General features: G+C 72.6%; 42 protein-coding genes, 2 pseudogenes and 1 riboswitch (2 of these 45 cut by a window edge). Of the genes and pseudogenes, 25 read left to right on the top strand and 19 right to left on the bottom strand.

Annotated features, from left to right (window positions below):
- The 5 genes in view from BLA60_RS33675 to BLA60_RS33695 are tightly spaced (at most 16 nt apart) and all read left to right on the top strand, a layout consistent with a single transcriptional unit that may run on beyond the window.
- A protein-coding gene (locus BLA60_RS33675; RefSeq protein ID WP_084735641.1) for a DUF6603 domain-containing protein crosses the window boundary here: on the top strand, nucleotides 1-2,848 show its 3' portion. Its footprint begins 1,718 nt before the window's first position; only the last 2,848 of its 4,566 coding nucleotides appear in the window; its start codon lies beyond the left edge, outside the window; its stop codon occupies nucleotides 2,846-2,848.
- A gap of 16 nt (nucleotides 2,849-2,864) precedes the next feature.
- The gene (locus BLA60_RS33680) at nucleotides 2,865-4,001 is read left to right on the top strand and encodes a Kelch repeat-containing protein (protein WP_075137092.1); all 1,137 of its coding nucleotides are present in this window, start codon (nucleotides 2,865-2,867) and stop codon (nucleotides 3,999-4,001) included.
- Nucleotides 3,998-7,126, top strand: coding sequence for a hypothetical protein (locus BLA60_RS33685; protein WP_075137093.1), 3,129 nt, complete (start codon nucleotides 3,998-4,000; stop codon nucleotides 7,124-7,126). The genes BLA60_RS33680 and BLA60_RS33685 overlap by 4 nt, the downstream gene beginning before the upstream one ends.
- On the top strand, nucleotides 7,107-12,323 hold the full coding sequence (locus BLA60_RS33690; protein ID WP_075137094.1) for a hypothetical protein: 5,217 nt from the start codon (nucleotides 7,107-7,109) through the stop codon (nucleotides 12,321-12,323). The genes BLA60_RS33685 and BLA60_RS33690 overlap by 20 nt, the downstream gene beginning before the upstream one ends.
- Nucleotides 12,320-14,155 (top strand): hypothetical protein, encoded by a 1,836-nt coding sequence (locus BLA60_RS33695; RefSeq protein WP_075137095.1) that lies wholly within the window; start codon nucleotides 12,320-12,322, stop codon nucleotides 14,153-14,155. Before BLA60_RS33690 ends, BLA60_RS33695 begins: the two co-directional genes overlap by 4 nt.
- Before the next feature lie 4 nt (nucleotides 14,156-14,159).
- Here BLA60_RS33695 and BLA60_RS33700 read toward each other — a convergent pair whose 3' ends face one another.
- Nucleotides 14,160-14,891: an NYN domain-containing protein gene (locus tag BLA60_RS33700; RefSeq protein WP_075137157.1), complete on the bottom strand. Its 732-nt coding sequence runs from the start codon at nucleotides 14,889-14,891 to the stop codon at nucleotides 14,160-14,162.
- Between the two features lie 65 nt (nucleotides 14,892-14,956).
- A riboswitch (cobalamin riboswitch) is annotated at nucleotides 14,957-15,079 on the bottom strand.
- Between the two features lie 213 nt (nucleotides 15,080-15,292).
- Between BLA60_RS33700 and BLA60_RS33705 the strand changes: the two genes are divergently transcribed.
- Genes BLA60_RS33705 through BLA60_RS33735 form a run of 7 tightly spaced genes read left to right on the top strand, consistent with a single transcriptional unit; the run spans nucleotide 15,293 to nucleotide 21,200 of the window.
- Entirely contained in the window at nucleotides 15,293-16,540 is a 1,248-nt protein-coding gene (locus BLA60_RS33705; RefSeq protein WP_075137096.1) for a cytochrome P450 family protein, read from the top strand.
- Nucleotides 16,541-16,570: 30 nt separating this feature from the next.
- The gene (locus BLA60_RS33710) at nucleotides 16,571-17,251 is read left to right on the top strand and encodes a DJ-1/PfpI family protein (protein WP_075137097.1); all 681 of its coding nucleotides are present in this window, start codon (nucleotides 16,571-16,573) and stop codon (nucleotides 17,249-17,251) included.
- A gap of 19 nt (nucleotides 17,252-17,270) precedes the next feature.
- A complete protein-coding gene (idi, locus tag BLA60_RS33715) occupies nucleotides 17,271-17,882 on the top strand; it encodes an isopentenyl-diphosphate Delta-isomerase (protein WP_075137098.1) in 612 nt (203 codons plus the stop codon).
- On the top strand, nucleotides 17,882-18,904 hold the full coding sequence (locus tag BLA60_RS33720; RefSeq protein ID WP_075137099.1) for an L-tyrosine/L-tryptophan isonitrile synthase family protein: 1,023 nt from the start codon (nucleotides 17,882-17,884) through the stop codon (nucleotides 18,902-18,904). The genes idi and BLA60_RS33720 overlap by 1 nt, the downstream gene beginning before the upstream one ends.
- Nucleotides 18,901-19,710, top strand: coding sequence for a TauD/TfdA dioxygenase family protein (locus tag BLA60_RS33725; protein ID WP_084735643.1), 810 nt, complete (start codon nucleotides 18,901-18,903; stop codon nucleotides 19,708-19,710). Before BLA60_RS33720 ends, BLA60_RS33725 begins: the two co-directional genes overlap by 4 nt.
- 51 nt (nucleotides 19,711-19,761) lie before the next feature.
- Nucleotides 19,762-20,661, top strand: a complete 900-nt coding sequence (locus BLA60_RS33730; RefSeq protein ID WP_075137100.1) for a UbiA family prenyltransferase — start codon at nucleotides 19,762-19,764, stop codon at nucleotides 20,659-20,661.
- A 32-nt stretch (nucleotides 20,662-20,693) separates the two neighbouring features.
- Nucleotides 20,694-21,200, top strand: coding sequence for an SRPBCC family protein (locus BLA60_RS33735; protein WP_075137101.1), 507 nt, complete (start codon nucleotides 20,694-20,696; stop codon nucleotides 21,198-21,200).
- A 791-nt stretch (nucleotides 21,201-21,991) separates the two neighbouring features.
- On the opposite strand, the gene BLA60_RS45870 is transcribed toward BLA60_RS33735, so the two are convergent.
- The 5 genes and pseudogenes from BLA60_RS45870 to BLA60_RS33765 all read right to left on the bottom strand — a co-directional run bounded on the left by BLA60_RS45870 (nucleotide 21,992) and on the right by BLA60_RS33765 (nucleotide 26,610).
- Nucleotides 21,992-22,735, bottom strand: coding sequence for a class I SAM-dependent methyltransferase (locus BLA60_RS45870; RefSeq protein ID WP_075137159.1), 744 nt, complete (start codon nucleotides 22,733-22,735; stop codon nucleotides 21,992-21,994).
- A gap of 222 nt (nucleotides 22,736-22,957) precedes the next feature.
- Nucleotides 22,958-23,771 (bottom strand): annotated as a pseudogene (locus tag BLA60_RS45875) (integrase core domain-containing protein); the annotation flags it as partial.
- A 59-nt stretch (nucleotides 23,772-23,830) separates the two neighbouring features.
- The gene (locus tag BLA60_RS33755) at nucleotides 23,831-24,439 is read right to left on the bottom strand and encodes a TetR/AcrR family transcriptional regulator (RefSeq protein WP_075137102.1); all 609 of its coding nucleotides are present in this window, start codon (nucleotides 24,437-24,439) and stop codon (nucleotides 23,831-23,833) included.
- The gene (locus tag BLA60_RS33760; RefSeq protein ID WP_075137103.1) at nucleotides 24,439-25,248 is read right to left on the bottom strand and encodes a class I SAM-dependent methyltransferase; all 810 of its coding nucleotides are present in this window, start codon (nucleotides 25,246-25,248) and stop codon (nucleotides 24,439-24,441) included. Before BLA60_RS33760 ends, BLA60_RS33755 begins: the two co-directional genes overlap by 1 nt.
- A gap of 81 nt (nucleotides 25,249-25,329) precedes the next feature.
- Nucleotides 25,330-26,610 carry a cytochrome P450 gene (locus BLA60_RS33765; protein WP_075137104.1) on the bottom strand — a complete coding sequence of 427 codons (1,281 nt, stop codon included), beginning with the start codon at nucleotides 26,608-26,610 and terminating at the stop codon, nucleotides 25,330-25,332.
- Between the two features lie 173 nt (nucleotides 26,611-26,783).
- On the opposite strand from BLA60_RS33765, the gene BLA60_RS33770 reads away from it, so the two are divergent.
- From BLA60_RS33770 to BLA60_RS45005, 7 genes and pseudogenes are all read left to right on the top strand, one after another.
- Complete coding sequence (locus BLA60_RS33770) at nucleotides 26,784-27,632, top strand: nitroreductase/quinone reductase family protein (RefSeq protein ID WP_075137105.1); 849 nt, start codon at nucleotides 26,784-26,786, stop codon at nucleotides 27,630-27,632.
- A 268-nt stretch (nucleotides 27,633-27,900) separates the two neighbouring features.
- The gene (locus tag BLA60_RS33775) at nucleotides 27,901-29,040 is read left to right on the top strand and encodes a cytochrome P450 (RefSeq protein WP_084735652.1); all 1,140 of its coding nucleotides are present in this window, start codon (nucleotides 27,901-27,903) and stop codon (nucleotides 29,038-29,040) included.
- A 10-nt stretch (nucleotides 29,041-29,050) separates the two neighbouring features.
- Complete coding sequence (locus BLA60_RS33780) at nucleotides 29,051-30,160, top strand: type III polyketide synthase (protein ID WP_075137107.1); 1,110 nt, start codon at nucleotides 29,051-29,053, stop codon at nucleotides 30,158-30,160.
- An 82-nt stretch (nucleotides 30,161-30,242) separates the two neighbouring features.
- Nucleotides 30,243-31,106 (top strand): alpha/beta hydrolase, encoded by an 864-nt coding sequence (locus BLA60_RS33785; RefSeq protein WP_075137108.1) that lies wholly within the window; start codon nucleotides 30,243-30,245, stop codon nucleotides 31,104-31,106.
- A gap of 158 nt (nucleotides 31,107-31,264) precedes the next feature.
- Nucleotides 31,265-32,341, top strand: a pseudogene (locus BLA60_RS33790) (MFS transporter); the annotation flags it as partial.
- A 161-nt stretch (nucleotides 32,342-32,502) separates the two neighbouring features.
- Nucleotides 32,503-32,763: a hypothetical protein gene (locus BLA60_RS33795; protein WP_075137109.1), complete on the top strand. Its 261-nt coding sequence runs from the start codon at nucleotides 32,503-32,505 to the stop codon at nucleotides 32,761-32,763.
- A 205-nt stretch (nucleotides 32,764-32,968) separates the two neighbouring features.
- Nucleotides 32,969-35,014: a WD40 repeat domain-containing serine/threonine protein kinase gene (locus BLA60_RS45005; RefSeq protein WP_084735658.1), complete on the top strand. Its 2,046-nt coding sequence runs from the start codon at nucleotides 32,969-32,971 to the stop codon at nucleotides 35,012-35,014.
- Nucleotides 35,015-35,017: 3 nt separating this feature from the next.
- Here BLA60_RS45005 and BLA60_RS33805 read toward each other — a convergent pair whose 3' ends face one another.
- Entirely contained in the window at nucleotides 35,018-35,959 is a 942-nt protein-coding gene (locus BLA60_RS33805; protein ID WP_075137111.1) for a LuxR family transcriptional regulator, read from the bottom strand.
- A 116-nt stretch (nucleotides 35,960-36,075) separates the two neighbouring features.
- Here BLA60_RS33805 and BLA60_RS33810 point away from each other — a divergent pair, with 116 nt between their 5' ends.
- Nucleotides 36,076-37,191, top strand: a complete 1,116-nt coding sequence (locus BLA60_RS33810; RefSeq protein WP_154814798.1) for a beta propeller repeat protein — start codon at nucleotides 36,076-36,078, stop codon at nucleotides 37,189-37,191.
- Between the two features lie 11 nt (nucleotides 37,192-37,202).
- Here the strand turns inward: BLA60_RS33810 and BLA60_RS33815 are convergent, their stop codons facing one another.
- From BLA60_RS33815 to BLA60_RS33825, 4 genes are all read right to left on the bottom strand, one after another.
- Nucleotides 37,203-37,958, bottom strand: a complete 756-nt coding sequence (locus tag BLA60_RS33815) for an SGNH/GDSL hydrolase family protein (RefSeq protein WP_075137160.1) — start codon at nucleotides 37,956-37,958, stop codon at nucleotides 37,203-37,205.
- Nucleotides 37,959-38,049: 91 nt separating this feature from the next.
- Nucleotides 38,050-38,778: a hypothetical protein gene (locus tag BLA60_RS45880; protein WP_245812329.1), complete on the bottom strand. Its 729-nt coding sequence runs from the start codon at nucleotides 38,776-38,778 to the stop codon at nucleotides 38,050-38,052.
- Nucleotides 38,718-39,584 (bottom strand): APC family permease, encoded by an 867-nt coding sequence (locus BLA60_RS45885; protein WP_245812330.1) that lies wholly within the window; start codon nucleotides 39,582-39,584, stop codon nucleotides 38,718-38,720. Before BLA60_RS45885 ends, BLA60_RS45880 begins: the two co-directional genes overlap by 61 nt.
- Before the next feature lie 165 nt (nucleotides 39,585-39,749).
- The gene (locus BLA60_RS33825) at nucleotides 39,750-40,343 is read right to left on the bottom strand and encodes a TetR/AcrR family transcriptional regulator (RefSeq protein ID WP_245812332.1); all 594 of its coding nucleotides are present in this window, start codon (nucleotides 40,341-40,343) and stop codon (nucleotides 39,750-39,752) included.
- 102 nt (nucleotides 40,344-40,445) lie between these two features.
- On the opposite strand from BLA60_RS33825, the gene BLA60_RS33830 reads away from it, so the two are divergent.
- Nucleotides 40,446-41,666 (top strand): acyl-CoA dehydrogenase family protein, encoded by a 1,221-nt coding sequence (locus BLA60_RS33830; protein ID WP_075137114.1) that lies wholly within the window; start codon nucleotides 40,446-40,448, stop codon nucleotides 41,664-41,666.
- An 81-nt stretch (nucleotides 41,667-41,747) separates the two neighbouring features.
- Nucleotides 41,748-42,674 carry a glutamate ABC transporter substrate-binding protein gene (locus tag BLA60_RS33835; RefSeq protein WP_075137115.1) on the top strand — a complete coding sequence of 309 codons (927 nt, stop codon included), beginning with the start codon at nucleotides 41,748-41,750 and terminating at the stop codon, nucleotides 42,672-42,674.
- Between the two features lie 4 nt (nucleotides 42,675-42,678).
- Here BLA60_RS33835 and BLA60_RS33840 read toward each other — a convergent pair whose 3' ends face one another.
- Genes BLA60_RS33840 through BLA60_RS33850 form a run of 3 tightly spaced genes read right to left on the bottom strand, consistent with a single transcriptional unit; the run spans nucleotide 42,679 to nucleotide 46,181 of the window.
- Nucleotides 42,679-43,617, bottom strand: coding sequence for a sigma-70 family RNA polymerase sigma factor (locus BLA60_RS33840; RefSeq protein WP_075137116.1), 939 nt, complete (start codon nucleotides 43,615-43,617; stop codon nucleotides 42,679-42,681).
- On the bottom strand, nucleotides 43,614-43,817 hold the full coding sequence (locus tag BLA60_RS44375) for a hypothetical protein (RefSeq protein WP_075137117.1): 204 nt from the start codon (nucleotides 43,815-43,817) through the stop codon (nucleotides 43,614-43,616). The genes BLA60_RS33840 and BLA60_RS44375 overlap by 4 nt, the downstream gene beginning before the upstream one ends.
- Before the next feature lie 57 nt (nucleotides 43,818-43,874).
- Complete coding sequence (locus BLA60_RS33850; RefSeq protein WP_075137118.1) at nucleotides 43,875-46,181, bottom strand: glycosyl hydrolase; 2,307 nt, start codon at nucleotides 46,179-46,181, stop codon at nucleotides 43,875-43,877.
- 378 nt (nucleotides 46,182-46,559) lie between these two features.
- Here BLA60_RS33850 and BLA60_RS33855 point away from each other — a divergent pair, with 378 nt between their 5' ends.
- Entirely contained in the window at nucleotides 46,560-47,150 is a 591-nt protein-coding gene (locus tag BLA60_RS33855; RefSeq protein ID WP_245812334.1) for a lytic polysaccharide monooxygenase auxiliary activity family 9 protein, read from the top strand.
- Between the two features lie 75 nt (nucleotides 47,151-47,225).
- On the opposite strand, the gene BLA60_RS33860 is transcribed toward BLA60_RS33855, so the two are convergent.
- Entirely contained in the window at nucleotides 47,226-47,630 is a 405-nt protein-coding gene (locus tag BLA60_RS33860; protein WP_154814800.1) for a hypothetical protein, read from the bottom strand.
- Between the two features lie 181 nt (nucleotides 47,631-47,811).
- Between BLA60_RS33860 and BLA60_RS33865 the strand changes: the two genes are divergently transcribed.
- Nucleotides 47,812-50,553, top strand: coding sequence for an AfsR/SARP family transcriptional regulator (locus tag BLA60_RS33865; RefSeq protein ID WP_154814801.1), 2,742 nt, complete (start codon nucleotides 47,812-47,814; stop codon nucleotides 50,551-50,553).
- Here BLA60_RS33865 and BLA60_RS33870 read toward each other — a convergent pair.
- The 4 genes from BLA60_RS33870 to BLA60_RS46340 all read right to left on the bottom strand — a co-directional run bounded on the left by BLA60_RS33870 (nucleotide 50,529) and on the right by BLA60_RS46340 (nucleotide 57,016).
- Nucleotides 50,529-51,590, bottom strand: coding sequence for a cytochrome P450 (locus BLA60_RS33870; RefSeq protein WP_075137122.1), 1,062 nt, complete (start codon nucleotides 51,588-51,590; stop codon nucleotides 50,529-50,531). The genes BLA60_RS33865 and BLA60_RS33870 overlap by 25 nt on opposite strands.
- Nucleotides 51,591-51,723: 133 nt before the next feature.
- Nucleotides 51,724-52,635 (bottom strand): hypothetical protein, encoded by a 912-nt coding sequence (locus tag BLA60_RS33875; RefSeq protein WP_075137123.1) that lies wholly within the window; start codon nucleotides 52,633-52,635, stop codon nucleotides 51,724-51,726.
- Nucleotides 52,632-54,080, bottom strand: coding sequence for a phenylacetate--CoA ligase family protein (locus tag BLA60_RS33880; protein WP_075137124.1), 1,449 nt, complete (start codon nucleotides 54,078-54,080; stop codon nucleotides 52,632-52,634). Before BLA60_RS33880 ends, BLA60_RS33875 begins: the two co-directional genes overlap by 4 nt.
- Nucleotides 54,081-54,319: 239 nt before the next feature.
- Complete coding sequence (locus BLA60_RS46340) at nucleotides 54,320-57,016, bottom strand: AAA family ATPase (RefSeq protein WP_281257502.1); 2,697 nt, start codon at nucleotides 57,014-57,016, stop codon at nucleotides 54,320-54,322.
- Nucleotides 57,017-57,134: 118 nt separating this feature from the next.
- Between BLA60_RS46340 and BLA60_RS33890 the strand changes: the two genes are divergently transcribed.
- A protein-coding gene (locus BLA60_RS33890) for a CatB-related O-acetyltransferase (protein ID WP_075137125.1) crosses the window boundary here: on the top strand, nucleotides 57,135-57,671 show its 5' portion. The gene runs 105 nt beyond the window's last position; 537 of the gene's 642 nt are visible here — the first part of the coding sequence; its start codon is at nucleotides 57,135-57,137; the stop codon falls past the right edge of the window.

The raw sequence follows: 57,671 nt of genomic DNA on the forward strand, positions 1-57,671 counted from the left end.
GTTCACCCTGCTCGGCGTCGGCGGCATCCTCGGGCTCAACCGGCGGATGGACCTCGACGCGCTGACCGAGGGCGTGGTCTCCGGCTCGATCGACTCGGTGATGTTCCCCAAGGACGTGGTGGCCAACGCGCCCCGGATCATCAGCGACCTGCGCAGGTTCTTCCCGCCGGAGGACGGCACCTTCCTCGTCGGCCCGATGGCCAAGATCGGTTGGGGCACACCGACCCTGGTCAGCGTCTCGCTCGGGGTGATCGTCGAGATCCCGCCGGGCACCATCGCGATCCTCGGCGTGCTCGAATGCGTGCTGCCGAGCAAGGACGTGCCGCTGCTGGCGCTGCGGGTCGAGTTCGTCGGCGCGCTGGAGGTCGACCGGTCGCGGCTGTGGTTCTTCGCGAAACTGTTCGACTCGCACATTCTCACCCTGACCATCGACGGCGGCATGGGCCTGCTCGTCGACTGGAGCGCCGACCCCGACTTCGTGCTGACGGTCGGCGGGTTCCACCCCGCGTACACGCCGCCGCCGCTGCCGTTCCCGGTGCCGCCCCGGCTCTCGATCGACATCCTCAACGCGCCCGGCCGGCTGATCCGGGTGTCCGGCTACTTCGCGGTCACCAGCAACACCGCCCAGTTCGGCGCGAAGGCCGAGCTGCGGCTGGGTTTCGACGACTTCGGACTGACCGGCCACCTCAGTTTCGACGCGCTGTTCCGGTTCTCGCCGTTCTCGTTCGTCGTGGAGATCTCCGCCGGGGTGTCGCTCAAGGCCTTCGGCGTCGGCCTGTTCAGCATCGACCTGTACCTCCAGCTGGAGGGCATCTCGCCGTGGCGGGCGCACGGCCGGGGCTCGATCTCGTTGCTGTTCTTCGAGATCTCCGCCGACTTCGACATCACCTGGGGCGAGCAGCGCACCACCACCCTGCCGCCGGTCGAGGTGCTCGCCCTGCTGGAGGGGGAGGTCCGCAAGACCGAGGGCTGGCGGACCCGGCTGCCGGCCGGCGGCGGCGACCCGCTGGTGACCCTGCGCCAGCTCCCGCCCGGTGACCTCGTGCTGCACCCGCTGGGCAGCCTGTTCGTCCAGCAGCGGGCCATCCCGCTGGACGTGCGCCTGGACCGCGTCGGCGGGCAGCGGCCAAGCGACGGCAAGCGGTTCACCCTCGCCCCGGTGCCCGGCAGCGGCCTGGCCCAGGCGTCGGTGACCGGCGACCAGTTCGCGATGGCCCAGTTCCAGGACATGGACGACGCGACGAAGCTGTCCCGGCCGGCCTACGAACACCAGGACGCCGGGGTGGAGCTGGTGGCCGCCGACGGCGCCCTCGCCTCACCCAGGGTGGTCCGCCGCAGCGCCCGCTACGAACTGTCCATCATCGACACCGAGGCCCCGTCGACGCCCGCCGCGCGCGGGTTCCGGGTGCGGGCGGCGGCGACCCGACCGTCCCGGTTGTACAGTCCGCCGCCGGCCGTGTTCACCCAGCTGCTGGCCGGCAGCAGCACCGCGCGATCCCCACTGTCCCAACAGGAGTCCCGGCAGCGCCAGCCCTTCGCCGCCGAGCAGACCGTGCGGATCACCGGCGACCGCTACGTCGTGGCCCACCTGCGCAACAACCTCCAGGCGTTCCCGCCGGCCACCGCCAGCGCGACCTCGTCGAGCTTCCGCAGCGTGGCCTCCGCCGAGGACGCCCTGGCCGACTGGGTCGCCGCCGACCCGACCCTGGCCGGGCAGCTGCACGTGTTGCGCCAGGCCGAAACCGGCGGCGGTGAGCTCGCCGAACCCGGCCGGTGGTCGGCCGCCGGGTCGCCGCCGGTCGCCGTGTCCGGCACCGACCCCGTCCGGCTGACCGGCGGCACGGTCCTGCTGGCCGGCGGCGCGGACGCCACCGGCGCCGCGGTCACCACGACCGCCCTGTTCGACCCGGTGGCCAGGACCTGGGCCGGCGGCACCGCCGCCCCCGGCCCGCTGACGACCGCCCGCCGCCGGCACACCACCACCCGGATCAGCGGCGGCCGGGTCCTGGTCGCCGGCGGGCTGGGCACCGCCGCCGCGCCACTGTCCTCGGTCGAGGTGTTCGACCCGGCCACCGGCACCTGGACCACCCCGGCGACCGGGCTGACCGCCGCGCGCGCCGGCCACACCGCCACCTACACCGGCGGCACGCTGCTGGTCGCCGGCGGTACCGGCGGCCGGGGCGCGGCCCTCGCGGCGGCCGAACTCCTCGACCCGGCCACGCTGAGCGCGACCCCGACCGGGCCGCTGAACCACGCCCGGACCGGGCACGTCGCCGTCGCCCTCGACGACAGCGGCACGGTGCTGGTCGTCGGGGGCTCGGCGGGGGAGCGGGCGCTGGCGTTCTGCGAGCTGTACGACCCGGCCACCGGCACCTGGACCGCGACCGGCGACCTGCACGACCCGCGCGCCGGCCACCAGGCGACCCTGCTGCCCGACGGCCGGGTCCTGGTCACCGGCGGCGACGCCGTGCCGGCCGTCCCGTACCGGGTCGAGGCCCTCGCCACCGCCGAGGTGTACGACCCGGCGACCGGCGCGTGGACCAGGGTCGCCGACCTGCCCGGCGGCGGACGCAGCGGCCACCGCTGCGTGCGCACCCCGCGCGGCGCCGTCGTGCTCGGCGGGGTCGGCCGGCCGGGCGCCACCGCCGGGTACCGGGCCGCCGCCGTGTTCGACCCCCCGACCGGCACCTGGACGGTGACCGGCGCACTGGACACCGGCCGCTGGGACGCCCCGGCCGTGGACCTGGCCGACGGCCGGGTGCTGGTGGCCGGCGGCCGGGCGCTGGCCGGGCCGGCCGCCCCCGGCCAGGACGAGCTGGCCACCACCGCGGAGCTGTACCTGCCATGACCGGAAAGGCATCACGATGACCAGCACCCTCGCCGACGAGTGGTCGGCCGCCCCCGATTACGCCGTCGCCGCGAGCTGGCAGGGCCAGCACGACACCGCCGTGACACTGACCGGCGGCACGAAGATCCTCGTCGCGGGTGGCGCCGACGCGGCCGGGGTGAGCGTGAAGCAGAGCGCCGTGTTCGACCTGGCGCAGGGCAGCTGGCAGGCCACCGCCCTGCTCGGCGCCGCCCGGCAGCTGCACGCGCTGACCCCGCTGGCCAACGGCCGGGCCCTGGTCACCGGCGGGCGCGCCGGACCGGCGGGTGCCCCGCTGCGCACCGCCGAGATCTTCGACCAGGCCACCAACACCTGGACCGCCGTCACCGCCCAGCTGGCCGTCGGCCGCTTCGCGCACAGCGCGGTCGCCCTGTCCAACGGCAAGGTCCTCGTCGCCGGCGGTATCGGCGCCCGCCCGGGCGGCGGGCTGATGGCGTTGCGCTCGGCCGAGCTGTTCGACCCGGCCACCACCACCTGGACCACCGTCGAGCGGGACATGGCCGACGCCCGCGCCTGGCACACCGCGATCGCGTTGCAGAGCGGCGCCAAGGTCCTGGTGTGCGGCGGTCGCGTGCCGGTCGGCCCGGACGAGGACGCCGACCTCGCGTTCTGCGAGCTGTACGACACCGCCACCGCGACCTGGCAACCCACCGGCAGCCTGCGCCACCCGCGCAGCGCGCACGCCGCCACCGCCACCGGCGCCACCACCGCCCTGATCACCGGCGGGCGCGCGCCAGGACCGGCCGGCGACGGCTACGACCCGTTCGCCCGCGCCACCGCCGAGGCCTACGACCTGGCCGCCGGCGCGTGGCACGACGTGGCCGCGATGCCGGCCGGCCGGGCACTGCACCGCGCGGTACCGCTGGGTTCCGGGGCGGTGCTGGTCGTCGGCGGCGCCGACCACGAGACCAACGAGACCGGTTACCGGGGCGCGCTGCGGTTCGCCGCCGGGGCGTGGACGCCCTACGCCGGCCTGGACGAGGGCCGGTGGGCGTTCGCCGCCGCGTCCTCCGGCGCGAAGGTCCTCGTCGCGGGCGGCGTCGCCCGCACCGGTCTCGCGGCGGCGGCCGGTCCCGTCGAGCTGACCGGATCGGCCGAACGGAGCGGAACGTGAGCGCCGGCGCCTACTCGTTCCTGCCGTGGCTGCGGGCCGGGCTCTCGACCAGGATCGCCGGCCCGCCGGGGATCGAGCGGGCGACCGTCCCGGTGCGCCTGGACCTGACCGGCGACCCGCTGACCGCCGGCGCCCCGCCACCGCACCGGCTGGTCGAACAACCGGTGCGGCTCTACGGGCCGGGCGACGTGCTCGGCGTGGACCCGCGGGCGATCTCGCGGACCGAACCCCGGCCCTTCGCCACCGACTTCGAGCCGAACTACCTGGCGCACATCGAGTTCTACCAGGAGGACTACGCCTGGCGGTACAGCCCGGCCGCGCCGGACGCGGCCACCCGGCGGCTGGCCCCGTGGCTGGCGCTGGTGGTGTTGACCGACGGCGCCGAGACCGGGGTCGCCGAGTTCGAGGACGGCGTGGCGGACGGCCGTCCGCTGCCGTTCGTCACCGTCACCGCCCCGGAGGCGCTCCAGCCGCCGGGCGAGCTGGGCGCGTGGGCGCACGTGCACGTCAACGGCGCGCTGGACACCCCGCTGGCGATCGACGACCCGCTCGCGATGGGCACCTCGCTGAGCGCCCTCGCACGGGTGTTGCGCGACGAGCCGGACTCGGCGTGCTGCCGGGTGATCTGTCCCCGGCACCTGCGGCCGAGCACCACTTACCACGCGTTCCTGGTGCCGGCGTTCGAGACCGGGCGGCAGGCCGGGCTGGGTCTGGTGCCGGCCGCGATCCCGGCCACCACACCGGCCTGGGGCCAACCGGGAATGCCCTTTCCCGGCCAGCTGCCCTACTACCACCGCTGGTCGTTCGTCACCTCCACGACCGGCGACTTCGAGTACCTGGTGCGGCTGCTCAAACCGGTCGAGGCGTTGGACCCGATCGGCCTGCGGGACATGGACGCGCACCGCTCCCCGGGGTTCGGCCTGCCCGGCCTGACCACCCCGACCCAGCCGGACGGCGTGCTGCGCCTGGGCGGCGCGCTGCGGCTCACCGACTCCGACGCGGTCATCGACCTGTACGAGAACTGGGACAACTACTACGGTCCCCAGCCGCCGCCGACGCCCGCGCCCGTGCCGCCGGCCCCGCCGTACCCGAACCAGTGGCAGCGCGCGCTCGCCGGACTGATCAACCTCGCCGAGGCCTACCAGCACCAGACCACCGCCGAGGCGAACACCGCGCTCGCCACCGGTGCCACCGGGTTCGCCGACCTCGCCGACCAGGTCGACCCGGTGATCACCCCACCGCTGTACGGCCGCTGGCACGCGCTCACCTCCACCCTGATCACCCGCCCCGACGGCACCCCCGTGCCGCCGGCCCAACTGCACAACTGGGTGCACCGGCTCAACCTCGACCCGCGCTACCGGGTCGCCGCTCACTTCGGCACCAAGGTCGTCCAGGCGCGCCAGGAGGAGCTGATGGCCGCCGCCTGGCAGCAACTCGGCGAGGCGCAGCGGGCCAACGCCAGGATCCGGGCCGCCCAGCTGGCCAGGGAGATCGGCACCGTGTTGCACGCCAAGCACTTCCAGCCCCAGTCGGGAACCGTGCCGGGAGTCGCCGACGACGAGCCGCTGGCCAACGGGCGGGCGCTGACCCTCACCGCGCCCGCCCACCCGACCGTCCTCGACCGCCCGGAGACGGCCGGCGCCGACGAACTGCTCGCCGTCGGGTTCAAGGTGTCCCGCAGCCGGGTCGCCGCCGCCCCGGTGTCCCCGCCCATGCGCCGGATCACCCGCCCCGGTGCCCGGCTGATGAAGACCCTGCGCGTCTCGCTGGACACCCTGGTGACCCGCATCGACGAACAACGGATCGCCGCCGCGCCCACACCGGCCACCCCCGCCGGCCTGGTCACCCCGGCGATGCTGGCCGCCCGCCTGCCCGCCGGCACCCTCGCCGAACCGGACGAGGTGCTCGCCGGGGCGCTGCGCGCCCTGGACGAGACCTTGCGGGCGGCGGCCGTCGACGACGACGAGGACCGGCCGAAGCTGGAGGTCGCCGGCACCACCACCTCGGTGTTCACCGGGCTGAACGCCGACACGACCGTCCTCGACGAGATCCTCGCCTCGGTGAACCTGCCGGACCGGTTGGCGCCCAAGGACAACACGCTGACCGAGGTGATGGCCTACCCGGTGTTCGACACACCCATGTACACCGAGCTACTGGCGATGTCGACCGACACGTTCGTGCCCAACCTGGGGCTGCTGCCGCCGAACTCGGTGACCCTGCTGGAGAACGACCGCCGCTTCATCGAGTCCTACCTGGTCGGCCTCAACCACGAACTGGCCCGCGAGATGCTCTGGCGCGAGTTCCCGACCGACCTGCGCGGCACCCCGTTCCGCCAGTTCTGGGACCCGCGCGCCGCACCGGCCCTGCCCGGCGAGTCGGCCGACCAGCGACGCGAACGGCTCTACGACATCCCGCCGATCCACCGGTGGGGCCCGACCGCCCTGCTCGGCAACAACCCCAACCCCCAGCCCGAACCCGACGACCCGCCGCCGCCGGCGAACCTGGTGCTGGTGATCCGGGGCGACCTGCTCCGCAAGTACCCCACGACCGCCGTCTACGCGCACAAGGCCGCCTGGCCGGACAAGCCGAACCAGCCCGGCGTGCCGGACACGAGCGGCGAGCGGGAGCTGGCGCCGCTGCCGACCGGCGAGGACCCGCCGCGCACGCTGGTCCGGCTGCCGATCTACGAGGCGAAGGTCGAGCCGGACATCTACCTGCTCGGGTTCGACCTCGACGCGCCCACCGCCCGGGGCGACAACGGCGACCTCGGCTGGTTCTTCGTCCTCAAGGAACGCCCGGGCGACCCCCGGTTCGGGGTGGACGAGGACCCGCCCGGCGGGCCGGGCCCGGTCGAGGTGTGGAACGACCTGACCTGGGGCCGGGTCGACCCGCCGCCGGCACGCGGGTTCATCCGGTTCGACAGCGGCGCGCGGGTCACGCTCGACCCGTTCAACCACGACCCGGACGACCAGGAGAAGACCGAGCAGCGCGCCGACGACGACCACGTCCGGGCGTGGCAGTCGGACATCAGCTCCGCCGACGTCGCCTACATCCTTTTCCAGGCACCGGTTCTGGTGGCCATGCACGCACAGGAGATGTTGCCGGATGCCCCCACTCAGCCTTGACTTCCCGGTGCTGCTCGGACCGGTCCGGGTGGAGACCCGGTACACCCCCACCGAACTGCTGATCCGGGTGTTCCCCGACGAGTGGTCGGTGAACAAGTTCGAGCCGCGACCCACCGCCGCCGAACTCGCCGCCCTGGACGCCTACTGGACCGGGCTGTGGGCCAGCGGCGGGTCGCCGGTGGGGGAGCAGGCCGCCTGGCACCAGCTGGTCACCCGGGTACCGGCCGGCCGCGCGGGCTGGCTGCTCGGGGCCCGTGCCCCGGCGAACCCGGCCGACCGTCCGGTCGGCGTCCCGGCCGGCACGGCCGTGCTGGTGATCGTCAGCGAGCAACCGCCGGCAGCGGCCGACCGGCCGGCGACCGTCGCCTACTGGACCGCCGTGTGGCGCGCGCACGGCGACCGCGCCGCACTCGCGAACGCCGAGATCGCCCTGCTGGCCGCCGTCGGCGCGACCAGGGCCACCGCCATCCGCGCCCGCCGGCCCTCCGGGGTGGACGCCGCGCCGGCCACACCGGGTGACGCGGTGGTGGTGGCGTTCCTGGTCCTGCCGGCGGTGCCCGGCGACCAGATCGCGCCACGGTCGTGGACGGTCGCCGCGACCGCCGCGCTGCTGCCCGACCGGTTCACCTTCTACGGCTACGCCGGCGGCACCCAGGTGTTCGCGAGGACCGGTGAGCCGGTCCGGCCCGGCCTGGCCGTCAGCCCCGACCCCGGCGAACCGTCGCCGACACAGCTGCGGGTCGACGAGACCGCCGGAACCCTGTTCGTGCCACCGAACCTGCGCTGGCTGACCGAGTTCCAGGAGGCCGTCACCGCCGGCATGGGCATCCGGATCACCCGCACCGCCGAGTTCCCCGGCGGCCTCGACCGGCTGGTCGTGGTCGGGCTGCGGGAACAGGCCACACCCGCGCAGACCGCGACCGCCCTCGCCGGCCTGCTCACCGACCAGCTGCACAGCCCGGCCGGGTTCGCCTTCCTGCCGCAGGGCACGCCGACCAACAACTCCGAACAGGCCCCCGCCGGCCAGGACCGCTTCGCCGAGGCCGACTCCGGGCTCGCCGCCGCCGGGTTCACCGCCACCACCGACGAGACCACCAGGACCGACGGCCAGTGGTTCGCCGACCTCCTCGGCCTCGACCCGGCCGTGCTGACCGGCGTGCCGGGCGCCGGGGGCACCGACCGGCGCGACGCCCGCGCCGCGCACACCGTGCTGTGGCCGGCGACCTGGGGCAACTACCTGCCGGCGCTGCTCAACGGCGTGCTCACCGGCGACCAGATCGCCCAGACGCGGGAGTTCTTCCTGGCCAACGTGTCCGGCCGGGGCCCGCTGCCGGCGGTGAAGATCGGCCGCCAGCCCTACGGGATCCTGCCGACGACCGTGTTCTCCCGGCTCGTCTTCCCCGCCACCGCCCCGCACCGCGCCGCCCTCAACGCCGTGCTCACCGACCTCGCCGCAGACTGGACCGCGGCCCTGTCCCAGGTCGCCAGCCTCGACGACCCGGGACCCGACCGGCAGCAGACCCTGCTCGACATCCTGGCGCTGCACCCCACCTCGGCCGAGTACCGCTTCCGTTACGCCCAGAGCGTCGAGGCGCTCGCCGGCCCCGCCACCAACGGTGAACTGGACGGCGAACTGGCCGGCCTGACCGCGCCGCTGCGCGCCGTGCTCACCCGGCTGGGCGCCGGCACGGCGACCGACCCGGACCTGCTGCGCCGCCTGTTCGCCGCCGACGCCCACCCGCTGCTCGTACCGGTGGTCGACGACCGGCCCCTGTCGGAGACCAACCTGATCCGCCCGTACACCGCCGACGGCCACGACTACCTGACCTGGCTCGCCGACAGCGACCTGGACACCATCCGCGACGAGCGGGGCTTCACCGACGACCTGCCGCCGGAGTCGCTGCTGTACCTGCTCGCCCGGCACGCCGTGCTGCTGGCGTGGGCGGAGTCCGCGCGCCGGCTCGCGCTGGCCACCCCCGGCGCCGAGGTCCCCGACACCCGCGACGCCCCGTTCGTCCACGTGCGCACCGCGACGGGGCGCCAGCCGATCCCCAGCGAGAGCCGCTACCGCACGCTCTACAGCACCGACCCGGCACTGACCGGCGGCCAGGACCTGCTGGTGCACCAGTACCTCCGCGACGTCCTCGACATCCACCCGGCCGCCGCCGACCAGGCCGAGCAGGCGGCGGCGCTGCGGGTCCTGGCCGGACTGTCCACGGCGAAACTGGAGCGGGTCTTCGCCGAGCACGTCGACTGCGCGACCTACCGGCTCGACGCCTGGCGCCTGGGCCTGGCCAACGAGCGCCTCGCCGAGCTGCGCTACGGCCAGGACGGCACCGCGACCCCCACCCAGGGCCTGCACCTGGGCGCCTACGGCGTGCTGGAACACCTCACGCCCAACGACGAACCGACGCGGACGGCCACCGTCCCACCCGACCTCACCGCCGTGTTCGGCACCGACCCCATCCCGATCGACCCGCACAACGACGGCTACGTGCACGCCCCGTCCCCGGCACACGCCCGCACCGCGGCGGTCCTGCGCGCCGGCTACCTCGCCAACGCCGCGCGGGGAAGCGAGAACGTGTTCGCCGTCAACCTCAGCTCCGAGCGGGTCCGGCTGGCGCTGACCATCGCCGACGGGATGCGCCAGGGCCAGTCGCTGGCCGCGCTGCTGGGCTACCGATTCGAACGCGGGCTGCACGACCGCCGCGCCGGCCTCGACGCGCTCATCGCCGCCCTGCGCCTGAAGTTCCCGTTGCGTGCCAACAAGATCGACGAAACCGCGCCGACCCCGGACGACCCGGCCGTGCCCACCAGCATCGACCAGGTCGAGGCCCGCAACGTCATCGACGGGCTCGCACTGCTGCGGCGCGCCAACGACCTGCGCGCCGCCGACCCCACCGAGGGCGCCGACGACTACCCGTACGGCTACGACGACCTGCCCGACGCCACCGGCCAGCAGGTCCTCGACCTGCGCGCCGAGGTGCTGGCGCTGCGCGACGTGCAGGACGCGGTCGCCGACCTCGCCGTCGCCGAGGGCACCCACCAGGCGTTGCAGGGCAACACCGAACGGGCCTCGGCCGCGCTGGACGCCTACACCAGGGAGGGTCTGCCGCCAGCGCCGTCGGTGGTCGAGACCCCGCGCAGCGGCACCACGCTCACCCACCGGCTCGCCGTGCAGTTCACCCCCGGTCTCGGCCCCGACCACGGCGCCCCGCTGCTGCGCCACAACCCTCCCCGCGCGCAGGCCGAACCCGCCGTCAACGACTGGCTGCCGGCCGTGCTGCCCAAGCCGGCGAACGTGGTCGCCAGGGTCAGCTGGACCAAACCCAACGGCACCGCCGACCACCGCGACGTCAGCCAGGAGGAGGCCGGCCTGTCGCCGATCGACCTGCTGTCGACGCTGCGCCCCACCGACGACGCGGCGATGGCCGACCTGGACGACCGGATCATCGGTGTGGTCGTCGCGAAGTCCAACCCCCGACCGGACCGGGTCCTGAGCATCGACTACACCACCCGGGTCCCGGACAAGGTCACCTTCTTCGAGCTGTCGCCGCTGGTCGCGGCCGTGCGCACGCTGCTGACGACCGCCCGGCCGCTGCGCGCCAGCGACCTGACCCCCGCCGCCGGCGCCACGGCCGTCGACCGTGCGGCCGACGACGTCGTGTCGCTGTCGCGGGACCGGCCGGCCGCCGTGCTCGCCTCGCTGGACGACCTCGCCGAGGACGTGGCCGATCTCGTCGCCGACCTCGGCGAGCTGTACCCGGAGGGCGCCCCGCCGGACCGGCCCGACGTGCTCGCCGGCATCGACACCTACCTGACCCGCTACGCCGTGCTGGCCGCGACCGCCGGCGGGTTCGGTCTGCCGCGCAGCGGCTGGAGCGAGCTGACCCTGTGGCGGCGCGCCCAGTTCACCGAGCTCCTGGCCGCCGTCGCGGCACTGGCGGCGCGGATGGCCGGCGCGCTGGCCAAGGCCAACGCTCTGCTCGACCAGTACGACCGCCTGCCGGCCTCGACGCCGACCGAGGACCGGTTCCTGCTGTTGGAGCGGGCCGAACGGCTGCTCACGACCACCACCGCGCCGCGCCCGGCGACCCCCACCCAGCTGCGGACCAGGGTGCGGACCCTGCGGACCGCGTTCACCAGCCGGGTCACCGGCCTGACCCAGGTCGCCGGCACCACCAGGACGACCATCAGCGGCCTGCTCACCGAGGTCGCCGGCAAGCTCCCGCCGGCCGACTACGACCCGATCGGCCTGGACCTGACCCCCTACCAGGACCGGATCGTCGCCCTCGGCCTGGACCTGCTGACCAGAGCCGGGAAACTCGCCGGTGAGCTCGACGCCCGGCGCGCCGCCGCGACCGCCGCCCTGGACCGCTACGACCAGGCGGCCACCGGCCCCGACCGGGTCCGCGCCGGGACCGACGCGCTGACCGGCCTGCTCGGCGAGGACGTGCTGGTGGTGCCCGAGTTCACCCCGCCGACGCCGGTCATGCAGCAGTGGCGCCGCGCCCGCGACGACAGCGACGACCTCGTCGAGCACCTGCGCGCCACCCGCGACTTCCCGGTCGACGACTGGCTGCACGGCCTGGCCAGGGTCCGTGACAAGCCCAGGCTCTGGGAGCGGACCATCCTGCTGGCCGACGCGCTGCTCGGCCCGGGAGGGCTGCTCGGCACCGGCATCCTCGGCTGGAAGGAACCCCAGCTCACCCCCATCCAGCTGCCCAGGGTCGAGGGCGACCACTGGCTGGGCCTGGAGTTCGCCCACGACCCGAACCTGCCCGACCCGCTCGACCAGGACCGCCTGCTGTTCACCGCGCACTACGCCACCGGCCTGACCAGCGGCCGGCAGTGCGGCCTGGTGCTCGACGAGTGGACCGAGGTGGTCCCGGCCGAGCGTGAGACCACCGGCATCGCCGTGCACTACGACGGCCCGGACTCCGAACCGCCGCAGACGATGCTGCTGGTCGTCCCGCCGGAACGGGTGCCGGGTGGCGCGTGGGCGCTGACCGACCTGGTCGAGGCGGTCACCGAGACCCTCGACCTGGCCAGGACCCGCGCGGTGGAGCCCGAACACCTCGGCGGGAGCGCGCTGGCGCACCTGCTGCCGGCCACCGTCCTGTCGGCGACCCGGCGGCAGGTGACCGTCGGCACCGACCTCGCCACCGCCAACCTGCGCTGGAAGGCCCGCCGATGAGCTTCGCCGACGACCTCGCCGCCCGCCGCGACCCCACCGTCGGGGTGTGGAACCGCCTGGAGGGCCGGCCGCGCACCACCGACTTCACCCGCGCGCTGCGCGCCGAGGTCCGCGACCCGCTGTGGCTGCTGACCCGCCAGTGGCAGCTGGGGGAGTTCCGGGGCACCGACGGCGGTTCGCCGGTGACCGCGACCTACTCGCTGGCCCAGTCCCGGCCCTCCCGGTTCCGCCCGCACGGTGGACCGCCGACCGACCTGCCGACCGACCGTCCACTGGAGACCGTCGCCGAGCGGCGCCGGCTCCCGTTCACCTACGGCCAGGAGAAGCTCGGCTTCGACCTGCGGCTGGCGATCGGGCACCGCTGGTTCAAGCTGCTCGACCGGTTCGGCCTGCTGGGCAACGTGGTCTTCAAGTTCGAGCAGCAGTACGCCAACCGGTACCCGATCACGCTGCCCACCGACGCGGACGCCACCCAGCGGGCCAACCCGACCGTGTGGGCGACCATGCAGGCCGTCGCCGGGCGCCGCATGGACGGCTACCCGCTGTACCTCCACGTCAAGGGCGGCGGTCAGGCCGACGACGGCATCAACACGATCCCGCTGCTGCACCACGCCGCGTTCGTCGACGCCGGCAAGCGGCTCGTCGCCTGGTTCGACGCGCTGATCGACCAGCCGGGTGGGGTCACCCCGGACCGGCCCGACGGTGACACCGCCTGGGACCCGAGCCGGCTCGAACACCGGTTCTCGGTGTCGCTGGCCGCGTCCGGCGGCGGCGAGAAAGTCGTGACGGCACAGGAGTATCCGGGCGGCGAACTGGACTGGCACGCGTTCTCGGTCGACCAGGACGGCCCACCGCTGGGAGGCGTCGCGCCGGCCGGGCCGACGCTGTCCAGGACGGTGTTCCCGGCGCCCGTGCGGTACTCGGGGATGCCGCTGCCCCGGTGGTGGGCGCTGGAGGACGGCCGGACGAACTTCGCCTCGGTCCGCCCGTCGAGCACCGACCTGGCGCGCCTGGTGTTCCTGGAGTTCGCGCTGGTGTTCAGCAACGACTGGTACCAGCTGCCCTGTGATCTGCCGGCCGGCACCATGGCGCGGGTCCGTGCCCTGGTGGTCACCGACGTGTTCGGTGCCCGGGAGTGGCTGGTGCCGGCCGGCGCCGGGGCCGACCAGGACTGGCAGCGCTGGTCGATGTTCACCCTGGACACCATCGGCGACCGGGACGTGCCGGCCGACACCGACCTGTTCCTGCCGCCGAGCGTGCCCCAGGTCGCCGTCGGGCCGGCGCTGGAGGAGGTGGCGCTGATCCGCGACGAGAACGCGAACCTGGTGTGGGGCATCGAACAGACCGTCCGCCAGCCCACCGGTGACCCGAGGCGGGGAAGCGAGGCGGCGGCCGAGATCGTGGCCTACCGCCGCCGCCTCGTCGACCCCACGCCACCCGCCGACGACGACGACCCGCCGCGCGCTGCCCTGTCCTACCAGGCGATGAACAGCATCCCGGAACACTGGATCCCGTTCATCCCGGTCCGCGTCCCCGGCGACAACCGCGAGATCCGGCTCCAGCGCGCCGCCCTGCCCGGCGTCGTCGACGGCGAACCGGTCCGGCCGCGAACCTCGTTGCTGCGCCAGGGATTCGACCGGGGCGAGCAGTACTTCGTCAACGAGGAGGAGGTGCCGGCCGCCGGCACCCGCCTGTCGCTGGCCTTCAACCGCACCCGCTGGCGCGACGGCCGGGTCGCGGTGTGGCTCAGCGCCAGCCGGGGCCAGGGTCGGGGTGAGGGCTCCAGCGGCCTGGGTTTCGACCTGCTCGTCGACACCCCGCTCCCGGAGTGACCCCTCAGCTCCGGAACACGACCCTCGGCGCCGGGTGCTGGGCCGCCTGCCGGTGCCGCACGTGGACCACGTCCGGCTTGCCGTCACCGGGACTGCGCCGGTCCAGATCGAACAGCCCGGTCGCGGCGAGCAGGTCGCTGAGCTTGACGTGGCCGTAGTCGCGGGCGTCGAAGTCGGGGCTGGTGTCCAGGATCGTGTTGCCGATGGTCGCCAGCGACGCCCAGCCGTCGCTGCCGGCGGTCGCGTCGACCGCCGCGCGCAGCCGGTCGGCCACCGCGCCGTCGACGTCGAGCCGGCGCGGGCGACGCAGCCCTTCGGTGCGCACGAACCGGTCACAGGCCACCACGAACGCCCGGGGCGTCGACCGGTCACCGAAGCCGTAGACGGTCAGGCCCGACTCCCGCAGCCGCCCGGCCAGCCGGGTGAGGTCGCCGTCGCTGGTGACCACGCAGAACGCGTCGAACCGTTGGGAGTGCAGCAGATCCATCGCGTCGATCACCATCGCCGCGTCGGTGGCGTTGCGGTCGGCGTCGTGCACGAACTGCTGGACCGGCTGGATCGCCCGCTCCAGCAGCTGGCCCGTCCAGTGGCCGAGGTCGGGCCCGGTCCAGTCGCCGTAGGCGCGCCGGACCTGCGCCGTGCCGTAGCGGGCGATCTCGGCGAACAGCCCGCCGACGACGTCCGGTGGGGTACTGGCCGCGTCGATGAGCACCGCCAGCCGGCTACCGCCGGACATGGTCACGCACGCGAACCGTCATGTGCCAGCTCCATCCTCGTGGACACACACAGTCGTCCTCGGTCGGTATCCTGACTCCCGGATCGCCGCGCGGCCCGCTGCCTTCCCGACTTCCGTCGGTGGCGTGCGTGCGGACCGCACTCCCCGGTCACAGTGGCGGGACCGTGCCGGATTCACACCGGCTTCCCCGTACCTCGGACCTGCGGCCAGCGTAGGCCAGCCCGTCCGAGCGTGTCGAGTGCCGGGTTTCGGTCAGCGGCGGCGATTGTCCGAATTCTCCCTGGTGGGTGTCCCCGCGGGACGGGGTGGAACGGGCGTCGAGGACGGCTTGAGATCGGTCGACAGTGGCCTCGAAGCCTGAATACTCTCGCCACGATTCACAATCGGGAGGAGATTCGCCGATGACGACCGATGTCGAAACCAGCGCCGCAGCCGGGGAATTCTTCCAACCGCATTCCGAGGTGTTCACCCCGGAGTTCTTTCGGAACCCCTATCCTTTCTACGCGATGCTGCGGGACAACGCCCCGGTGATCCCGGTTCCCGTTCCGCCGGCGAACGTCCGGGTGTGGGTGGTGAGTCGTTATGCCGACGTCCGCGCCGGTTTCGCCGACCCGAGGCTGAGCAGCGACTACCGCACGGCGCTGCCGGACTTCCTGGCCGCCGGTCTCGCCTTCGGCGCGGGCACCGTCGCCGAGCGCACCATGCTCAACCTGGACCCGCCCGACCACACCCGCGTGCGGGGGCTGGCCGCCGCCACCTTCACCTCAGCGCGGATCTCCCAGTGGGACGCGGCGATCCGCGCCACGGTCGGCGACCTGCTCGACGCGCTGCCCACCGGCGAGCCCGTCGACGTGATGGCGCACCTCGCCGCGCCGCTGTCGGTCCGGTCGATCTGCATGGTCCTCGGCGCGGACCCCGGCGACGAGGCCGACCTGCGGCGCTGGGGCGACCTGGTGTTCACCGCCGACCCGGCCGAGCTGCCCCAGGTCCCCGAGGCCGCCGCCCGGCTGCTCGGTTACGCCGAGGAACTGGTCGTCCGCAAGCGCGCCCGGCCGGCCGACGACCTGCTCTCCGCGCTGGTCGCCGCCAGCGACGAGTCCGGCGCGCTGTCCGCCGACGAGCTGCTGGCCACCACCATCGGCCTGGTCGTCGCCGGCTACGAGAGCACGATCCGGCTGGTCGGCGACCTGCTGGTGGCGCTGCTGGACCACCCCGACCAGCTGGCCGCCCTGCGCGCCGGCCGGTACACCACGGCCGACGCCGTGGAGGAGACGCTGCGCTACGACGGCCCACAGTCCAGCTCGCTGTGGCGGTTCGCGACCGAGGACCTGGAGATCGCCGGCACCACCATCCCCGCGCACGAGCCGGTGCTGCTGCTGGTCGGCTCGGCCCACCGCGACGGCCGCCACTACCCGGACCCGGACACCTTCGACCTCGGCCGCGCGGACAAGCGGCACCTGGCGTTCGGGCACGGAATTCACCACTGTCTGGGGGCCGCGCTCGCCCGCCTGGAAAGCCGGATCCTGCTCGAGTCGATGCTCGCGCGCTATTCCCGGACAACCCTCGCCGGCGCGCGCGACGAAATCCCCTACAAACCGTCCCTGGTGGTTCGCGGACCCGATGTCCTGCCGCTCGTGCTCCACCGCTGACATGGCTCGAACAGTCACCAGGAGGATTTCGTGATCATCGCGATCGGTCTGTACCCCGGTTTCACCGCGCTGGACGTCATCGGGCCCTACCAGGTGTTCACCACCGTCCCCGACGCCCAGGTGGTGCTCTGCGCCGCCGAGAGGGGCACCGTGGCCGACGATCACGGCCTGCTGCGCGTCGAGGTCGACACCACGTTCGCGCAGGTGCCCCGCCCGGACGTCCTGCTGGTCCCCGGCGGCCCCGGCTCGATCGCCCAGGCCAGGGACAACGGCCCGGTCGTCGACTGGGTCCGGGACGCGCACCCGCACACCCGCTGGACCGTCGGGGTGTGCACCGGGACGCTGGTCCTGGCCGCCGCCGGCCTGCTCGGCGACCGCCCGGCCGCGACCCACTGGCTGTTCCGCGACGACCTCGCCGGGTACGGGGTGGCGCCCAGCGACCAGCGCGTGGTCACCGGCGACCGGATCGCCACCGGCGCCGGCTCCTCGGCCGGCCTGGACCTCGCGCTGGCACTGGTCGCCGAGCTCACCGTCCCCGAGCTCGCGCAGGGCATCCAGCTGGCCCTCGAGTACGACCCGCACCCGCCCTACGACTCGGGCACCCCGGAGAAGGCGGCCGACCCGGTCGTGGACGTCGTCTCGTTCATGATGCGCGAGTTCGAGCAGCAGTGGTCGCGGAAGAACGCGCCGGCGCCGGCGCGGCCGGCCTGACATCCCGGAGGCGGGCGAGATGGAACACGTGATCCTGGTCGACGACGCCGGCACCCCGGTCGGGACGGCGGACAAAAGCGCGGTCCACGGCCGGGACACCCCGCTGCACCTGGCGTTCTCCTGCTACGTCTTCGACTCCCGCGGCCAGTTCCTGTGCACCCGCCGGGCGAGCGGCAAGCGGACCTGGCCGGGGATCTGGACGAACTCCTGCTGCGGCCACCCCCAGCCGGGGGAGACCATGGAGGGGGCGATGCTGCGTCGCCTCGCCGACGAACTGGGCCTGACCCCGAGCCGGTGGGGCATGGTGCTGCCGGACTTCCGGTACCGCGCGGTCATGGACAACGGGATCGTCGAGTACGAGATCTGCCCGGTCTTCGCCGCGTTCGTCGACACCGACCCGGTGCCCGACCCGGCCGAGGTCGGCGACCACGCGTGGATCGACTGGCGCGGTTTCCGTGCCCTGGTGGACACCGGGGCGTTGGACATCTCGCCGTGGTGCCGCCTGCAACTCGACGGCCTGGCACACCTGCCGGCGCAGCCGCGCGACTGGCCGCTGTCCGAGCCGCCGGCGCGCTGGCGTGAGCCGCTCGCCCCGCCGGCCGCCGTCCCGACCGCGTCCGGAGGCGCGTGATGACCAGGACCGTCGCCCTGCCCCACCCCGGCCCGCCGGACACCGCCGACCACGGGGTGGCCGACCGGATCCTGCGGATCGTGTTCCGCCGCCGCCGGGCCGCCGACCCGACCGACCCGTGCGCGCTGTCGCCGTGCCGGGACTGCTTCGCCCCACACCGGGAGACCATTGACCGCTATGTGGCGGCCGGCAAGCCGGTGCACTTCGTGATCCCCGCGTTCCCGGCCAAGTCGCGCAACCGGCGCAAGACCGTCGGCCGGCTGCCGGACCTGGGGGAGTACCTGGCCCTGGAGTCGGTGCAGGGGTTCTGCGAGCAGATCTCGGCGGTGTACGCGCCGGGCGCGGTGGTCACCATCTGTTCGGACGGGCACGTGTTCAGCGACGCCCTGGGCATCGACGACGCGCATGTCGACGAGTACGGCGCGGAGCTGCTGCGGATGATCCGTTCTCTGGGCGGCGGCGCCGTGGGCCTGTACGGGCTGCGCGACGCCATGCCTGGTCTGACCCTGGACCAGCGGCGCGCGCGCCTGCTCGCCGAGTACGCCGAGCCGGTCGACGAGATCCGCGACGCGGTGCGCTCCCGGGCGCCGGCGAGGAGGATGTTCAACGGGATCCACCGGTTCATCACCGAGGACCACGCGGTGCTGCTGGCCGAGCTGAGCACGACCCAGCGCCGCAACCGCGCGAAGCTGACCGCCTACGAGGTGGTGCGCCGCAGCCAGGCGTGGAGCCGCGTGGTCGAGGAGGTCTTCCCCGGGGCGGTGCGGCTGTCGATCCACCCGCAGGACCCGCACGACACCAAGATCGGCTTCCACCTGCTGCGCACCGCCGACAGCTGGCTGACCCCCTGGCACGGCGTGGTCCTGGACGACGGCCGCTGCCAGACGCTGGTCAAGCGGTCGTACGCGGAGCGGTTGGGCGCGCGGCTGGTGTGGCGCAACAGCCGGCCCAGCCATTTCGTCACCGACGAGCCGATCAACCCCGGCCGCATCGACCCGGCCACGCCGGAAGGAGAATCGTGAACCCGCGACTTCGGGAAGCTCTGCTGGAGGGCACCGACCTGGCCCCGTTCGGCCGTCTGGTCGACGCCCCGGCCGAGGGAATGACCCTGGCGGACGTGCCGGTGGAGCGCCTGCTGGCGACGACCCTGTCGGCGAAGGTGCTGGTCCTGCGCGGCTACGGCCTGCTCGACGTGCCGGAGCTGGAACGGTACTGCGAGGCGGCCGGCGAGCTGATGCGCTGGGAGTTCGGCACGATCCTGGACCTGGTCGTCCAGGACGATCCGAAGAACTACCTGTTCGACTCGGGCGATGTCCCGTTCCACTGGGACGGTGCCTGGTCGGAGCGGGCCCCCAGGTTCTTCCTGTTCCAGTGTGTCCAGGGCTGCGACCCCGGCGCGGGCGGCGAAACCGTGTTCTCCGACGCGACAGCCGTCTACCGCGATGCGCCGCCGGCCCTGCGTGACCTGTGGGCGCGGACCACGGTGACCTACCGCACCGACCACTTGGCCCACTACGGCGGCACGATGTCCCACCCGGTGCTGGCCGAGCACCCGACGACGGGCGAGACCACGATCAGGTACGCCGAGCCGCTGGATCCCGCGCAGTACCGCAACCCGCTGTTCCTGACGGTGGAGGGCCCGTCGTCGGAGGAGGCGGTCCAGGTCATGGCGGAGCTGAGCGAACGCCTGCACGACCCGAGGTACTGCTACGAGCACGCGTGGCGCACGGGAGACATCGTGGTGGCCGAGAACCACGCCCTGCTGCACGGCCGGAACCGCTTCACCGGTTCGACGAACCGTCACATGCAACGCATCCAGATCATCTGAGTGATGGGAGGCGTCACGATGGTCGACCTTCTTTCTCCCGTGACGAGGTCCGTGCGGGCCTACGCTCACCTGTCGAACATCTATTTCCTGGACTACAACCTGGGCCATCTCCTGGTGGTGACCCTGCTCCCGGCGGCGGTCGTCACCGACGCGACCACGTGGCCGCTGCTGGTCCTGATGGCCGTCGGCTACTTCCTGATCCACTGCGCGGTCATCGCCTTCGACGACGTCACCGGTTACCGGGACGGCACTGACGCGAGGAACTATCGGGACAACCCGAGCGCCCTGCGTCGTCTGCGCTGGAAGCCGCTGGTGACCGGTGAACTGGACCTGCCGCAGGCACTGCGCTTCGCCTGGGGCTGCGTGCTGGTCGGCCTGGCCCTGCTGTTGACCGGCATGCTCGCCGCCCCCCACCATCCACTGTGGCTGGTCGTGGTGGCGGTGGCCGGGGTGGCGGTGTCGTTGCAGTACTCGTACGGTCTGAAGTTCAGCCACATCGGCTTCCAGGAACTGGTCCTGTTCCTGTGGACGGCGGAACTGGTCGTCGTCCCGTTCTGGTCCCTCACCGGCGGCGTGACCCTGACGCTGGTGGTGGAGGGCGCGCTGTTCGCGTTCTGGCTCATGATGGTGTCGTTCTACTCGAACCTCCGCGATCTGCACACCGACAAGAGCGTGGGAAGGATCAACCTGGCGACCCTGGCCGGGGAACGCGCCTACATCGGCATCCTGGGCGTGCTGGCCGTCGCCGACCTGATCGCCGTGGCAGCGTTGGTGGTGGCCGGCGTCGTGCCTCTCCTGCTGGCCGTGGTGCTGGCTCCGGTCTTCGCCGCCAGGATCGTCCAGTTCCGGGTGGCTGCCCTGCGCCGCAACCCCCTGCTGGGTCGTCTGATCGGCCGCCGCCTGGCGTGGGCCGGAGCCGCGTTGATGGCCGCCGCCAACGTGATCAACTGAGCAAGCACCCGAATCGACGATAGGATGCGGTGATGGTGGAAGCCCGCGCGCAACAGACCATGGCATGCGAACCCGAGGAGTTCCTGGAGTTCGTCCTGGACGTGGAACGCTACTCCCAGGTGGATGACAAACTGGGCAACTTCGACTGGGTGCGCCGGGACGGCAACCGGGTGGAGTTCAAGTTCCACCCCGGCATGCCCGGAATCCCCAGCCCGTCGCCCAAACTGGTTCCCACCATGGTCGCCGAGGCGGTCCTCACCCCGGGCAAGCGTGTGGACGTGGGGTTGGCCCCGCTGCCCAAGAGCAAACTCTGGCACCGCCTGATGACGTTCAACGCCAGCTTCGCCTGCGAACCAGTGGACAACGGCACCCTGGTCACCAGGACGATGACGATCGAGCCGGCCCGAGCGTTCCGCTGGCTCCTCAACCCCATCCTCCGTCGCAAACTCCAACCCAACATCGAGTCCGAGGTCGAGAACGCCAGGACCTACATTGCCGAACACGGCCTGAGCCACCCGGAACCCCGAACAACCGACTGACCCACGACAGTCGCCCTCCGGGAGAACTCGACACCGCCGCAGGCCGGGCGTCGTCGTGCGGGCGGGGCAGCCCGGCCTCGCCCTGCTACTCCTGGGATGCGATGCGTCGTCCGCCGTGCTTGTCCGGTGTCCTGACGAGGGTCGCACGCGTTGGCAGCCTGGGCGTCAGCCAGCGAAGTCCTACCAATCCCACCCCGGCGGCGGCCGCGACGACTGGCCATGGTGTCAGATCGCCGACGGCGAACAGACCGGTACACCGCCGAACCCGGAGTCGTCCCCGAGCCGACTGCCGCTCACGCGACCGCTCTCACCGATCTGCGGCTTCTCGGTCGCCTTACCCAGACGTCCCCCACCCGCTCCGGAGGCACCCCTCAAGGCCATTCTACTTCGGGAAAGTGGGTGGGGAAGGGGGTGTCGGATGGGGTGTGGACAACTTGGGGGCGGGTCGTGGGATGTGTGGGGGTGTGAGGAGATGAGTAGCCGATCGGGTGAAGCTGCGACTCGCCGCGTTCGACCTGACCACGGACACACCTGACGTGACGGTGGCGGGTCTGCCCCCCACCGTCCGACGCGGTCTCCCGCAACGGCAACCGCCAGCGCCCCGCGACCGAGTCGGTGTCACCGCTTGGGCCTGGACAGGCCTTCCCCCGTGGCCCGGACAAGCGCGGTACCTGGCCGGCGCGGCGGTCGCGACACTGCTCGCCGGCGAGCGGGTGCGGCGCTGACCTCAGTGGTGGAAGGCGACCTGCGGTGACCATGCACAGCACCGCAACGACTCGATGGGCAACAACTCACCGGGCGACGACAAGTCGAAAACCGGCATCCCATTCCTCCAGGGCGAGCAACGCGGCGTGCTCCTCGTGCCACCGCCCCGACTCCAGATCCGCCCGCAGCCGCCCCAGGCCTCGGCTGACGGCCGCAGGGTCGGTCTGCGCGAGCGCCGAGCACGATCGCCGGACCTGGGGGTCCAGATAGGCCTCGGGCCGCCGCCAGTACGCGGGGAAGACGCCGTCAACGAAGTCCCACGGGACAGGCAGCACCGTCACGCTCCGCGCCCCCAACTCGTCGGCGATCTCCGAAGCCGAGGGACGGCCGCGTTCCAGGGCCGCGATCTCGGGCACGTACTCGCGCACGAACCAGAACTCGGCATGCGGTTCCGTTTCGTACGCCAGGACCACCTGACAGGGCGCCACCCGCCGAAGCTCGGCGAGGCCGGCACGCCAGTCGGTCCAGTGGTGCACTGTCAGCACGGCCAGCGCCGCGTCCACCCCAAGGTCCGGGAGCGGCAACGATTCCGCGACCGCCCGGACCGCCGTGGCGGCCCCAGACGGTCGCTGTCGAAGCATCTCGGTCGAGGGTTCCACGGCCAGCACCACGCGGTCCGCCGGCTCGTAGGAACCGGTGCCCGCGCCGACGTCGACGATGCGTTCAGCCGTCCCCAGCGCGTCGAGGACGGGCGTCATCCAGCGAGGGTCGGTGCGCCGGCCCAGCGAGTACCCGGAGCCGATGGTGTCGTAGAGGGCTGTGCCGTCCATATGTGCCTCCTGCCGGTCCACCCCTTTTCGCAGGATATACGCGATGACGGCAGGTGCCCCGGGTAGTTGCCTGGACGCAGCGAGGACCGGAGTGGGTTCGGGCGGCGGTAGGGCGTGCCGTTGCGCGGCATCGCGTGGAGGTGTCGCGGCGTCGGCTGGCCAGGCAGATGATGGCGGCCTTGTGCTTCGTGCCCTGGTTGTATGAGGCCATGGGGTTGGTGACGCCGGTGTGGAGCCGGGTGGCTGGTTTCCGGCGGTGGTGTGCTGTGGTCGATGGTAGTTGTAGTGCACGTTCCAGACGTGTAGTGGTTCTGTTCTGTGTTGTTCGCTGGTCCAGACGTGGGCGTAGAGGAGTTCCTCGGCCAGGATGCGGTGGTAGCGCTCGACTTTGCCGTTGTGGCGGGGTGTGTGTGGCGTGATCCGTTGGTGGCGGGCTCGGCGCAGGACGGTGGCGAAGTCGGGGGCGCGGTAGCAGGCGCCGTTGTCGGTGATGGTCCGGTGGACACGCCGGATGCCGTGTTGGGCGAAGGAGGCGCGGGCGCGGTGGGTGAAGGCGATCGCGGTGCGGGTGGTCTCGTCGGGCAGTGCTTCGGTGTAGGCCAGGCGGGAGAACCCGTCGATCGCGGTGTGTAGGTAGGTGTAGCGGGCCTGGCCACCGCGTTTGCGGCCGCGGAGTGACTGTTTGGCCTGCTCGCTGCCGCGGCCGTGGACTCGCCAGCCTCCCCTCGTCGGGGATGACACCGACTTTTCTTGACGTCGAGGTGGATCATGTGACCTGGCCAGCGCGCGTGGATCCGCTGGGGTTGGCGGTTGTTCTTGCCGGCGGGGTCGAGGAACCGGCGTCGGTTCAACCTGTTGCGGGCGTCGACCGGCGTGTGGAAAGGCATGCGGCGCGAAGGAGAGGACGGATCAGCCAACCCCGCCGTGCCCTCATCCGGAACCGTCGTACCCACCGATGCGCGCACTGCCGTGACACACCCAAGTCTTTCGCGACATGAGCGACCGGTCTACCAGCAGCACACCTGGGACAGGGCAGATTCGTCGCTGGGGTGGGCGGAGTGGCGACCGTGGGGCGTGTGGAGGGTGGAACTCACGTCAGTAGTCGATGATTCCTTTCAGGACGGTGGAGATGACGGACTCGACGGACGGGGTGGCGGTCGCGCGTGGGGTGTGTGACAGCATCATGGACAGGACCGTCTCGTGGCAGATGCCGACGAGGAGGGCGGCGGCCACCTCCGGTTCGGCGTCAGGGGTGATTCGGCCGAGGGTTTGTTCGGAGTCCAGGTAGCTGGTGAGATGGTCGCGCCACTGGTGGCCGCCGGTGAGGTCGCTGAACCGTGCCAGGACGGCCGGCTGGTTCGCCAGCCCCACGAACGCGGGCAGGATCGCCTCGTGCAGGGCCAGACCGTGGGCCAGGTAGGCCGTCAGGTTGGCCTCGACGCTGGCCGTCCCCGGTTTTGGCAATGGCTCCAGTCCACCTTCGACGGTGTCGATGTGGGCGAGCAGCGCGTTGGCGAGTAGTTCCTCCTTGTCGGTGAAGTGGTTGTACAGCACGCCGTCGGCCACGCCGGCCTCGCGGGCGATGGCGCGCACGGTCAGGCCCGACGTGCCGTGGTCGGCGATCATCCGCTCGGCCGTGTCGATGAGGTGTTCGCGCAGGCTCCGGTCGCCGTCCCGGAGAGCGGCGGCCTTCCTCGGTGCCACTACGCGGACGCCGTGACGAGTAAGGCGGTGCCGCGCAGCCGCACCCCGTCCGGGGTCGCGTACCGGCCCAGGGCCTCGGCCAGCGCCTGCCGTGCCCTCGCGGCGGCCTCCGGGCCCGCGAGCCCGAGGTGGTACCGGACCGGACCCCAGGCGGCGAGGAACCCGGTCGCGTCGGCGACGTCGCTGCCCCAGTGCTGGGTGGCCTCGACGCGTGTGCAGCTGACGCCGGTGAAACCGGCCTCGCCGAGGATCGCGCTGGTCCGGTCCGGGTCGGCCAACGAGGTCGGACCGGTGCCGTCCCTACCCGTTGGCTGGGGGAGATCCATCGACGCGAACACGGTGCCCAGGTCGGTGCCGGCGAGGGCGGTCATGCACAGGAACGCCAGCCGCCCGCCGGGCGCGAGAGCCCGGTGCACGTTGGCGAACGCGGCCACCGGATCGGCGAAGAACATCACCGCGAACCGGCTCACCGCGAGGTCGAACGACCCGTCGCGGAACGGATGGACCTGCACGTCGCCCTGCTCGAACGACACGTTGGGCACGCCCTCGGCGCGTTCGCGCGCGGTGGCGAGCATCGGCGCGGACAGGTCGACACCGACCGCGCGCTCCGCCCGGCCGGCGGCGAGTCTGGTCAGTTGACCGTTGCCGCAGCCGATGTCCAGTACTCGGTCGCGGTCACGGACCTCGTTGAGCAGATGGTGGTTGAAACCGCTGTTGACCGCGTCGTACCGGTCGGAGTTGTCCGCCCAGTGCTGACCCTCGTACCCGTTCCACGCCTCGGACTGCGCCGTGTTGACGATGTTGACCATGACCTCACCTCTCGTGATGAACGCTTGTTCATGAACGTACGTTCATGGTGCGAGGTCTGTCAACCGGCTTGGCGGTTCGGGTCACCACTGGATGGGCATGTGGGTGATGCCGTTCTGGAAGTTGGAGCGCAGCCGCGCGATCTCCCCGGCGGACCGGACCTCGCCGAGACGGTCGAACACCGCGGTGAGCATCGCTCGCATCTGGACCCGCACCAGGTGCGCGCCGAGGCAGTAGTGCGGCCCGTTGCCGAAACTGAGGTGGTCGCGCTGGGGGCGGGTGATGTCGAAGCGGTCCGGCTCGGGGAACACTCGTTCGTCGCGGTTGCCCGAGGTGAACCAGACGATGACCTTGTCACCGGCGCCGATGCGCTGCCCACCGAGTTCGGTGTCCACCGTGGCCGTGCGGCGGAAGTGCATGATCGGCGACCACCAGCGCAGCATCTCCTCGATCGTGCCAGGCAGCAGCGAACGGTCCTCTCGTACGGCCCGGTAGGTGTCCGGTTCGGACAGCAGGGTGTGCAGCCCGCCGGGAAGTCCGTTGCGCAGGGTCTCGATGCCGGCCAGCGGGAACAGCCAGAACATGTTCTCGAACTCGGCGATCGGCAGGTCGGCGCGCACGAGGTTGCTCAGCACGTCGTCGCCGGGATGGTCGCGTTTCCACTCGACGAGGTCGCGCGCGTAGGCGAACAGGTCGGGCATGCCGGCCCGGGTGCGCTGGTTGGGCAGCCGCCCGTCCGCGTCCGGTTCGGGGCGCAGCACCATCGCCCGCCTGGCCATCGCGGTCGAGCCGCCGGCGTTGGCCTTGGCCCTGGTGGCGTAGTCGGGGTCCTGGTAGCCGATGATCCGGTTGCTCCAGTCGTTCATCAGCCAGCGGTCCTGGTCGGGCACGCCGAAGATCTCGGCGATGGTCCGCAGTGGCAGGTCGGCGACGAGCCAGGAGAAGTCGCACGCGCCGTCGCCGGCGACCTCGTCGACCAACTGGTTGGCCCAACTGGTGATCCGGTCCTCGAGTTGGGCGATGGCCTTGGCGGTGAACGCCCGGGAGATCAGCTTGCGCAGTTCGGTGTGCCGGGGCGGGTCCTGGTTGAGCAGTGACTGTCTGATGAACGTCAGCGCCCGTTCGTTGGGCGGGTCGAACATCTGTGTCGCCTTGGCGTACGAGGAGTACGTCGTGGTGTCCCGGAGGACCTGCTTGATCTCCTCGTGCCGCAGCACGCCCCAGAACCCGGTTCCTGGCGCGGGTTCGTCCATCCAGACCACGGCGTGCTCGGCGCGCAGCCGGGCGAACGACGCGTGGGGAACGCCGGTGAGGTAGGTGGCCGGGTCGACGATCAGTTCGGTGTCGGTGGACACGCTCGTCATCGTGGTGGCTCCATCGGGGTGGCCACTCCGCCGCGTCGGGATGCGCACGGAGTGTGATTGGACCGTTCGAATGATATCCGCTCCGGAGTGGGTGAATATGGCTTGACGGGATTTCCCGGAGGTCAATGGTCGTGTAACCGTCGGAGAGTTCTCTTCCTGATGTCGGGGGTAGCATGCGGAATAATCGGCAGATCATTGAGGAGTTCCGCGCCAACAATGGCCGGGTGGGTGGTGATTGGCAGAGTACTCGACTGCTGTTGTTGACGACCACTGGAGCGGGGTCGGATTTTTCCCACACCGTTCCAATCAGGTATCTGCCCGACGGCGGCGGTCGGGTCCTGGTCGTCGCCTCCGCCGGCGGGTCGCCCCGGCACCCGGCCTGGTTCACCGACCTGGTGGCCCGGCCCAGGGTCGTGGTCGAGGACGGCGTGTTCGTCTACGACGCCGAGGCCACCGTGCTCACCGGCGCCGAGCGGGACGCCGCGTTCGCCCGCGCCGTCGAGGTCGACCCCGGCTGGGGTGTCGACCAGCGGTCCACGGCCAGGGTCATCCCGGTCGTCGCGCTGCGCCGGCTCGCGCCCGGACCACCGAAAGCGAGCTCGCCCGGAGCGGGATTGTGCCTGGTCCACGACGCTTTCCGCCGTGAGCTGCGGCTGGTGCGCGACGAGGTGGCCAGGTCGGGATCGGTGCTCGGGGCGCAGCTGCGGATGAACTGCCTGACCCTCTGCCACGGGCTCGACACCCACCACCGCACCGAGGACGCCCGCATGTTCGCCTTCCCCGGCGTCGACGATCCGGAGCTGGCGCGGACCCTCGCGCGGGTGCGGGTCGAACATGACGCCATGGCCGCGCTGCTCGACCGGCTGCGCGCGGCGGTGAACTCCGGGGCGCGCGACCTGCTCACCACGGTGGACCAGCTGGTCGCCGAGCTGGAATCGCATCTGGATTTCGAGGAACGAGAACTCGTCCCGTTACTGGACGCCCCCGAAAGGCACCGGTTGGTGCCCGGATCGGCGCCCTGAGGAACGACTGCCCGGTGTCGGAGAGTAAAGGGGAGCCACAGACAGGTGGGGCTCCACAGGAACCTGATGAATCATTCGCTGCGCCCTGGATCGCGGCGGCATGATGAGTCGGTCGGAGCGCACGAGAATCACCGTGTGAAGGGAAATCGCGTTGAGTACCCAGGCTTATGAAAAGGATTCCAGATCCGGTTCGACAGGCGACGACGAGGTGGATTCCGGACCGAGTTGTCCCTTCCGTCACGACAACGCCCTGGAGCCGGATCCCTTCATGACGCGGATGCGGGACGAGGCTCCGGTCGCCAGGGTGCGCATGCCCTACGGGAAGGGCAACGCCTGGCTGGTGACGCGCTACCAGGAGGTCAAGACGGTCACCTCCGACCGGCGGTTCAGCCGGGCGGCGCTGGTCGGCATGGACTTCCCGCGGATCACGCCGGCGCCCATCGCCCAGTCCGAGGCGATCAACCTGATGGACCCGCCCGCGCTCAACCGGGTGCGTCGGCTGGTCACCAAGGCGTTCACCACCCCCCAGGTCGACGCGCTGCGGCCGTGGACGACCGCGACGGTGAACACGTTGCTCGACGAGATGGAGGAGCACGGCCAGCCCGCCGACGTGGCCGACTTCCTGGCGGGCAGGCTGCCGCTGATGACCATCTGCCAGCTGCTGGACGTGCCCGAGCCGGACCGGCCGCAGCTGCGCCAGTGGGCGATGACGATGATGTCGATGAGCGCCGTCGACAAGGACGCGGCCGCCGCCGCGAAGGCCGGGCTGCGCGGGTACTTCGACGAGCTCACCGCGCAACGGCGCGACAATCCCGGCGAGGACCTCATCAGTGCGCTCACCACTGCCCGTGTGGGTGACGAGAAGCTGAGTCCGGCGGAACTGTCCGTGTTGGTCATGCTGCTGGTGATCACCGGTCACGACACCACCACCTACGACATCAGCAACATCGTCTACACGCTGCTGACCTCGCCGGATCACCTGGCCAGGCTGCGGCGCGAACCGGAGCTGCTGCCCAGGGCGCTGGAGGAACTGCTGCGCTACATCCCGTTCCGCCAGGGCGTCGGCATCCCCCGGGTGGCGACCGAGGACGTCGAGCTGGGTGGCGAGACGATCAAGGCCGGGGACGCGGTCCACGTGTCGTACCTGACCGCCAACCGCGACGAGCTGGCCTACGAACGACCGGACGAACTGGACTTCGACCGGGTGGATCCCGTGCCACACATGGCGTTCGGCTACGGGAGCCACCACTGTATGGGGTCGCACCTCGCCCGGATGGTGCTCCAGGTGTCCATCGGCGGACTGCTCACGCGGTTCCCGGCACTGCGACTGGCCGTCGCGCCGGAGGAGGTGCGCTGGAACGAGGTGTCGATCTGGCGCTACCCGCTGGCGCTTCCGGTCGCGTGGTAGGGGGCGGATCATGTCAACTCTGTGCCGGCCGGCGATCGCGGTTCCCGAGTACCGCATCACGATGGAACACACGCTCGAACTCGCCAGGACCATCCACCGCGACCACCCGCAGCTCTCGCTCGCCCTGCGGCTGATCGGCAACACCGGCGTCAAGACCCGCCACATCCTTCAGCCGATCGAGGACACCCTCAAACACCCCGGCCTCACTGTCCGCAACGATCTGTACGAGGCCGAGGCCAAGTCCCGGATGCCCGACGTCATCCGGCGGGCGCTGGACCACGCCGAGCTGACGGTCCGGGACATCGACATGATCGTGTACGTGTCGTGCACCGGTTTCATGATGCCGTCGATGACCGCGTGGCTGATCAACACGATGGGGTTCCGCGAGCAGACCAGGCAACTCCCGATCGCGCAGCTCGGCTGTGCCGGCGGGAGCGCCGCCATCAACCGCGCGCACGACTTCTGCACCGCCTACCCGAAGGCGAACGTGCTGATCGCCGCGTGCGAGTTCTGTTCGCTGCTGTACCAGCCGACCGACCTCGGTGTCGGCAACCTGCTGTCCAACGGCCTGTTCGGTGACGCCGTCGCCGCCGCTGTCGTCCGTGGTGAGGGCGGTGAGGGCGTGCGGCTGGAGCAGAACAGCTCGCGTCTGGTGCCGGACACGGAGGACTGGATCTCCTACAAGGTCAAGGACACCGGCTTCCATTTCCTGCTGGACAAACGGGTTCCGGGCACCATGGCGATGCTCGCTCCCGCCATGCGGGAGGCGGCCGAGCCGCACGGGTGGGACATCGCCGGTCTGGACTTCTACATCGTGCACGCCGGTGGTCCCCGGATCCTGTCGGACCTGGGGAAGTACCTGAACCTGCCGCCGGAGACCTTCCGCTACAGCCGGGCCACGCTCACCGAACGTGGCAACGTGGCGAGCGTCGTCGTGTTCGACGCGCTGGAACGGCTGTTCCAGGAAGGCGGCGCCGCCAACGGCGCCACCGGGGTGATCGCCGGCTTCGGCCCGGGGATCACCGCGGAGATCGCCCTCGGCACGTGGACCACACCGGCCCGCCGGACCGAGGAACGAACCGAGGAACTGGCCGCCGCCCAGGGTGTCGCCGTGGGCTGACCGCGCACCGCGGGCCGGGTCCACCGGACCCGGCCCGTCGCGGTGACGCAACCCGCCGCGCCGGCCGCACGTCGTAGGGGCTGTGTCCTCACGGCGTGCGTTCCTGGCCGGTGGTCTGGGCGTGGCCGTCCCGGCGGTGGCCGGCGTGCTCACCGGGGTCCTGCCCGACGGTCCGGCGCTGCGCCGTTTCCTCGGCCTGACCGGGCCGGCCGGCGAGATCCCGCGGGTCACGCCCGGCCCGTCGACGGTGGAGCGGGTGTCGTCGGTGGCCCGTGGCCGGACGCTCGACCTGGTGATCACGCGTCCGCCCGGTGCGCCGACGGACCTGCCGGTCTGCCTGGCCCTCCACGGTCGTGGCGTCGGTGCGCGGTGGTTCCTGGACCTCGGCGTGCCCCAGTTCCTCGCCGCCGCCGCGCTGCCCTTCGCCGTGGTCGCGGTGGACGGCGGCTCGTCCTACTTCGTGGCCGCCACCCCGGGCGACGACCCCCAACGGATGCTGGCGCGCGAACTGCCGGGGTGGCTCGCCGAGCGTGACCTGCCGGCGCCGTCGGCGGTCCTGGGCATCTCGATGGGCGCGTTCGGCGCGTTGAGCCTGGCCCGCACCCGCCGGGACCTGCGTGCCGTGGCGGTCGCCGCCCCGGCACTGTTCACCACCTGGGCCGAGGCCAGCGGCCGCGACGCGTTCGCCTCCCAGCGGCAGTGGGCCGAGGAGGAACCCCTGCGCCACACCGACGCCCTCGCCGGCACACCACTGGGGATCTGGTGCGGCACCGAGGACCCGTTCGTCGACGCCGCCCGCACCCTCGCCGCGCGCACCCGGCCCGCCCTCGCCGCCGTCACCAGCGGCGCCCACGACGAGGACTACTTCCGCCGCGTCCTGCCGGACATGCTGGCCTTCGTCGGCGAACACGTCACCGCACCACCGAAACCTGGTGGCGGTGGGTGATGTACTGACGGGATGGCTGATCTCGCCCGGCCGGTACCGGTCGTGGGCAACCGCGTCCTGCTGCTGATCTACGTGGCTGTGTTCGGCGGGTACACGGGAATGCAGGTGCTGACACCGATCCTGCCGCCGCTGGCGCGCGAGTTGCGGCTGACGGAGTCCAACTCGGGCTCATCACCAGCGCGGCGGCCGTCACGGTCGCGGTGGTCAGCCCGCTGTGGGGCCGTCGCAGTGACCAGTGGGGCCGCAAACCCGTGTTCGTCGCCGCGCTCGCCGGGACGTCGGTCGGCCTGGCGGCGTTCGCGGTCACCGCCCACCTGGGTTTCCACGCCGTCCTGGCGGCGCCGCTGTTGTTCGCGCTGCTGGTCCTCACCCGCGCGGTGCTGGTCGGCGGTGCGGTCGCGGGCCTGCCGGTCGCGGCCCAGTCCTACGTCGCCGACGTGACGGCCGACGAGCGGTCACGGGTTCGTGGCGTGGCCAGGGTCGGCGCGTCCGTCGGGCTGGCCCTGGTACTCGGTCCGGCGCTGGGCGGGCTGCTCGGCGGTGTCGACCTGCTCGCCGCGCTGTACATCGCGCCGGCCGTGCTCGCGGTGACCACCGTGGTGGTGCTCGCGGTACTGCCGAGCCAACCGCGACGGTCGACGAAGGAGAAACCGCCCCGGCTCAGCCCGTTCGACCATCGGCTGTGGCCGTTCCTGCTGACCGGGTTGGGGATCTACCTCTCGATCAACCTGTTGCAGCTCAGTCTCGGGTTCCTGCTCCAGGACCGGCTGGGCCTGGACGCCACGGGGACCGCCGGCCTGACCGGCCTGGCCCTGCTGCTCGGCGGTGTGCCGATGCTCGTCATCCAGGCTGTCGTGATCCCGCGACTCGACTGGTCACCGCTGCGGCTTCTCCGCGTGGGCCTGCCCATCACCGCTGTCGCCTTCGTCGTGATCGCCGTGGGGACCGAGGCGCCGGTGATGCTCGCCGGTGTGGCCCTGTCCGGAGTTGGTCACAGTCTCAGCGTCCCCGGCTACACCGCCGCCCCCACCCTGCTGGTCACCCGCGACGAACAGGGTGGTGTGGCCGGGTTGATCGGCTCCACCAACGCGATCAGCCTCATCGTCGGCCCTCTGGTCGCGACCGCGCTCTACGGTGTCTGGCCGCCGCTGCCGTTCCTGGTCGGGGCGGCGGAGTTGGCGCTGGTGACGCTGTTCGTGCTGGTCCATCCGGCCGTCCGACGGGCCGTCGCCTGACGCGGCGCGGTCTACCTGTCGCCGGCGAGGGCGTTGGCCGATGGCGCCGTGGGGTCCGGGGTGTTCGGCGGTGTGTTTGTCGCGTTCCCGGGAGACCTCGAGGGCGTGGTCGGTGGGTTGTGGTCGAGGTAGAGGAAGTCGTCGTAGGCGAAGGTGGGGCTGTGGATGTCGGTGGAGGCGGGACGACGTCCTGCGGGTCCACCTCCGGCGTCCGCCGGAACACCTCGACGTCCATCGTGTCCGGGACACCGATCACGTCCGGGCCGATGCCGTTGCGGTCACACATGATCAGCATCGAGTGCGCCAGGCCGAACGCCGCCGCGTTCAGGTCGGTGTCGGTGACGAAGTTCGCCATCGCTCGGCCCTGCCCGTCGACTCGCCGGTACAGCGCGTCGGCGATCCCCGGCGGCGCGGCGACGTAGGCCTCCAGCTCCGCGACGTTGGTCTGGAAGCCCTGACCGGGCGATGGTCCCATGACGTCCCCCCTGATCCCTCGATGGACCAGGTCTGCTCCGGGCTCGCGGGCGGCCTGGCGAACCCGACCAGAATCCTTCGCAGCCCACCGATCCTGTCCGCAAGAGGCCAACGCCGCGTCCGTCCGCACCGGTTCGGCAGGATGATCACGTGATGAGGGGATTGCGGACGACCGACCCGAGGCGGATCGGGCCCTACCGGCTGCTGGCCGAACTGGGCCAGGGCGGGATGGGGCGCGTTCTGCTCGGCAGCGGACCGGACGGGCGGCTGGTCGCCGTGAAGGTCGTGCACGAGCAGTTCGCGCACGACGAGGAGTTCCGGGCGCGGTTCCGGCGGGAGGTCGAGGCCTGCCGGGCGGTCTCCGGTGCCTACACCGCCGCCGTGGTCGGCGCCGACCCGGACGCGGAGGTGCCGTGGCTGGCGTCGGTGTTCGTCGCCGGGCCGTCGCTGGCCGAGACCATCGCCACCGTGGGGGCGTTGCCCGAGGCGGCCGTGCTGCGTCTGGCCGCCGGACTGACCACCTCGCTCGCGCACATCCACGGCGCCGGGCTGGTGCACCGGGACTTCAAACCGGCCAACGTGTTGATCACCGACGACGGTCCGAGGGTGATCGACTTCGGGATCGTCCGCGACAGCGTCGGCGACGAGCTCACCCGCACCGGCTGGCTGGTCGGCTCGCCTGCGTTCATGTCACCCGAGCAGGCCGACGGTGGCCCGGTCACCCCGGCGAGCGACGTGTTCTCCCTCGGCGCGGTCGTGGTCGCCGCCGCCACCGGCACCAGCCCGTTCACCGGGACCTCGACCTTGCGCACCCTGTCCAACGTCGTTGGCCTGGACCCGGACCTGGACGGCGTGCCGGCGGCGGTCCGCCGGATCGTGCTGCCGTGCCTGGCCAAACAGCCGGGGGAGCGGCCGACCCCGGCGGAACTGCTCGACGCCATCGGGCAGATCGCGCCGTCGGGCCGGCCGTGGCCCGAGCCGGTGCACGAGCTGATCGCCCGCCGCCAGGCGGAGGTCGCCGACGTCCTGGAGCCGGGGCGGGACGCCACCGTCGTGGTGTCCGGGCGCCCGGCCGGCTCCACCCGGGTCGAGCCGAGGGCCGTCGAGCGGGCCCGGCGCTGGCTCCCGCCGGTGGCGCTGGTCGTCGCGGTCGTGGCCGCCGTCCTGGTGGGCTGGATGCTGTGGCCGTCGGGGACCACGCCCTCCACCGCCGAACCCGGCCCGACGACCACACCGGCGACGTCGACGTCAACCCCGGCACCGGTGCCGGGGTTCGAGCGGCTCGGGGAGATCGCCGGAACGTCCCCGGCCGAAGGGCTCGGCTTCAGCCCGGACGGCAGCGTGCTGAGCGTCCGGTTCGAGGACGACACGATGCAGTCGTGGACGGTCGCCGACGGCCAGCAGGTCGGGCAGATCATCGGTTCGTTCACCGGCGGCGGCCTCGGCCCACCGGTGTTCGACGCGGACGGTCGCACGGTCAGCGTTGTGCGCACCGAGGAGGGCGACGCCGTCGTCGAGCAGTGGGACGTGCTCAGCGGCCAGCGGCGCGGCACGCCGTTCGTGGCGCGGGTGGGCGAGGACGTCCGCGTGGACCCGATGCTCGGCCCCGGCGGCCGGACCATGGCCGCCACCCTCGGCCCGTACTCCGAGGACGCCACCGTGCACGCGTGGGACCTCGCCGGTCGCCGGGCGATCGCGGCCCCGGCCACCGGCTACGTCGAGGGGTTCAGCCGCGACGGCCGCGTCCTGCTGGTCAGCGAGTCCATCGAGCACCTGCACCACCTGACGCGCTGGGACGTGGCCGCCGGACGGCGCCTGGGTGACCCGGTCATCCTGCCCGAGCACGAGTTCCTGCGGGCCTTCACCTTCGAGGCCGGCAATAGGGTGCTGGTGACCCTCAGCGAGACCGGCCACCTGCGGTGGTGGGACACGACCAGCGGCAACCAGACCCGCCAGCCGGTCACCATCGCCACCGATGCCGACAGCGGCGACATCGACCTCGCCGCCTTCAGTCCCGACGGCACCTACCTGGTCACCCTGACCGAGACCGGCGCGGTGACCGCGATCGACGTGGCGACCGGCGAACCCGCCGGCGCCCCGATCCAGGACGTCACGGTTCTCGCGTTCGCCCCGGACGGCACGCTGGCCACCGCCGGCACCGACGACCGGATCAGCCTGTGGCGGCTCCCCGCGCGCTGAGGGTCACCCCACCAGACCCCGGCGCTGGGCCAGAATGCCCGCCTGGAAACGGGTTCTGGCGCCGAGCGCGGCCGACAGCTCGCTGGTCCGCCGGTGCACCGTGCGCAGGCTGACACCCAGCTGGCGGGCGATCGCCTCGTCCTTGAGTCCGGCGGCCAGCAGCGAGAGCAGACGGTCGTCGGGGCCATCGCCGGCCGGCGGCAGGAACGGTTCGGCCACCTGCCAGAGCAGGTCGAACAGCTTCACCAGCGCGTCGAGCAGGGTGGGGGCGTAGACCACGAGCGCGCTGTCGATCATGCCGCTGGTCTGGTTGGTGAACGGCAGGATCGCGGTCGCCCGGTCGGCGATCGCCAGCTTGAGCGGCACGTCCGCGTAGATCCTGGCCTCCTCGCCGCTGGCCACGGCCTCCCGCAACAGCGTCAGCGCGCCGGGCACCTCCAGCGCCTCCGGGGCGTAGATGCCGCGCACCCGCACCCCCCGGTCCAGCAGCGGGTCCTCGGCCGGGTTGGGCTGGTGCGGGTCCTGCGCGTACGGCGGCCGGTCCAGCACCCGCACCTCGCCGACCGCCGCCTGCTGCAACTGGAGGAACTGCGCGGCCACCGCCTCCCGACCGACGACGATCCGCAGCTGGTCCTCCGGCCGGTGCTCGGCCGGCAGCTCCGAGGCCAGGGCCGCGGCCGCCCGGCGGATCGCCGCGACCTCGGTCTCCCGGCGGGCCACCAGGACGTCCACGGCGGTGTCCGGTGGGGTGGCGACCAGACGGGCCGGGCGTCCGGGAAGACGGCTGACCAACCCGAGTGACTCCAGGGTCGCCGTGGTGGAGCGGACCGCCCGGGGGCCGCGGCCGGCGAGCGCCGCCAACTCGGCGACCGTCTGCCTGGGGTTACGCAGCAGAACGCGGTAGAGGCTCTCCGCTTCCGGGGGCACGCCAAGAGGCTCCAGCATCTGGCCTTTATATGTCATGGCGGTTCTCTGCCACCACATCCACCTGTTCTGGCGCCCGGCGGTGGGTTATCAATTGCCGAGACGTTCAGTTGACCTTGTTTCAGGAGGAGGACCTGGTGAGACGCATCGGAGTGGTCGCGGTCGGGGTCGCGCTGGCGCTGGGACTGGCCGCGTCGCCAGCGGGCGCCACCGGCGGGGCGGGCGGGTGGCAGTCGCCGAGGTGTTCGGTGGTCGAAGGCGACGGATCGGTCAGCTTCACCAGCGACGAGGGCGCCACCATCACGCCGACCTCGATGCCCCAGCAGCGCCTGCAGTACCTGTACGGCGTGGTGCCCGCCGGGCGTAACACGCTGCTGGCCGTCGACCACCGGGGCACCGTGCAGACCTCGACCGACGCCGGCTGCTCGTGGGCGCCGACCGCCTCGGTGAGCGGGCTGGACGTGCCCCGGCTGACCGCGGCCGCCGACGGGTCGGCCTACGTGTGGGACCAGAACGGGCTGGCGCTGCACCGGGTGCGGGGCAAGACGGTCACCGCGCTGCCGCCGGTCGCCACCGGCACCAGCACCGGGGTCGCGGCGCTCGCGGTCGACCGGTACGTCCCCCGGCACGTCCGCGTCGTGCTCGGCGACGGCACGGTCCGCGACTCCTACGACTCCGGCGCCACCTTCCGCACCACCGGCCGGGCGCCGGCCGCCGACCTGTTCGTCTACAGCGCGGCGATCGACCAGACCAACCTCAACCACATCGTGGTCGGCACGATGAGCCAGGGCGTCTACACGACCTGGCTCGGCGGCTGGGTCTGGTCCCACGCGACGCTGGGCCAGCCGGGCGACCGGATCAACGCGTTCTCGGTGGCCGTGTCGCCGGCGAACCCGTTCGTGGTGTGGGCGCAGGGCATCAACCAGACCGAGAACGACGCGCACGTACCGTCCGAGGGCCGGCACGTCTACCGGTCCACCGACGGCGGTCACACGTTCCGGGTCGCGGTGGACCACAAGCCGGGCGAGGTCACCCTGGTCAACGGGGCGCTGCTGGCGCCGCACCCGACCAACCCGGCCCTGCTGTACTTCGTGTTCGGCACGTCCTACGCCAACTACGGCACCGACCTGTTCCGCTACGACGCGCGCCGCGACGCGCTGTCGGTGCGGCACAACGACCACCACGGGATCAAGTCGATCGCCTTCAACCCGCGTGACCCGTCGGTCATGTACCTCGGCTTCGCCGCCGAGTAGGGCCGAGCAGGTCAGGCGAGGACGTCGACGGGCACCCAGCCGGAGTGCTTGCCGCCGCGGTCGTCACCGGAGGACCGGCCGCGCACCCGGCGGTTGAGCCAGGGCAGCACGTGCTCGCGGTAGTAGCGGGCCTCGGCCAGCACCCCGTGCCCGCCGGGCGGCGCCGGTGCGACGGCGTGCGCGGTCACCGGGTGGCCGAGGGCGGCAAGCACCCGGGACGCCACCCGGCGGTGCCCGTCGGAGTTGAGGTGCAGGCGATCCGCGGACCAGTACCCCGGTCCGCGGATCTCCTGGTCGTTGAACATGTCGACGAACAGCACGTCGTGCCGGGCGACGAGCGTGGCGACGGCGGCGGTCAGCGCGCTGCCCCGCCGGTGGATCATGCGGCCCAGCGGCAGCCGCGCCGACGGGTCGGCCCCGCTCAGCAGCACCAGCCGAACCCCGGCGTCGGCACAGCGCCGGATGACGTGCTCGGTGAGCCGCACCAGCCTGGCCAGGTCGACGCCCGGTCGCATCATGTCGTTGCCGCCGCCGTTGAACGACAGCAGGGACGGCGCCGGGGACAGCGCGAGCGCCGCCTCCAGCTGGGTGGTCGCGATGGGCTCCAGCAGCCGGCCGCGTACCGCGAGGTTGGCGTAGGACACGGTCTGCCCGGTCGCCCGCGCCAGCCCGTCCGCCACGAGGTCGGCCCACCCTCGTGACACTCCGTCGCCGCTCTCGTCACCGACACCTTCGGTGAAGCTGTCGCCGATCGCCACGTACCGCACGTCCACCCCTGTCGCTCGCCCGGAACCGCCCGTCCGACGGTACGCCGCGACCCCGACGAGGATCGGCGCCCGGGCGCCGATGTGGCCGTGATTACCTCAGCCAGCCGTGTTCCCGGCTGCCCAGGTGGAACGGGACGTCGACCACCACGACACCGGGCACCCGCAGCAGGTGGGCCTTGAGGCGCAGGGCCGTCTGGTTGTGCAGCAGGTTCTCCCACCAGTGCGCGACGACGTACTCGGGGACGAACACCACGACGACCCCGCGCGGTTGCGCGGGCCGCTCCCGCAGGTAACGCACCAGCGGCGGCCCGACCGTGCGGTACGGCGCGTCGACGATCCGCAGCGCACAGTCCGCCAGCCCCAGGCGTTCCCAGCGGGTGCGCAGCGCGGTGGTCTCCTCCTGGCTGGCGGACGCGGTCACCGCCTCCAGGCTGTCCGGGTTGAACGAGCGGGCCAGGGCCAGCGCGTGCAGCACCGGCTGGTTGACCCCGGCGACCAGCACGACGGCGTGCACGTGCGCGGGTCGGGCCGGCCGGCCGGTGGCGGCGAGCTCGGCGTCGAACCGGTCGTAGTGGTGCCGCACGCCGCCCATCGCCAGGTAGGTCAGCGCCATCGCCACGATCGCCAGCCACGCGCCCTCGGTGACCTTGGTGGCGAACACGACCGCCAGCACCACCGAGGTCAGCACGGCACCGGTGAGGTTGATCGCCCGCGAGCGGCGCGGGCCGGCGCGGGCGCCGTCGTCCGGGTCGAGGGCGGTCAGGGCCCGCGACCAGTGCCGGACCATGCCGGCCTGGGACAGCGTGAAGCTGGTGAACACGCCGATGATGTACAGGTGCGGCAGGCTCTCCAGGTTCGCGTCGCCGCGGCGTTGCGGGTCCTCGGCGGCCGGAACGCCGGAACCCCGTTGCTGATCGCCTCCACCCCGGTCAGCGCGGTGCACCCGGACGCGAACGCCCGCAGCACGAGCACCGCGCCGAGCAGGCCGGCGACCGAGGTCGTCTGCTCGACGGGCAGGCTCGCCGACTCGGCGTCGGGCAGGTCGGCGAACACCGCCCGCCCGCCGGCCACCAGGAACAGCAGGTAGGTCAGCGCGATGAACAGGTAGGTCGGCACCGCGAACGCGCGCCCGGACTCGCGCAGCCCGCGCAGGTTGACCAGCGCCAGCAGCACGATCACCACCGCCGAGATCACCGCCGCGTGTGGGATGAGCGAGCGGAACGCCGAGGTCACGGCCACCACGCCGGAGGTGACCGACACCGCGACGGTCATCACGTAGTCGACCAGCAGCGCGCTGGCCGCCACCAGCGCCGGCCGGCGCCCGAGGTTGTCCCGGCTCACCACGTAGGCGCCGCCGCCGTTGGGGTAGGCGGCGATGGTCTGCCGGTAGGAGGCGACCAGCACGACGAGCAGCACCGCCACCCCGCCGGCCACCGGCAGCGCCAGCGACAGGAACGCGGCCCCGCCCAGCGCCAGCACCAGCACGATCTGCTCGGTCGCGTAGGCCACCGACGAGATCGGGTCGGAGCTGAACACCGGCAGCGCCAGCCACTTCGGCAGCGCCGTCTGCCCGAGCCGCGCGTTCGTCAGCGGACGCCCGACGAGCTGACGCTTCAGCCAGGTCACGGCGATCACGCTAACGTCGGGCCGGTCACCGGGCATCCGGTGGCGAACCGGGGTCGCGTCGAGGGGACGGCGACGCTGACCGTGCCGCCGGTGCCCTGCTGACGTTGACGCTGTGTCACCGACCGGGGTGGCCACGCCCGGCACCGTGCGGCCTCGCTGGGGTGCCTAGCCGGTCGCGCCGGCAATGCGCAGGGCCAGGTCGCCGTAGTGCCAGACGATCTGGTCCTCGCTCAGCTCGCCGTCCTCGCGGTACCAGTTGGCCACGCCCATCCCGAGGTCGAGGATCGCGTAGGAGGCCAGGCGGATCGACGGCACGTGGAACCGGTCCTGCTCGGTGCCCCGGGTGATCAGCTGGCGGAAGCCGTTCTCGTAGCTGGCGCGGCGGCGCAGCACGGCCCGGCGGTGCCCTTCGGTGAGGCCGCGGATCTCCCGGTTGCCGACGAAGGCCTCCAGGCGGTGCCGGGCGTGGTAGCGGACGTGGGCCTCGGTGGCCCGGCGCAGGGCGACGGTCACGTCGTCGACGCCGAGCAGCGCGACCCGGTGGGCGTCGAGCAGCGCGTCCATCGTGCCGACCATGATCCGCGCCAGGATGTCCTGTTTGGACGCCACGTGCTTGTACAGGCTCGGGCCGCGCATGCCGACGGCCGCGCCGATGTCGGCCATCGTGGTGGCCTCGTAGCCGTGCCTGGCGAACAGTTCCAGGGCGGCGGCACGGATCGACGCGGACCGCGTACCGTCCTGCCCGACACTGCGAACCACACCCGGCATGCTATCAGCCGGTAGCGGCGGGAATTCCTTGGCAACACGGTGTTCCAGCACTAGAGTCCGCCTGAGCTAATGACTGTTAGCCAAGGAGGAGCCGTGCCCGTCCAGTTCGACCCCGCGCCGGCCGTCGTCGACCTCGTGCGACGCACCGAGGCCCTGGTCGCCGACGTCGCGCTGCCCGCCGAGACCGCCCACCGGGGGTCCGCGCACGACGCGCCGGAAGAACTGCGACGCACGCTGCAGGAGGCGGCCCGCCGCGCCGGGGTGTTCGCCCCGCACGCCGACACCCGCTTCGGCGGGCTCGGCCTGGACCTGCGCGACCGCGCCCCGGTCTTCGAGGCCGCCGGCTACTCGCTGTTCGGCCCGCTCGCCCTCAACTGCGCGGCCCCCGACGAGGGGAACATGCACCTGCTGGAACGGGTCGCCTCCGACGCGCAGCAGCAGCGCTACCTGCGGCCGCTGGTCAGCGGCGAGACCCGCTCGTGCTTCGCCATGACCGAGCCGGCACCGGGCGCTGGCTCGGACCCCCGGGCGCTGACCACCACCGCGCGCCGCACCTCCGCCGGCTGGCTGCTCAACGGCCACAAGTGGTTCATCACCGGGGCGCGCGGGGCCGCGTTCGCCATCGTCATGGCCCGCACCAGCGGCGAGCCAGGCTCCCCGGGCGGCGCGACGATGTTCCTGGTGGACACCGACACCCCCGGCCTGCGGCACGTGCGCGACCTCGACTGCCTCGACGAGAGCATGTTCGGCGGCCACGCGGAGCTGCTGCTGACCGACGTCGAGGTCGGCGAGGACGCGGTCCTCGGCGAGGTCGACCGGGGCTTCGAACACGCCCAGGTCCGCCTGGGCCCGGCGCGCCTGACCCACTGCATGCGCTGGCTGGGGACCGCCCGGCGCGCCGCCGACGTCGCCGCCGACCGGGCGCTGACCAGGCAGGCGTTCGGTGCTCGGCTCGGCGACCTCGGCATGGTCCAACAGCACCTGGCCGACAACGAGATCGACATCGAGGCCAGTCGCGCGCTGGTCCTGCGCGCCTGCTGGGACCTCGACACCGGCGCGCCGGCCGCCCAGATCACCTCGATCACCAAGACCTTCGTGGCCGAGGCCGTGAACCGGGTGGTCGACCGCTCGTTGCAGGTGTGCGGCGCCCTCGGCATCTCCGGTGACGCACCGCTGGCCCGCCTGTACCGCGAGGTCCGCCCGTTCCGCATCTACGACGGCCCGTCGGAGACCCACCGCTGGGCGATCGCCCGGCGGGTGCTGCGCGCGGCCGAGCGCCGGGAGGGCACACGGGCAGACGGTGTGCATCCGTGAACGCCGGGAACGTTCCCCGGTCACGACCGGCGTCCGACGTGGTCTGATACGCCGGTGTACCGCCGTGCTCTCGCTGCCCTGATGGTTCTGTTCGCCGTGGTCGGATGTGGTTCCGAGCCGCCGGTGCGCCCGCCGGCCGGGGAGTCGAGAGACGTGCGCCCGGTCGGGGTGCAGGACCCGGCGGAGTTGCCCGCCGCCGGGACCAAGGCCCCGGCGTGCGGCGACCCGAGGGCCAGTCTGAGCCCGGACGCGACGATCGCACCCGGTTCGGCGACCGACCGGATCGTCCAGCGTGGCTACCTGATCGCCGGGGTCAACCAGAACGCCTACCGCGTCGGTTCCCCCGAAGCCAGGACCAGGAAGCTCGTCGGCTTCGAGATCGACATCGTCCGCGAGATCGCCCGGTCACTGTTCGGTGACCCGGAGCGCGTGCGGTTCGCGGCCATCGACGCCGCCAAGCGCGAGGACGCGGTCAACAACGGCGAGGTCGACCTGGTCGTCCGCTCGATGACCATCACCTGCGCGGCGCGGGAGAAGGTGGCGTTCTCCACCGAGTACTTCACCGCCGCCCAGCGCCTGCTGGTCCCGGTCTCCTCCGACGTGACCGAGATCGACGACCTGGGCTCGGCGCGCGTCTGCTCGGCCAAGGGCAGCACGTCGCTGACCAACCTGAGCCACCTCAACCCCGAGGTCGTCCCGGTCTCGGTCGCCGACGTCGTCGACTGCCTGGTCCTGCTCCGCGAACACCAGGTCGACGCGGTGTCCACATCGGACATCCTGCTGGTGGCCCTGGCCGCCCAGGACCCGTCGACCAAGGTCGTCGGCCGGGACCTGGCGATCCAGCCCTACGGCGTGGCCATCGCGAAGAACTCCCCGGACCTGGTCCGCTACGTCAACGCCGTCCTGGACGGCTACCGCACCAGCGGCGACTGGGCGGACTCCTACCGCACGTGGCTCACCCCCTATCTCGGCGCCGCCCCACCGCCACCGGCCCCGCGGTACCGGTAACCACTCACCGCGTCGTCGTGGTGACCGTGTTGTAGGGCGAGTGCGGTGGGATGACCGGGGGGTCCGGCTGGACGAGCACAACCACGAGGATCGCGGCCGTGGCGACCCCGGCGGCCACGGCGGTGGCGATCAACCGTCGAGGCCACCAGCGGTGGACTGCCATGTCGCTCTGTGCGACGGACTCCAGCCGGTCGTACGGCAACATGGCCGGCATCCACATCCGCGTGTTCGGTGAGGGCATCAAGTAGATGTAGTTGTTGGCCTCGGCCAGTTGGACGGCCAGCGACCGGCAGCGCGCGCAGGTGCGGAGATGGTCGTCGATCGTTCTGCGCTCCCGGTCGCCGACCCCGGATCTCGTCCAGGCGCCGAGTCGCCCGGCGACGGTCTGACAGGTGCCGGCGGTGTCGGCGAGGTGGGCCTGGAGGTAGGCCTGGCGTAGTCCCTCCCGCGCGCGGTAGGCCAGTGAGGTGACGGCGTTGGCGTTGAGGCCGAGCAGCGGTGCCGCCTCCGCCGGGGACAGACGATCGACCTCGGTGTGCCAGAGCACGGCCTGCCACCGCTCGGGCAGCGTGGTGAACGCCCGCGAGGCCAGCATGCGTTCCAGTTCGGTGAACGCCGATGCGTCGACCGGCTCCACGTGACCGGTGTCGATCTCGCCGGTCGGTCGGACCCGCTGGTCGAGACGGGTCGTCGCGTAGGCGGCGTTCCGCAGGACGGTCAGCAGGTACGCGCGGAACGCGAGGTCCGGGCCGCGGCCGGCGCGCAGCGCGTCGAGCACGCTGGCGAACGACTCCGACACCAGGTCGTCGGCGTCGGCGGGGGAGCGGGCCAGCCGGCGGGCGGCGGTGTAGGCCGCGTCGACGTGCCGTTCGTAGAGCACGCCGTAGGCGGAGAGCCGACCGACGCGCACCTGCTCGATCAGGTCGGCGTCGGTGGTGCTCACGCCCGCCCCCGGCGCAGGGCGGGGACGAGCGCGGCGAGTGGCAGGAGCCCCCAGACCAGGGAGGCTCCCGCCACGAGCAGCACGGTGCCGACCGCGCCGGCCGTGGCGAGCAGCAGCGTCGCGGTGCGCCACGTCCGCGCGTCACAGCCGACGATCGAGTCGAGCAGATCGATCAGGGTTCGGGGATTGTCGTCGTTCACGATGGAAGAGAGCCTGCCGGAGCCGGCCTGTCACGCGACAATCGTCACCCGATCGGGTTATCCAGTCACGGTCTCGCCCGGCGGGACGGTCAGGGTGACGCCGTCGGAGAAGCGGACGGTCACCTCCTGGGCGCCGACGTTGGCCGCGACGTGGGTCCGGGTGCCGTCCTTGGTGAACACCGCGTGCAGCGGGTGGTCGGCGGTCACGCCGGTGTCGACGCGGCCGAGAGCGCTCAGACTCCGAATCCAGTGGAACGTGTGGGCCCGGCTCTCGCCCTCCTCCACCGTGTACCCGGGGTTCGCGCGCAAGGCCGCCAGCGCGGCGTCCGCGTCGGACAGGGCCTGGAACGACCAGATCACGTCGGCCCACGAGCGGGGGACCGCACTGCCGGAGTTGCGCACGATCTCGGCGACGTTGCGGTCGACGTAGTCCGGGTCGTGGCCCAGGTACAGCGAACCGCCGGTGATGGGGAGCATGTTGATGCCGTGGATCTTCTCCGGGTCGGCGGTGAACCAGGTGGCGTAGGCGCCACCGTCACCCCAGACCATGCCGACGGTGGAGTGTTCGAAGCCGTCGGGGAACGGCTTGTCGGTCCAGTAGTTCTGGATGGCGCTGGCCTGGGTCGTGTAGATGTAGAGCCCGGCGTCGCGTACCCGCGTGTCGCCGGTGGCCTGGCCCCACTGGATCAGCGCGTTGGCGAAGTTCATCCCCTCCGACGACGACTCCTGGTTGTTGCCGGCGAAGAACGCGCCGTGTCCGGCCGCCCAGTCGTGGCCGGCGTAGATGTCGAAGTCGCGCAGGAACGGGAACATCGGGTCGTCGCGGGTCGGGTTGTTGGCGTCGCGGATCAGCAGGTCGACCATGCCGCCGTACTGGTCGTCGGCGGCCCAGGACGGGTCGAACCTGGCCAGGGTGGCCGCGGCGGCGATGTAGTAGCCGTAGTGGAAGTGGTGGTCGTTGAGGTCGGTGTCCGAGCCGTAGGATGCCGGGTAGCCGATCAGTGTTCCCCAGTTCCGGTCGTGGTAGAAGACCCGCTGCGTCTTGCCCTCGCTGGCGGTGAACCAGTCGGTGAGCCGGTCGCGGATCGCGTCGAGCATCGTGTCGCGGACGTCGGTGCGGCCGACCTGGTCGGCGATCTCGGCCAGCCTCGCCGCCCGGCCCAGTGCCTTGCCGGTCCAGTAGGTGTCGTTGCCGAAGCCCGCGAACGGGTCACCCGAGCCGGCATCGTCCAGGTAGCCGTTGAGCGTGGCCCGGTCCTCGTCGGTCAGGCCGGCGGGCGGAAGTTCGGGCAGGACGCCGTTGTAGCGGGTGTCGGTGGTGAACGAGCCGGTGCCGACGAGAACCTTCAGCGGTCCGCGCGGCGACACGTAGGTCTGCTCGACCGGGGTGCCGCCGGCCAGGTTGTGCCACTGGTGCGGGTAGAGCGCGACGACCGTGCCGGTCTCGGTGCCCTCCCTGGCCTCGGTGGTCAGCCGGTAGGTGGCCCGCACGACGCTGGCCGACTCGTCGTAGTCCCAGGACACGGCCGTGCCGGTCAGGTGGGCGTGCGCGTAGCGGCCGTAGGAGTCGGCCAGCGCCGTGCGCTCGGCGTCGGTGCTCGACGGGGTGGTCGGCAGCACGGCCACCGAGAAGTAGTCCTTGCCGCCCAACGCGCTGGAGATCGCGGTGCCGGCGACCGACCAGGTGGCGCCGGTGGGCGCGTAGGCGACGTAGTCGTGGCCGTCGACGGTGAAGCCGACCCGGCTGCCGGTGGTGTCCCACACGGTCGGCGCGGCGGTGAGGCTCAACCGCGCGTCGCCGCCGGTGGCGGTGGCGTACACGAACGGCGAGCCGTGGGCGATGGTGGTGCGCAGGGTGCGGGTGCCGTCGGACCAGTACGGGCTGACGGTCCAGTCGGTCCAGTCGTCGACCTGGGACTCGGCGGCGCTGAGCCCGGCGACTCCGAGGGTGAAGTCGGCGCCGTACTGGAAGTGGTACTCGCCGACGGTGGTCGGCTCGCCGGTGATGGTGGGGGTGGTGGCGTAGTCGACGCCCAGGCCGCCGGCGACTGTGTCGAACGAGAACGGGTGGGCCATCAGGTTGTCGGAGAACGCGCACTCGGTGCGCTTGTAGACCAGCGAGGACCACCAGTCGTTGGTGGGGACCGGGCCGGCGGGGGCGTTGTCGGTCAGGTGCCGGCGCGGGTTGGTCGCCAGGTCGCCGCACGCGGTCGGCAGGGACGCGCCGGCCGGCAGGGTGGAGGTGTAGCTGCCCGCCCCGACCGGTTCGGCGCCGACCGGCGCGGTGATCAGCAACGGAAGCGCGGTCCCGACGAGCGCCGCGACGGCGACGAGGGCCAGGCGTGGGCCGGAGCGATGTCGCATGGCTGTGTCTCTCCTTGTGAGCAGGGTGAACAGGAAGAACCACCGAGGCCCGTGGAAGCGCTCTCACGACCTGTCTAGCAGCCGGCTCGCCGGGCGGTCAACCGTCCGAATTGCGGGTCTTGTGCGGTACCGGATCGCCGCGTGGGTGTGCCGAAGAAGGCCGAGATCATTTTCGATGTGTGCGGAATAGTCCACAACAATTGTTTCCGGAGTCGTTGATGTCCACGTCACGCCGGGATACTCTGAGTTGAGTGGGAGCGCTCCCAGTCGATCAATGAATGATCAGCCGGAAAAGAGAGGCCTCGCCCCATGCGAAAATTCGTCAGCCACAGGCCTGGCGCAAGATCGCGCAGTGTCCTGACCGTTCTCGTCGCCGCGTTGGCCTGCCTGTTCATCTGGACGCCGACAGCGTCCGCGCACGGCACCATCATCGGCCCGCCGACCCGCGCCTACCAGTGCTGGGACGACTGGGGCAGCGACCACATGAACCCGAACCTGCCCACGCTCGACCCCATGTGCTCCCAGGCCTTCCAGGCCAACCCGGACACCATGTGGAACTGGATGAGCGCCCTGCGGGACGGCCTCAACGGCAACTTCCAGGGCTCGACGCCGGACGGTCAGCTGTGCAGCAACGCCTTGTCCCGCAACAACTCCCTCAACCGGGCCGGCGCGTGGAAGACCACCAACATCAGCAACAACTTCTCGATGCACCTGTACGACCAGGCCAACCACGGCACGGACTTCTTCCGGGTCTACGTCAGCAAGAACGGGTTCAACCCGGCCACCCAGACCCTCGGCTGGGGGAACCTCGACTTCATCACCCAGACCGGTCCCTACCCCCAGGACAACAACGTCACGTTCAACGTACAGACCTCCGGTTACACCGGACACCACATCGTCTTCACGATCTGGCAGGCCGCACACCTCGACCAGACCTACATGTGGTGCAGTGACGTGATCTTCAACTGACACTGATACTGATAACGAACCTGATCACATGGAACGGGCCCGGCGTCGCCCACCGACGCCGGGCCCGGGTCGGTGCTAGACCGGGCTGCCGCACCGGCGGTCGAGGTTGGCGTCGCTGCTGCACACCTTGACCTGGACGTAGGCCTCCTGGATGAACAGCCAGTGGTCGTCCCAGTCGCCCTTGCCGCCGGTCACCTCGAAGATCTCGTACTCGGTCAGCGACGTCACCATCCACGCCTCGGCCCGCCGGCCGTCCTTGGCCGTGTCCTCCAGGTACAGGTCGATGTCCGCCCCGGCCGCCTCGATGCAGATGTCGTAGATCAGGGTCGCGCCCGAGATCGACGTGACGCCCGATCTGCTCCCCGCCCGGCAGGCCTGGCTCGTGGCGTCCCCGGTGTCGCCCGTCGCCGGGCTGACCACACCCACCAACGCGCCGAGGGCGGCGACACAGGCGATCACGACACGGAATCCGTTACGCACGGCAACACCTCACGGGGTTCGGCGGCGGGTGGCGCCCACCGCGACGGCGGTCCCTGGCAGGGAAAGCGTCGCTCGGGGCCGTGGCTGGAACGTGGCTGGAACGTGGTCGGCGGACCGGTACCGTTGGTGGTGCGCGACGCGCTTGCCGCCACGGGTGCCAGGAGGATGGTTGGAGTTCTGGGTGTTGGGCCCGCTCGAGGTGCGGGACCAGGGCCAGGTGGTGGATCTCGGCGCGCCGAGGGTGCGGCTGGTGTGCGGGCTGTTGCTGGTCCGCCCGGGTGACCTGGTCTCCGTGGAGCAGTTCGTCGACGAGTTGTGGCCCGACCGGCCGCCGCCGGACGCGCGGGCGCTGGTGCGCGGGTACGTGTCGCGGCTGCGGCGGGTGCTGCGCTCCGGACCCAGCGGCGAGGACCGGGTGGTGACCCGCAAACCCGGGTACCTGCTGCGGGTCGACGACCAGGAGGTCGACCTGCACCGGTTCGAGCGACTGGTCGCCCTGGCGCGCACGGCGGTACGCGACGGCGACCCGACCCGCGCCGTCGAGCTGTTCGGCCAGGCCAACCGGCAGTGGCGCGGCGGCCCGTTCGCCGACGTGCCGCACACCGCGAGCATCGCGGCGGCGGTGACCTGGCTCGGCGAACGCCGCCTGACCACCCGCGAGGAGGCGTTCGACGCGGCGCTGGCCGCCGGGCAGGCCGCCCAGGTGGTCACCGAGCTGACCGAGTTCGTCACGGCACACCCGCTGCGCGAGCGCCCGGCCGGCCAGCTGATGCTGGCGCTGTACCGCTGTGGCCGCCAGGCCGACGCGCTGGAGCGCTACCAGCGGACCCGCCGGGTCCTGGCCGCCGAGGTCGGGGTCGAGCCCGGCGCCGACCTGCGCCGGCTGCACCAGCGGATCCTCGACGCCGACCAGGACCTGGCCGGCGCGGCCGACGGACCGGTCGCCACCGGGCGGCAACTGCCGATGGACATCGCCGAGTTCACCGGGCGGCAGGCGGAGCTGGCCGCCCTGCAGGCACTCGCCGCCGGCGGCGAGCGGGAGCTGCCCGGCACGGTGGTGATCTCCGCGATCGAGGGCATGGCCGGGGTCGGCAAGACCCGCCTGGCCGTGCACCTGGCCCACCGGCTGATCGACCAGGGACGCTACGACGAGGTCCAGCTGTGGACCGACCTGCGCGGTTTCGACGCCGAGCACCCGCCGGCCGACCCGGCCGACGTCCTGGAGGGGTTCCTGCGGACCCTCGGCGTCCCCGGCGACCGCATCCCGACCGGCGTGGAGTCCCGCGCCGCCCTCTACCGCGACCGGCTGGTCGACAAACGCGCGCTGATCCTGCTGGACAACGCGGCACGCGAGGACCAGGTCCGCCCGCTGCTGCCCGGCCGGCCGGGCAGCCTGGTGCTGATCACCAGCCGCCGTGGGCTGTCCGGATTGGACGGTGCGCACGCCGTTCGGCTGGACGTCCTGCCGCCGGCCGACGCGGTCCAGTTGCTGGCCAGGATCGCGACCGACGACCGGATCGCCGCCCAGCCGGCGGCCGCGACCAGGGTGGCGCGGCTGTGCGGGCACCTGCCGATCGCGCTGACCCTGGCCGCGCGGCGGCTGCGGGCCCGGCCGCACTGGACGGTCACCGACCTCGCCGACCGGCTGGCCGGCGACACCGGTGACCAGCACGAGCCACGTGGCCTCGGCGCCACCTTCGACCTGTCCTACCGGGCGCTGACCGACCCCCAGCGGCAGCTGTTCCGGATGCTGGGCCTGCACGTCGGGACCGACGTGACCGCCGAGTCGGCCGCCGCGCTGATCGGATCGACCCGCCGCACGACCGAGACCCTGCTGGAGGCCCTGCTCGACGAACACCTGCTGCACCAGGAGGTCGCCGGCCGCTACCGGTTCCACGACCTGATCCGCCCCTACGCCCGCCGCCTGGCCGAGGACGAGGAGCCGGCGGGCCGGCGGACGGCGGCGGTGCGCCGGCTGCTCACCTGGTACCTGCACGCCGCCGAGGCCGCCCGCACCGTCCTGGACCCGCACCGCACCCGGATCATCGACCTGCGCCCGCTCCCACCGGAGTGCGCCGTTCCCATGTTCGATGACTACGAGCGGGCGTTGGCCTGGTTCGAGGCGGAGCGGGCGAACCTGGTCGCGGTGATCGGGGTGGCGCAACACCACGGCGCGCCCGAGGTGGCCTGGCAGCTGGCGTGGGTCACGATGAGCCTGTTCTACCGGCGCAGCTACTGGGACGACTGGATCGCCACCTTCCGGATCGGGCTGGCCGCCACCCGGACCAGCGGCCAGCGGCGGGCCGAGGGCATCATGTGGCGCGGGTTGGGTGTCGCGCACAGCGACCTGCGCCAGTTCGACACGGCGATCGACTGCTACCAGCGGGCGCAGGTCCTGTTCGAGGAGGTCGGCGACCTGCACGCGCAGGGCTGGAACCTGAACAACCTCGGTGTGCTGCACGTCGACCTGGACAACCTGGCCGCCGCCAGGACCTGTTTCCAGCGCGCGCTGTCGCTGCTGCGCCAGACCGGCGACCGCCAGGGCGAGGGTTTCTGCCTGAACAACCTGGGCGACACCTGCCGCCGCCTGGGCGCCACCCAGGCCGCGATCGCCTACCTGGTCGACGCCCTGGGCATCCAGCAGGGCCGGGAGGACCACGTCGGTGAGCAGTTCACCCTCGCCACCCTGGGCGACCTGCACCAGGACGCCCACCAGTACGCCTCGGCCATCGACTACTACCACCGCGCGGTCGCCATCAGCCGACGGCTGGACGACCAGCGCATCGCCGCCCGCACCCTGACCAGCCTGGCCAGGGCCCACCACGCCCTGGGTGACACCGAGGCCGCCGCCGAACACCGGCGGCAGGCCCGCGCCATCTTCACCGACCTCGGCGACCCTCAGGCCGACGACCTCGACGACTGAGGGCCGCCGAGGTCGTGTTCGGGCGGCGAGAACACCGCGGTGACGCACGGGGTGTCACCGCGCCGGGTCATCGCCACCGCCGGCCGGGCGGCCAGGTTCTCGACCGCCGCGGCCAGCCAGCGCACCTCGAACCGGGCGCCGACGCAGGTCCCCGGTCCGATGGCGAACGGCAGGAACGCGTCCGGGCGCCGGCCGGCCCAGCGGTCGGGGTCGAACAGTTCGGGGTCGGTCCACTGGTCGGGGTGGCGGTGCAGGGCGTGCACCGGCACGACGAGTTCGTCGCCGCGCAGGACGTCGAGGGGGCCGAGGCGGTGGTCGTGCAGGACACCGCGCCGGTGCTGCCAGGCGGGCGGCCACAGGCGCAGGGCCTCCAGGGCGACGTGCTCGGGGGCGTACTCCCGCGCCGGACGTGGCGGGCGCCGGGCGGCGACGAGGTCACCGGGCCCCAGCAGGCACAGCAACCAGGCCAGCGCCGCCGAGGACGCGCCGACGAACGCGGTCACCGCGCGCAGGTACACCTCGCCGCGCACCGAGGGGTCCAGGTCCGGAAGTTCGGGGACCGCGCCGGCTCCCACGGCCGCGCCGGCGCTGTCGGCCAGTCGCCGGAAGGCGGCCGGGTCGGGGCGGCGGGTGCCGGTCACCAGGCCGTGGAACACGGTGTCCAGGAACCGGGTGACGGTCACCCGCAGTCCCGGGTCGCGGTCCAGGCCCAGCGGGCCCCGGTGGGCGGTGGCCACGGCGTGCAGACAGGCGCGGTGCAGGTCGCCCCGGGCGGCCGTGACCGCGTCGACGGCGGTCGCGGCCACCCGGGCGGGGTCCTGCTCGGCGAGCGCGGTGTGCACCCAGCGGTTGAGCGCTGACCGCTGCAGCGCGGGCAGTGCGACCTCACCCGGGCGCCAGAACGCCGGCACGTCGTCGAGCCGGCCGTCGGTGTCGATCAGCGCGCGCCTGGCGAGCCGAGGTTCGCACACGACCACGCTGCCCGCGAGCGTGCGGAACACCGGCCGGCTCGCGCACCGCCGTTGCAGTGCGCGCATTCCCCGCCAGCTCAGTCGCCGCGTCGGACCGAAGGGCATGGTCAGTAGTAGCTGTAGCCGAACGGCGCCCAGGCCAGCCGCCGGATCCCGCGTTCCATTCCCAGCCGCCGCATGACCGGCCGCATCATTCGTTTCATCGAACTCCTCCTTCTTCTTCCTGCCCGGCCGCGACCGGCCGGTGCCCGTTCATCACGTCCAGCCGCGCGGTCAGGTCCCGCGCGACCTGCTCGACCGTCGGGACCGGGGCTCCGGCCGGTCGGTCGCGGTGGGCGCTGGTGCGTTCGGTGCGGCCGAGCGCGCGCCACAGCAGGTACTGGGCGGCCATCAGCGGCCCGGCGACGAGCATCACCGGGAACGGCCCGGTCAGCACGCCGGCGTCCAGGACGAGCGCGAGCGCGGTGGTCAGCGCCAGTGCGGTGAAGGCGGCGAGCAGGGCGGCGGCCCGGCCGAACGCCTTGAGCGCGACCAGCGCCCACAGCGTCAGCATGAGCACGTCGCCGAGACCGATCAGCCGGGCGCCGTCGGCGAACACCGGCGCGAACGGCAGTCCGACGGTCTTGGCCAGCAGCTCGCCCATGGTCGGCAGCATCGTCGTGGCGACCACGTCGTAGCCGGCGAGCAGCACGCCGAACACGGCGACGTCCCGCGCCTTGATTCCACTTTGGACATACAGGTTCGTCACGCCGACGACGAGAACCAGCAGCAGCACGTTGTTCCACCAGGGCGTCGCCCCGGCGCCCACCAGCGCCACGTCGAGCCCGCCGGCGGCCACCGCCACCAGCAGCGCGACCCGCCCGGTGAGCACCGGCGCGAGGGTGAACTGGACCGCGAGCACGGTCATCAGTCCGAGTACGGTGGCCACGGCCGCGTCCGGCAACGCCAGGTACAGCACCGGAAGCAGCACGACGACCGCCATCACCACGACGATGTCGCGCACCGTGTACACCCCGACCGGCGGCCGGTCGACCTCGACGAACCGGAAGTACAGCACGGCCAGCGCGATCGCCACGGCCGGCACGGCGACCAGCACCCAGAATCCGGTCATCGCGCGAACTCCGTCCTGGGCGCGGCCGTGTCGGCGAACCGCAGCTCCCGCAGGTCCGCGCGCACCGGCTGGGTCGCCGGCATGGTGGCCAGTTCGGTGTGCGCGACGACCCCGGCCAGCGGCAGGCCGGCGGCGAGGGCGCGTTCGTGGGTCCGTTCCGCGACCCCGTCCCGGTCGGCCAGCAGGTGCAGGACCAGGCCGTCGGAGGTCTCGACGGTCGCGAACCGTGACGGGAGCACGGCGTCCGGGTCGTCCTCGACGACCTCCAGGATCTCGCGCGGGGTCACCACCCGGCCCTCGATCTCCCGCAGGTGCTGGAGCTTGCCGAGAACCCTGGTCGTGGCGGGCAGCGCGGCCAGGTCGCAGTCGAGGCCGGTCAGCGGGCGCACCACGTCGCCACTGAACAGCCGCAGCAGCAACGTGGTCTCCCGGTACGGGTGCACCGGGGTGAAGGTGAGCACCCCGAGCTCACCCGGTTCGGCGGGCCGGGTTCCGGTGCGGTCGAGCACCTCGGTGATGCCCTGCTCGGGGTTGAGGTGCAGGTGCCGCGCGGCGCAGACCTGCGCGCCGCCCGGCGAGATCTCGGTCATCCCGTAGGTCTCCACGACGGTCGCGCCGAAGAGTCGTTCCGCCCGCCGGCGCAGGCCGTCGGTGAGGATCTCGCCGCCGCACATGATCGTGCGCAGGCCGAAGTCGCCGGCGTCGTGGCCCAGCCGCTCGGCGGTCGACACGAGCAGGCCGAGATAGCTGGGATAGGTGGACAGCAGGGTGGGCCGGGGTCGGCGGCCGGCGAGCGGGGCGCTGCCGGACAGCCGCGCGAGCGCCACCTCCGGGGCCACCAGGCCGACCGAGTTCGCGGTGGCGCCGACCATCGCGGTGGCGTTGAGGACGCAGTGGATCCCGAACACCGCGCGGGAGCTGAGGTTGAGCTGGACGACGTCGTCGGTGCCGAGATCGAAGTCGATCAGCAGGGAGACCGCGGTCATCGCGCTGAACAGGTCGGCCTCGTAGCGGGAGAACCACACGGCGGTCGGTGCGCCGGTGGTGCCGGTGGTCTCCGCGCGGTACCACGGGCGGACCCGCTGGTCGACGAACGCCTCCGGCAGGTCGCGCAGCGCCTCCTTCGGCGTCACCGGCAGTGTGTCCATAGTGGACAGCGTGATGTCCTCGGGCCGGAGTCCGGCGCGGTCGAGGTGCTGGCGGTAGAAGACGGTGTTGTCGTAGGCGGCGCGCATCACCCGGCGCAGCCGCCGCTCGTCGATCGGCCGGCGCGCGTCCTGGTCCAGCGCCCGGCCGCGAAAGGCCGCCAGATCACCGATTCCGCCGAACTCGGCGCGAGTGGCGAGGATGCTGGCGACGATCCGCTCGAAGTCCGCGATCCGCACGCGGCTGCCGAACACCAGTGACAGGCCGTGCCGCAGTTGGGCCAGTGCTGTCCCGAGCACAGTTCCTCCAGGGGGAGGGCCGGACGCCCCGGCGACCAGGCCGGGGCGCCGAACCCGTCGGGTCAGACGATGCAGACGGAGAACGCGACCGCGGTGATGGCGCCGAGCGCGTACTTGGCGTAGCCGAGCGTGGCCTTGATCATGGTTCTACTCCCTTCACCGACCTGGAGTTCGTGCGTTTCGTGCGGTGAGGAGCCTGAACGACCGGCGTGGACGAAAGATGGCTGAAACGTGGTTGGTCACGGGCCGGTGTCGAGGAGGCCGAGAGCGGCCAGTTCGGACCGGGCGCCGACCCCGAGTTTGGGAAAGGCCTTGTACAGGTGGTAACCGACCGTGCGCGGACTGAGGTACAGCTGCGCCGCGATGTCCCGATTGGACAGTCCACGCGCGGCCAGCCGGACGATCGTGCGTTCCTGCGGGGTGAGGACCGCCAGCACCGGGTCACCGGCCGGCTCCCGGACGGACTCGCCGGTGGCGTCGAGCTCGGTGCGGGCGCGGTGCGCCCACGGAACGGCTCCCAGACGGTGAAAGGTCTCGTGCGCGTCACGCAGCTGGGTCCGCGCCCGCGCCCGGCGGCGGGCGCGGCGCAGCCACTCACCGTGCAGCAGCGCGGTCCTGGCGCGGTCGAACGGGCGGTCGGCCGGGTGCAGCGCCAACGCCGCCTCGTAGTGGGCCCCGGGGTCCTGTCCGAGCAGGGCCCGGCAGCGGTGGACCAGCGCGTCGATCCACGGCTGGTTCGCGTGCCCGGCCCACACCTCCAGCCTGGCCAGCGGCCCCGCGGCCTCGTCGGGCCGACCGAGCCGCACGGCCGCCTCCACCAGGTCGGGGATGCTGCGCGGGCCGGGCAGCTGGTGGGCGACCGGGCCGGTGTGCAGCGCGGTGAGCCGGGCCAGGGCGGACTCCCACTGCCCGCTGCCCAGGTCCAGCAACGCCAGCGACCACTGGGCCCAGGACAGCCCTGGCGCCGGCACCCCGGGGTCCGGCGCGGCCAGCGCGTCCTCGGCGTGCGCCTGGCAGCGGTGCTCGTCGCCGGCCAGCGCCGCCAGATAGGCCAGCACACCGCTGATCTCGGCGATCCACTGCCGGTGGCCGAGCTCCCTGGCCAGGTGCAGGGCCTGACCGGCCTCGTCCTGGGCGTCGGCGTGCCGGCCGAGGAACGCCGAGGACCGGGCGACACAGGCCAGCACGGGCGGGGTGCGGCCGATCCAGCCGTTGTCCCGGCACCGGCCAAGCAGCTCCTCTGCCACCCGGTGCGCCTCGGTGTCCGCGCCGGCGGCCTGCAGGCTGGTGGCGCCGACCAGGATCGTGTCGTGCGGGCCGCCGAAGCCGGTGCGCCGGGCGTCGGCCAGCCGCTCGGCGAGGCTGGCCGCCTCCGGCCGGCCGGAGGCGGCGTTGGCGACCCAGGTCAGCAGGGCGGCGACGTGGGTGAGCGGGTCGCCAGGCGGCAGCGGCAGTGCGGCCAGCCGGCCGGTGGTCTCGGCCAGGTCGGGCTCGCCCAGGTACCAGGCGGCGTGCACGGCGTCGAGCAGCAGGTGGGTGGCCAGCGGCAGGTCGCCGGCCAGCGCCGCCGCCTCGGTCAGCAGCCGGCGGGCGGTGCGCAGCGAACCCCGGTGGAAGGCGGCGGTGGCCCGGACCCGGCCGGCGCGCACGGTCAGACCGGGGTCGTCGGTGTGGCCCGCGCTCGCCCCGGCCAGGCTGGCCATGCGGTCGACGTCGCCCTCCTCGGCGGCCGACTCCGCCGCCAGGACCAGCCGTCGGGCCAGGTCGTGGCCGGCCGGGGTCAGCTGGGCGGCCCGCTCGTAGGCGGCCGACGCGGCGGCGTACCCGCTGCGCGCGCCGGCCCGCGCGGCCGTGCGTTCCAGCTCGACGGCCACCGCCTCGTCCGGGCCGGTGGCCACCACGGCGTGGTGCCAGGCGCGCCGGTCGGCGTCCCGCGGCTGGTCCAGGGCGTCGGCCAGCGCGGTGTGCACCACCAGCCGCAGGCTGACCGGCGCCGCCTGGTGGACCGCCGAGCGCACCAGCGGGTGGCGGAACCGCACGGTGCGGCTGTCCACCCCGACCAGGCCGGCGGCCTCGGCCGGCACCAGGTCCGCCGGCCCACAGCCCAGGGTCGCGGCCGCGCGCAGCACCACGCCCCGGTCGCCGGTGTCCTCGGCGGCGGCGACCAGCAACAGGCGCTGGGTCGGCTCGGGCAGCCGCCGGACCTGGTCGAGGAACGCGGCCCGCACGGTGTCGGTCATCGGCAGCACGTCACCGGCCGGGCGTTCGGTGCCCAGCGCGGCCGGCAGTTCGAGCAGGGCCAGCGGGTTGCCCCGGGCCTGGGCCAGCACCCGGTGCCGGTCGGCCGGCGAGAGCGCGCCGGCGTGCTCGGCCAGCAACTCGGCCGCGGCCGGGTCGTCGAGCCCGGTCAGCGCCAGCCGGGGCAGGCCGGGCGCGACGAATCCGGTCCGGGCGCCGACGACCAGCGCGATGCCCTCGGCGTCGAAGCGCCGCGCGGCGAACAGCAGCGCCTCGGTCGAGGCCCGGTCGAGCCACTGCGCGTCGTCGACCACACACAGCACGCGGCCGCCGCCGGCGTACTCGGCCAGCAGCGACAGCACGGCGAGCCCGACGAGCATCCGGTCGCCCGGCTCGGCCCGCGCCAGCCCGAACGCCCCGCGCAGTGCCCTGGCCTGCGGGTCGGGCAGGGCGTCGGTGTGCTCGATGGCCGGTCGCAGCAGCAGGTGCAGGCCGGCGAAGGGCAGGTGCGCCTCGGACTCGATGCCGGTGCCGTGCAGGACCCGCGCGCCGCGGGCCGCCGCCACCGCGTACTCCAGCAGCGCGGTCTTGCCGATGCCGGGCTCGCCGGTGACCAGCAGGCTCCCGCTGCGGCCGGTCCGGCACTCGTCGAGCAGCTGGTCGAGGACCGCCCGCTCCTGATCCCGCCCGCGCAACACCCGGCGACAGTACTGAAGCCGACCGGGCATCACCGGACGGAAGTACCTGGTTGTGACAGATTCCGCATCGTCTCGCCGGCCGTAGCGTGGTCGTACGCACCGTCACCAGGAGGTACCTTTGTCACCTGATCCCACGACCCGACATCCGCTGCCGGCCCACGAGCGGGTGGTGTTCCTCAGGCCGTTGATCGACTCGCCGGTGATCAGCGTCGGCGAGTACACGTACTACGACGACCCGGACGGCGCGACCGGGTTCGAGCGGCGCAACGTGCTCTACGCGTACGGCACCGAACGCCTGGTGATCGGCCGGTACTGCGCCATCGCCGCCGGCACCCGGTTCCTGATGGCCGGCGCCGAGCACCCGACGATGGGCGTGTCCACCTACCCGTTCACCATGTTCGGCGGCGACTGGGCGGAGTCCACCCTGGACCTGGTCACCGGCATGCCGAGCCGGGGTGACACGGTCGTCGGCAACGACGTGTGGTTCGGCTACCAGTCGGTCGTGCTGCCCGGCGTGACGATCGGTGACGGCGCGATCATCGCCGCGGGCGCGGTGGTCACCGCCGACGTCCCGCCCTACACGATCGTGGGCGGCAACCCAGCCCGGGTGATCCGGCGGCGCTTCGACGACGCCGACGTCCAGCTGTTGCTGCGG

The organism is Actinophytocola xinjiangensis (assembly GCF_001921215.1).
In the GTDB taxonomy this organism is placed as follows: Bacteria; Actinomycetota; Actinomycetes; order Mycobacteriales; family Pseudonocardiaceae; genus Actinophytocola; species Actinophytocola xinjiangensis.

What these genes read in the sequence shown, in the direction of transcription:
- BLA60_RS33680 (WP_075137092.1), top strand. Translation starts at nt 2,865, where the DNA reads ATGACCAGCACCCTCGCCGACGAGTGGTCGGCCGCCCCCGATTACGCC.
- BLA60_RS33690 (WP_075137094.1), top strand. Translation starts at nt 7,107, where the DNA reads ATGCCCCCACTCAGCCTTGACTTCCCGGTGCTGCTCGGACCGGTCCGG.
- BLA60_RS33695 (WP_075137095.1), top strand. Translation starts at nt 12,320, where the DNA reads ATGAGCTTCGCCGACGACCTCGCCGCCCGCCGCGACCCCACCGTCGGG.
- BLA60_RS33700 (WP_075137157.1), bottom strand. Translation starts at nt 14,891, where the DNA reads ATGTCCGGCGGTAGCCGGCTGGCGGTGCTCATCGACGCGGCCAGTACC.
- BLA60_RS33705 (WP_075137096.1), top strand. Translation starts at nt 15,293, where the DNA reads ATGACGACCGATGTCGAAACCAGCGCCGCAGCCGGGGAATTCTTCCAA.
- idi (WP_075137098.1), top strand. Translation starts at nt 17,271, where the DNA reads ATGGAACACGTGATCCTGGTCGACGACGCCGGCACCCCGGTCGGGACG.
- BLA60_RS33720 (WP_075137099.1), top strand. Translation starts at nt 17,882, where the DNA reads ATGACCAGGACCGTCGCCCTGCCCCACCCCGGCCCGCCGGACACCGCC.
- BLA60_RS33735 (WP_075137101.1), top strand. Translation starts at nt 20,694, where the DNA reads ATGGTGGAAGCCCGCGCGCAACAGACCATGGCATGCGAACCCGAGGAG.
- BLA60_RS45870 (WP_075137159.1), bottom strand. Translation starts at nt 22,735, where the DNA reads ATGGACGGCACAGCCCTCTACGACACCATCGGCTCCGGGTACTCGCTG.
- BLA60_RS33760 (WP_075137103.1), bottom strand. Translation starts at nt 25,248, where the DNA reads ATGGTCAACATCGTCAACACGGCGCAGTCCGAGGCGTGGAACGGGTAC.
- BLA60_RS33765 (WP_075137104.1), bottom strand. Translation starts at nt 26,610, where the DNA reads ATGACGAGCGTGTCCACCGACACCGAACTGATCGTCGACCCGGCCACC.
- BLA60_RS33770 (WP_075137105.1), top strand. Translation starts at nt 26,784, where the DNA reads ATGCGGAATAATCGGCAGATCATTGAGGAGTTCCGCGCCAACAATGGC.
- BLA60_RS33775 (WP_084735652.1), top strand. Translation starts at nt 27,901, where the DNA reads ATGACGCGGATGCGGGACGAGGCTCCGGTCGCCAGGGTGCGCATGCCC.
- BLA60_RS33780 (WP_075137107.1), top strand. Translation starts at nt 29,051, where the DNA reads ATGTCAACTCTGTGCCGGCCGGCGATCGCGGTTCCCGAGTACCGCATC.
- BLA60_RS45005 (WP_084735658.1), top strand. Translation starts at nt 32,969, where the DNA reads ATGAGGGGATTGCGGACGACCGACCCGAGGCGGATCGGGCCCTACCGG.
- BLA60_RS33805 (WP_075137111.1), bottom strand. Translation starts at nt 35,959, where the DNA reads ATGCTGGAGCCTCTTGGCGTGCCCCCGGAAGCGGAGAGCCTCTACCGC.
- BLA60_RS33835 (WP_075137115.1), top strand. Translation starts at nt 41,748, where the DNA reads ATGGTTCTGTTCGCCGTGGTCGGATGTGGTTCCGAGCCGCCGGTGCGC.
- BLA60_RS33850 (WP_075137118.1), bottom strand. Translation starts at nt 46,181, where the DNA reads ATGCGACATCGCTCCGGCCCACGCCTGGCCCTCGTCGCCGTCGCGGCG.
- BLA60_RS33870 (WP_075137122.1), bottom strand. Translation starts at nt 51,590, where the DNA reads ATGCGCGCACTGCAACGGCGGTGCGCGAGCCGGCCGGTGTTCCGCACG.
- BLA60_RS33875 (WP_075137123.1), bottom strand. Translation starts at nt 52,635, where the DNA reads ATGACCGGATTCTGGGTGCTGGTCGCCGTGCCGGCCGTGGCGATCGCG.